This is a genomic window from Pantoea sp. PvP021, assembly GCF_054056055.1.
In genome coordinates this window covers 1-57,671 of sequence record NZ_JBSRXX010000001.1, presented here as the reverse complement: position 1 = coordinate 57,671, position 57,671 = coordinate 1, and the positions used below count along the sequence as shown (strand labels likewise).

The window sequence follows — 57,671 nt, the reverse complement described above, 5'->3', positions numbered from 1 at the left end:
GCGCATCATGGAACAATACGCCGTCTGGAAAGGTGTGCGCTATCGCCTCGGTGGCGATACCAAACGCGGGATCGATTGTTCCGCCTTTGTACAACGCACCTTCCGCGATCAGTTTGGCTTAGAATTACCGCGTTCTACCTCGCAGCAGCAGGACACCGGTAAAGAGATTACCCGCAGTAAACTGCGTCCCGGCGATCTGGTGATGTTCCGTGCAGGCTCTACGGGCCGTCACGTTGGCATCTATCTTGGCAACGATAACTTCGTTCATGCCTCGACCAGCAGTGGCGTGATGATCTCCAGTCTGAATGATGATTACTGGAAAAAGCGCTACCGTGAAGGACGCCGTGTATTAAGTCGTAACCCGACCTGATAACCACTTTCGATCTTCTCTCAGCCAGAGAACATGAAACGCTGCTTATGCAGCGTTTTTTTTCGCCTTTAATCATTTTTACCAGCAGTTATATAAGACAAAAGCATTCTGATTCAGATTAATAGCAAGACATTTCCCGCCGTCTCGTTATATTCTCGGTCGCTTAAACCGAAGCCGTCGTGCGCAATAACATAATAATAATTTGATTAGGGGAAGCTCCTCATGCCACTGTCGGGGGCGCTACGGCGCCATGCCACCTATCCTCGCCGTATCGCATGGAGTAGTGCGATGGCTGGCGGCTTATTCTTTCTGTTATTTGCTGCACTCTCGCTTCACCAGACCTGGCAGAAGCGCGAACGACAGCATCAGCAACTGCTGGAGAACAGCCGCACGGCATTGCAGCAAACGCTCTCCAGCCTGATTAACAGTACTCTCAGTCCCCTGCTTCCGTTTACCCACACTGCCTGCAATACCATCAATCGTGAACTCACCTCACGCGCCGCCTTTGCCGGAAATCTTCGTGCCATCCTGCTGGTTAAAGAAGGTAATGCTTTTTGCTCCTCGGCCACCGGCAGTTTTAATCTGCCGCTCAATGTAATTGCGCCCCTGAGTGATATTTCGCGTGATATCGATCTGCAGCTGATGCCGGGCACGCCGTTGCAGCCCAATAAACCGGCGCTGGCGTTGTGGATCAAAAATCCCGGCAGCCTGCAGTCAGGCGTTTTCGCGACGCTGAATATTACCCTGGCACCCTATCAGCTGCTGGCGTCCGGGCATCCGGAAATCACCGGTATGGCACTGGTGGCACAACGCAGTGCCTTAACCAGCTGGCAATCCGTCGTCATGCAGAATAAAAACCTGCCGATGCCGCTGCACCGGCAGACGCTGACAGGCTATCCGCTGCAGTTTGTGTTGTACGGTTCCACTCTGGCGTTCAGCGATTATCAGAATATCCTGCTGAGCGGCCTGCTACTGTCGCTGCTGGTTTCAGGCGCTTGCTGGCTGCTGTTGTCGGTTTATCAGCGCCCTGGTAAAGAGCTGATTCGGGGCATGAAGCGCGGTGAATTTCACGTCGAATATCAGCCGCTGGTCACCTCCCATGATGGTCAGCCGTATGGGATGGAAGCGTTACTGCGCTGGACCCACCCGACGAAAGGCCCGATTCCGCCCGATGTGTTTATTCACTATGCCGAGGCGCAGAACCTGATTATTCCCCTGACCCGACATCTGTTTCAGCTGGTTTCCCGTGATGCCCACCTGCTGTGTCATACCATTCCCCGTCATGCCTGCCTCAGCCTCAACATTTCGCCCCTGCATCTGGCTGACAGCGGTTTCCGTCAGGATGTGCTGCGCTGGCTTGATACCATGCCTGCGGACCACTTTACTTACGTGTTTGAGATCACCGAGCGAGCCATGGTGCGCGAGGAAAACGTTGGAGAACTGTTTGACTGGCTGCATCAGCAGCAGATCCATATCGCCATTGATGATTTCGGTACCGGTCACAGCGCGCTGATCTATCTGGAACGTTATGACTTTGATTATCTGAAAATCGATCGCGGTTTTGTTCAGAGCATCGGTACGGATAGCCTGACCTCGCCGGTACTCGATACCGTGCTGCAGCTGGCGAAGAAGCTGAACCTGAAAAGTGTGGCCGAAGGGGTAGAAACCGGCGAGCAGGCTGCCTGGCTGATTAACCGCGGTGTGACCCATCTGCAGGGTTACATCTTTAGCCGTCCGCTGCGGCCGGAAACGCTGATAGACTATTTCCGGCGTCATAACGCCTGACACTACCTGGCCCGAATCGCGCCAGACATCTGACAGGAGAGTGCATGCTGTTTCGTTCCGGACTTCTGCTGCTGTGCAGCCTGCTCAGCGCCCCGCTGCTGGCGGCCTCTGTCCAGCAAAGCTACGCGTTCACCCAGGCCGGTGAAGCGAAATATCCGCCCGGCTTCAGCCATTACGACTACGCCGATCCCCGCGCACCCAAAGGCGGCAGCATCACCATGGCGGTGGTGGGCACTTACGACAACTTCAACCGCTACGCTTCACGCGGTAATCCGGGCATTAACACCGGCACGCTTTATGATGGGCTTTACACCAGCTCAGACGATGAGCCTGGCAGTTATTATCCGCTGATTGCCGAGTCAGCGCGCTACGCCAGCGATTTTACGTGGATTGAGATCCGCCTTAACACTCGCGCCCGTTTTCAGAATGGCACACCCATCACCGCCTGCGACGTGGCGTTCACCTATCAGAAATTCATGAGCGAGGGCGTGCCTCAATTTCGCGTCGCCTACCGTGGCGTGACCGTTAAAGCGCTGAACGATCTCACTGTACGCATCGAGGCACAGAAGCCGGATAAAGATCTGCTGCTTGGCTTACTGACGCTGCCGGTTATCGCAGAGTCGTTCTGGCGCGATAAGAAGTTTAATGAGCCGTTAAGCGAGCCACCCTTGTCGAGCGGACCCTATCGCATCACTCGCTGGAAGCTGGGACAGTTTATTGAGTTCAGCCGGGTAAAAGATTACTGGGCCGCTGATCTGCCGGTCAATCGCGGACGCTTTAATTTTGATCGAATGCGCTATGACTACTATCTGGATGACAATGTGGCATTTGAAGCCTTCAAGGCGGGTGCTTACGATCTGCGTGAAGAGACATCGGCAAAGAAATGGGCTACCCAGTATCGCGGCCGCAATTTTGACGATGGCAGCATCGTTAAAGAGACCACGCCTAACGATGCCGCTATCGATACCCGCTGGCTGGCATTCAACAATGAAAAACCGCTGTTCCTGGATCGCCGCGTGCGTCAGGCGCTGTCACTGATGTTCGATTTCGAGTGGATGAACAAAGCGCTCTATTACGGTGCCTGGCAGCGCGCCAGCAGCTATTTCCAGAACACGGCGTATGCGGCCAGCGGCGTGCCGGATGCACAGCAGCAGGCCCTGCTTGAACCCTGGCGCGCGCAACTGCCACCTGAGCTGTTCAGCCAGCCTTATCAGCCACACAAAACCGACGGCAGCGGCTATGACCGCGCCAGCCTGTTAAAAGCGTTTGACCTGCTGAAACAGGCGGGCTGGCAGATAAAAAATCGCCGTCTGGTCAATGATAAAACCGGTCAGCCGTTTACCATAGAACTCCTGCTGCGCGGTGGCACCAATACCGACTGGGCGTTACCGTTCCAGCACAATCTTTCCCGGCTTGGCATTACGCTGAACCTGCGGCAGATCGATAACTCACAGTATTTGCGGCGCTGGCGCGAAGGCGACTATGACATGATTGCCACGGTCTATGGGGCAATGCCGATCCCGACCTCCAGTCTGCAGATCCTGTGGCAGTCTGACTTTATTGCCTCGTCGTGGAATACCGCGCGGGTCAAAGAGCCTGTAGTCGAGCATTTCGTGAAACAGATTGTGGCGCATCAGGGTGATCCCGCCGCGCTGCGGCCGCTGGCCCAGGCGCTGGACCGGGTGCTGCTGTGGAATGCGTATATGATCCCGATGTGGTACAACGCAGAGCAGCGGCTGGCGTACTGGGATAAGTTTTCTCACCCTGCCCGCAAGCCAGCCTACAGCGTCGGACTGGAAAACTGGTGGTACGACACAAACAAAGCCGGACGCCTGCCGGCCAGCAAACGCTAAGGAGATCACCGTTGGCCGCTTACTTTCTGCGCAGATTGCTGCTGATCATCCCGACGTTATGGGCGATCATCACGCTTAATTTTTTTATCGTGCAAATCGCGCCCGGGGGACCGGTCGATCAGGCGCTGGCTAACATTCAGTTTGGTCAGACAACCGGTCTGCCCGGCAGTGGTGCAGACAGCGCCGGTTCACGCGCCAGCGTCAGTCATCTCAATCCTGCCGATAATCAGTACCGGGGCGCACGCGGGCTGGATCCCGAAGTGATTGCTGAGATTAAACAGCGTTACGGTTTCGATAAACCTCTCTGGCAGCGTTACGGCGAGATGCTGTGGAATTATCTGCGTCTGGATTTTGGCGACAGCCTGTTTCGCAGTGCCTCGGTGATCGGGCTGATCAAAGAGAGCCTGCCGGTTTCGATCAGTCTGGGATTATGGAGCACACTGATCATCTACCTGGTGTCGATCCCGCTGGGCATCCGCAAAGCGGTGCGCAATGGCAGCGCTTTCGATGTCTGGAGCAGCGCTTTTATTATCATTGGCTACTCCATCCCGGCTTTTCTGTTTGGCATCATGTTAATCGTGCTGTTTGCGGGTGGCAGCTATCTGGACTGGTTTCCGCTGCGCGGCCTCACCTCTGCGCAGCACGACACACTGCCCTGGTATGGCAAAGTGCTGGACTACTTCTGGCATATCGCCCTGCCGGTGCTGGCGACGGTGATCGGTGGCTTCGCCACGCTGACCATGCTGACGAAAAACGCGTTTCTGGATGAGATCCGCAAGCTCTATGTGGTGACTGCGCGCGCCAAAGGGGTGCCGGAGCGCCGTATTCTCTATCACCATGTGTTTCGCAATGCGATGCTGCTGGTGATCGCCAGCTTCCCCGCCACCTTCATCAGCATGTTCTTTACCAGTTCAGTGCTGATCGAGGTCATGTTCTCGCTCAACGGACTCGGGCTGCTCGGCTATGATGCGACTCTGCAACGCGACTATCCGGTGATGTTTGGCACGCTCTATATTTTTACGCTGATAGGTTTGCTGATGAATATTCTCAGTGATCTCACCTATACGCTGGTCGATCCGCGCATCGATTTCGGGAGCCGCTCATGACGCTCTCTCCGCTCAACCAACAGCGCTGGCAGCGCTTTCGCCATAACCGACGCGGCTACTGGTCGCTGTGGATCTTTCTGATCATCTTTCTGCTGTCGATGGGTGCCGAACTGATTGCCAATGACAAGCCACTGCTGGTGCATTACCAGCAGCGCTGGACAGTGCCGCTGCTGTTTGACTACAGCGAAACCGACTATGGCGGCGCACTGGCGACAGCGGCGGATTATCAGGATCCCTGGCTGCGGCAGCGCATTGAGCAGAATGGCTGGGCCATATGGGCACCGATTCGTTTCAGCGACAGCACTATCAACTTTGCCACCGAGGTGCCCTTCCCCTCTCCGCCCTCTGCGCAGAACTGGCTTGGCACGGATGCTAACGGCGGCGACGTGATGGCACGCCTGCTCTATGGCACGCGCATTTCTCTGCTGTTCGGACTGATGCTGACGCTCTTCTCCAGCGTCATCGGGATTGTGGTCGGCGCGGTGCAGGGCTATTTCGGCGGCAGGATTGACCTGATTGGACAGCGGCTGATTGAAGTCTGGTCCGGCATGCCTGCGCTGTTTCTGCTGATTCTCCTCTCCAGCGTGATCCAGCCGGGTTTCTGGTGGCTGCTGCTGGTCACCGTGGCTTTTGGCTGGATGAGCCTGGTCAGCGTGGTCCGGGCCGAGTTTCTGCGTACCCGAAACTTTGATTACATCCGTGCGGCGCAGGCGCTGGGGGTCAGCGACAGCCGGATTATGCTGCGCCACATGCTGCCAAACGCCATGGTCGCCACCCTGACCTTTCTGCCGTTTATTCTGTGCGGATCGATTACCACGCTGACCTCACTCGACTTTCTCGGCTTTGGCCTGCCGCTGGGTTCGCCCTCGCTGGGCGAGTTACTGCTGCAGGGTAAAAATAACCTGCAGGCACCCTGGTTAGGCCTGGCGGGCTTTTTCACCCTGGCGATCCTGCTTTCGCTGCTGATTTTTATTGGCGAAGCGGTACGCGACGCTTTTGATCCGGGCAAAGGAGCCTGAATGAACACGCCATTGCTTGCCATCAATCATCTCTCGGTCGCCTTTCGTCAGGGCGAGACGCTTCGCCAGGTGGTGAATGACGTTTCACTGCGCATCGACGCGGGCGAAACGCTGGCGCTGGTGGGCGAGTCGGGTTCCGGTAAGAGCGTCACGGCACTGTCGGTGATGCGACTGCTGCATGAGGCTGCGGTGGTTTATCCCAGCGGGGAGATCCTGTTTAACGGTGAAGATCTGCTGCGCGCACGTGAGCAGCGCCTGCGCGGGATTCGCGGCAACCAGATCGCGATGATTTTTCAGGAGCCGATGGTATCGCTTAATCCGCTGCACACCGTGGAGAAGCAGCTGTATGAAGTGCTGTCGCTGCATCGCGGCCTGCGTCGTCCGGCGGCACGCGGTGAAATTATCAGCGTGCTTGATCGGGTCGGAATACGACAGCCCGCCACCCGGCTCAATGATTTCCCCCACCAGCTTTCGGGTGGGGAACGTCAGCGGGTGATGATCGCCATGGCGCTGCTGACCGAGCCTCAGCTGCTGATTGCCGATGAGCCAACCACCGCGCTGGATGTGACGGTGCAGGCGCAGATCCTGACGCTGCTTCGTGAACTGCAGCGAGAGCTGAATATGGGCATGCTGTTTATCACCCATAATCTGAATATCGTGCGTCAGCTGGCGGATAACGTCAGCGTGATGCGCAATGGTCACATCGTCGAACAGAACCGCTGCCAGGTCCTTCTGAATCAGCCGCAACACCCTTACAGCCAGCAGTTGCTGGCCGCCGAACCGGAAGGAAAAGCGCTGCCGCTGCCCGCAGACGCGCCGGTCATTCTTCGGGTCGATAATCTTCAGGTCAGTTTTCCGCTGCGGCGCGGGCTGTTCCGCCGGCAGAGTGGTGAGAAACAGGTGCTCTCCGGCCTGAGCTTTAGCCTGCGACGCGGCGAAAGTCTGGGGCTGGTGGGCGAGTCCGGATCAGGTAAAAGCACTACCGGGCTGGCACTGCTGCGGCTGATTGCCTCACGCGGCGAAGTCTGGTTTGACGGCCAGCCGCTGCATCAACTGTCACGTCGTCAGTTATTGCCGCTGCGTCAGCGCATTCAGGTGGTGTTCCAGGATCCCAACTCTTCACTGAATCCGCGTATGACAGTGCAGCAGATCATTGCGGAAGGCCTGGCGGTGCATCAGCCCGAACTTAGCCGTTCGCAACAGGAGCAGCGGGTCATCGCGGTGATGGCGGAGGTGGGGCTTGAAGCGGAAAGTCGCCACCGTTATCCGGCCGAATTTTCGGGCGGTCAGCGACAGCGTATTGCCATTGCGCGTGCACTGATTCTGGAACCGGAGTTGCTGGTGCTGGATGAACCGACCTCATCGCTGGATCGCACGGTGCAGAAGCAGATTCTGACGCTGTTACGCCGCTTACAGCAGCAGCGGCAGCTCAGCTATCTGTTTATCAGTCACGATCTGGATGTGGTGCGCGCCCTGTGCCATCAGCTTATTGTGCTGCGTCAGGGAGAAGTGGTGGAACAGGGAGAGTGTGAAAGGTTGTTTGCTTCACCCGCGGCCGGGTATACCCGCGAGCTGCTGCAGTCGGCACAACTCAACCTGCGATAAAGGTTTCGGCAATCGCTACGCCCTGATTTTTCAGGCAGCAGTTGGTGGCGCTTTCGTCACGACGCTGAATGAACAGGCAGGGCTGTCCTTCGCACTCGGCCACTTTACAATCGACCTGAATATCCGCCAGAACCTCTTTTAGCTGCTGAAGGATCTCCCACGCCGGAATGCCGTCATGGCTGATCAATCGCAGCGCAACGAAATCCTGCTCGTCCAGCGTGGTGTCATCGGATTCGATAGCACTGTGGTGATCGCTGGCCCAGCGAAAATGCTGTGGCAGACGATGCACAATCGAAAGTTGCAGCATAGTTTACTCTCCCCGGATGAGTTTATGTCGCAACAGAAAGCAGCCCAGCAGGAAGCGGCCTGATAACCGCTGAGTCCGGACAGGGTTTAATGGCCCGTCCGTGTGGATTGCAGAAGCGCATTTTTTGCGACTCACATCGCACTTCAGCCTATATGTACCGCGTTCACACGCCGTTAACAATCATTTTAGCTGCATTGTGATTACTTTTTTAACTAAATATTTTCACAATATCGAAACAAAGTCAGGAGGCGTGCAAGTCGGCAGGTCATTGCAGAGGGAAACCACTGCGCCCGATTACCGGGACGCAGTGCGGGGACGTGAAGCGTAGAAAAAGAGCAGCAGAGAGATTGTCGCGCACAGTGCAATCGTGCCGACCATTGGCCAGGCGCTGTTGAAACTCACCAGCGACAGCAGCGCGCCGACAAATGCCCCGACGCCAAAACGCAGGGTGCCCGCCAGGGACGATGCCGTACCCGCCATATGCGGAAACTCATCCAGAATCACCGCCATCGCATTCGATGAGACCATCGACACGCAACCGATAAACATCGCGATCCCCATCACCAGCGGCAAAAAGCCGAGGCTGAAGGCGCTGACCTGCAGCAGCCAGATCCCCATACAGAACTGTATCAGCAGTCCCATCCGGAACATCGCCACCGGGCCAAAGCGGCGCACGGCGCGGCTGTTAATCAGCGTCAGGACAAACAGAAACACCACATTGAGGCCAAAGTAGTAGCCAAAGTTTTGCGGTGAAACGTGGTTCAGTTCGATGTAAACAAAGGGACCGGCATTGAGAAAGGTAAACAGCCCGGCAAAGGAGAAACCGCTCGACAGCATGTAACTGAACGCGCGCTTGTGGCGAAACAGCGTTACGAAATTGCCCAGCGTAGTACGCAGATGAAACCGCTGTCGCTGCTCCGGCTTCAGGGTTTCACGGATCTGCGTGGTCACCAGCACGGTCGTCACTAACGCCGCGCCCGCGAGCGCCCAGAAGATGGCGTGCCAGCTCCAGAGCACCAGCAGCCAGCCGCCGATGATCGGCGCCAGCAGCGGCGCAATGGTGGTAATCAGCATCACAAAGGACATCATGCGGGAGAAGTCCTCTTTCGAGTAACTGTCACGCATTAACGCATTGATCACCACACTGGCTGCGGCAGCCGACAGCCCATGCAGAAAGCGCATCGTAATCAGCTGATCGATGGTTTGCGACAGCGCACAGGCCGCGGCGGCGCAGGCAAAGATCAGGGTGCCGAGCGCAATCACCGGCTTACGCCCAAAGCTGTCTGCCAGCGGCCCATAGATCAGCTGCCCAATCGCGAAGCCAAGAATGTAGAGGTTGAGCGACATCTGCACGCTACCGGCTGAAACGCCGAACTCACGTGCAATCTGCGGCATGGCGGGCAGATACATGTCGATCGACAACGGCATCAGCATGGCTAACAGACCGAGGATGACCACCAGTCCTGTTGGCGAATTCTTTTCCTTACGCACACCCTCTCCTGCCCTTATGGTCGTAATGCGGGCCGCCGGGCCCGTCCGGTTATTTTGTCTGCAGCTCTTTCGGCAGACCGATGCTGGCGATCTCTTCTTCTGTCAGCGCACGATATTCGCCCGGTTCCAGATCGGCGTCCAGTACGATGTCACCGATGCGCTCGCGATGCAGCTCAAGGACCCGATTGCCTACTGCCGCAAACATCCGTTTTACCTGATGATAACGGCCTTCGCTCAGTGTCAGCCGGACGTCTGTCGGGGTGATCACCTCCAGCTGAGCCGGTTTAGTCAGGCTCTTCTCATTGTGCAGCTGCACGCCCGCCGTAAACTGCGCGGCGGTATCGTCACTGACCGGTGATTCCAGGGTCACACGGTAGGTTTTCTCGCAGTGATGACGTGGCGAGGTAATACGGTGTGACCACTGGCCATCATCTGTCAGCAGCACCAGTCCGGTGGTGTCGATATCAAGACGCCCCGCCGCGTGCAGTTTGAATGACATCGGTTCTTCAATGAAATAGATGATGGTGGGATGATCGGGATCGTCGGTTGAGCAGACGTAACCCTGCGGTTTGTTCAGCATAAAGTAGCGTGGACCAGTCTGCATCTGCAGTACGTTGCCGTCATAGACGACTTCGTGGTCGGGCAGCAGTTTAAACGCGGTATCGCGTACGATTTCCCCGTTAACGGTGACACGCTGGCCACGGATCTCGCGATGGGCGATGGCGCGGCTGATTTCCAGTTGCTGAGAGATGAATTTGTCGAGTCGCATGAATTCGTTTTGCCTGTTACTGCGGAGGGAATCTGAAACGGCCTGGTTAACCGTTGAAAATGTGCGGGAAGTATAACGTGATCCGCGCCAGCCTGACAGCGCGTTTACCGCACTTTCATGGCATAATTACCCCCAGTTTTGCAAAAGTGAGCATCATGTCTTTTACCTTACGCCCCTATCAACAGGATGCGGTGAATGCCACCGTGGCGCATTTCCGTCGTCATCATCAGCCTGCAGTCATTGTGCTGCCGACCGGTGCCGGAAAGAGCCTGGTCATTGCCGAGCTGGCACGGCTGGCGCGTGGCCGGGTGCTGGTGCTGGCGCACGTCAAAGAGCTGGTAGCGCAGAACCACAGTAAATATCAGGCTTACGGGCTGGAGGCGGATATCTTTGCCGCCGGACTTCAGCGTAAAGAGAGTCAGCGCAAAGTGGTGTTTGGCAGCGTGCAGTCAGTGGCGCGTAACCTCGACCAGTTCGACAGCGCCTTTTCACTGGTGATTGTCGATGAGTGCCACCGTATCGGTGATGATAAAGAGAGTCAGTATCAGCAAATCTTCAATCATCTGCGTCAGCATAATCCGCAACTGCGTTTACTGGGCCTGACGGCCACGCCTTTCCGGCTGGGTAAAGGCTGGATTTATCAGTTCCACTATCACGGCATGGTGCGTGGCGATGAAAAATCGCTGTTTCGCGACTGTATCTATGAACTGCCGCTGCGCTACATGATTAAACATCAGTTTCTGGTGCCGCCGGAGCGACTGGATATGCCGGTGGTGCAGTATGACTTCAGCCGCCTGACGGCACAAAGCAGCGGCTTGTTCAGCGAAGCCGATCTTAATCGTGAACTGAAACAGCAGCAGCGCGTGACGCCCCATATTATCCGTCAGATCGTGGAGTTCGCTGAAGATCGGCTGGGGGTGATGATTTTTGCCTCAACGGTTGAGCATGCGCATGAAATTTTGCGGCTGCTGCCCGCTAACAGCGCGCTGGTATCAGCCGAAACGCCTGCCAGAGAGCGCGATGCTCTGATTCTGGCCTTTAAGGCGCAGCAGCTGAAATTCCTGGTTAACGTGGCGGTGCTGACTACCGGGTTTGATGCTCCGCACGTTGATCTGATTGCGATTCTGCGCCCGACCGAGTCGGTCAGCCTCTATCAGCAAATCGTCGGACGCGGCCTGCGGCTCTCGCCCGGTAAAACCGACTGTCTGATTCTCGATTATGCCGGTAATCCGCACGATCTTTTTACGCCCGAGGTCGGCGCGCCCAAGGGGGCCAGCGACAATCAGCCGGTACAGGTTTTTTGTCCCGCCTGCGGTTTCGCCAACACCTTCTGGGGCAAGGCGACCGAAGATGGCATGGTTATCGAACATTTTGGCCGACGCTGTCAGGGCGTGCTGGAAGATGATGAGGGCGAGCGCGAACAGTGTGACTTCCGCTTCCGCTTTAAAAGCTGCCCCGACTGTGGCGCAGAGAATGATATTGCCGCCCGGCGCTGTCACCAGTGCGACAAAATATTGGTCGATCCTGACGATATGCTCAAAGCGGCGCTGAAGCTTAAAGATGCGCTGGTGCTGCGCTGTGGCGGCATGACGCTGGAACAGGGCCGTGATGCCAAAGGTGAATGGCTCAAGGCGACCTATTATGACGAGGAAGGCACCAGCGTCAGCGAACGGTTTCGTCTGCAGACACCGGCCCAGCGCAAAGCGTTTGAACAGCTCTTTATGCGCCCGCATCAGCGCGCGCCCGGCGTGCCGCTGGGCTGGCAAAGCGCCGCTGACGTGCTGGCGCTGCAGCCGCTGCTGCGTCATCCCGACTTTGTGGTGGCGCGGGCCAAAGGTCAGTTCTGGCAGATCCGCGAAAAAATGTTCGATTATCAGGGTCGCTATCGCCGTGCCAATGAGCTGCGCTAATGAGCGCTATCGGGTCCGGCTAACCGGATGCCGAGCCCGGCTGGCGGGTATATCGTTTGCTACCATCCAGCATAACGGCTATACTGCCGCCCGCTTTTGCATGTGCATCAGCGGTATTGAATAACCAGCCTGTTACTGGGTCGCCTGTAGCAGGAATTAAATAAAGAGATATATTAATGCTCACTATCAATGCAGTAGAACGTAAAGAGCAGGGTAAGGGTGCGAGCCGCCGCCTGCGTACAGCAAACCGTTTCCCGGCCATCATCTACGGTGGTTCTGAAGCGGCTGTTGCCATCGACCTGGATCACGACTCCGTAATGAACCTGCAATCTAAGCCAGGTTTCTACGACGAAGTGCTGACCCTGTCAGTTGACGGTAAAGAAACTAAAGTGAAAGTTCAGGCTGTTCAGCGTCACCCGTTCAAGCCAAAACTGTTCCACATCGACTTCGTTCGCGCTTAATCGCGAACTTCGTTGAAAGCAGAAGGGCCGGTTGCGAAACCGGCCCTTTTCTTTTGGCGCTGCCCGGTGAAATGATCGCCGCGTGCAGGGAATGAAAGCCGGGCTAAGCCCGGCTTTTTTATTTGCTGCTGGTACGGCGCTGCAGCTGATCGCGCAGATTGGGTGGTGTGCCCTTAATCGTCAGGGTGTCCGTTGCCGGATCCCAGAAAATGCGTTCGCCCAGCAACATCGCATCGAAGTTCAGGGTCAGTCCCCCGCCGCTTCCGGCAAACTTCGTCAGCTGGCGCAGAGTACTGCGATCCGCCGGGAAACTCTCTTCCAGTTCATACCCCTGCTCCTGGGTAAAGGCCTGGAACGTTTTTTCACCCAGTGGTGGCAGTTCGCTCGACAACTCTTCCAGCGCAATCTCCTCGCCCGCCTGCAGCTGCTCGTTGCAGTAGCTGTAGACCTGCTGGCGATAGTTCTGCCGCTCCTGCTTATCCAGTTCCGATTCGTTGCAGTAGTCATCTACCGCCTGCAACAGACCGCGGTTCTGCGCCTTGGTGTCTAATCCCACTTCGGCACCCAGGAAGTCCATAAAGAAGTCAGCCACTTTACGTCCGACCCGGCCACGCAGGAAAGTCAGGTAACGGGTCGATTCCGGGTTAGTTTCCCACTCGGTTAAATCGATGCGTGCCACGATGTCGGCATGATTGATGTCAAGATAGTGGGTGCTGCTGATATCCATCTGCTCGTTGACGCGCATGCTGGACTGGCTGTTCAGCACCGCAATCAGCAGGTATTCCACCGCCAGATAGCGGTAGTGAATAAACAGCACCACGCCGCCTTCAGCGAAGGGGTATTTTGCAAGCTCATCGCGCAGACGACCGGTCGCGGCACGGCTAAAAGCGAGAAAATCATCGTTGCCCTTACGACAATTACGCAGCGCTTCTGCCAGTTCACTCTCTGCATTGAACAGGCCATAGGCTTTGCTTTTTGCGCTATAAACCCGGTGTAACTCCTCCACCATCGCGTTGACCGTGTTGGTGGCAGGCAGCAGCGAATCGCGCAGCGCCAGTTCAAGCTGGTTTTCATCGCGTTTGATTAACTGATGCAGGGCAATCTGGTCGATATCCAGACTCATGGTAGACTCTCCTTTTAGCACAGGCGCGTATTCAAACACCGCCAGCATCGGCTTTCAACTCCATGCGTATAGCGAACGCGCTGCTTTCGATAAAATTGCGGTAAAAAGTGCGCTGTTCCGGTAATATATCGCCTTTTGAAATGAGCTTAGACGACGATATGGCACAATCATCCCGTTACAGTGACGAACGCGTGGAACAACTCCTCGCGGAAATGGCCCAAATCCTGCACAAGGACAAGGCCCCCACCGATCTCTCCCTGATGGTTCTGGGAAATATGGTGACCAACTTAATTAACAGCGATGTCGCTCCGGCGCAACGTCGTTCACTGGCACGATCTTTCGCCGATGCCCTTCAGGCGTCTGTGCGTGACGATAACGCCCATTAATTGGCTGATTTGACTTCATAATATGGTAACCAACCGGCAGCGCTACCGCGAAAAAGTTTCCCAGATGATCAGTTGGGGTCACTGGTTTGCTCTGTTTAACATCTTATTCGCGCTGATTTTAGGCAGTCGCTACCTGTTGGTCGCCGACTGGCCTTCTTCGCTGGCGGGGCGCATCTACGCCTATACCAGCTGGGTTGGCCACTTCAGTTTTGTTGTTTTTGCCGCCTATCTGCTGATTATCTTCCCGCTGACTTTTGTGGTGATGTCGCAACGGCTGATGCGGGTGTTGTCCGCGGTGGTCGCTACCGCCGGGCTGACGCTGGTGATGGTCGACAGTGCGGTGTTCAGCCGCTTCCACCTGCACCTGAATCCGGTGGTGTGGGAGCTGGTCATTAACCCTGATCAGAGCGAGATGGCGCGCGACTGGCAGCTGATGTTTATCAGCGTGCCGCTGATTTTCCTGGTTGAGATGCTGTTTGCGACCTGGAGCTGGCAGAAGCTTCGCAGCCTGAATCGCCGTTCGTTTGGTAAGCCTGTCGCCGCCCTGTTTATCAGCGCCTTCTTTGCCAGCCACCTGATGTATATCTGGGCCGATGCGAATTTCTATCGTCCGATTACGATGCAGCGTGCCAACCTGCCGCTCTCCTACCCGATGACCGCCCGCCGCTTCCTTGAGCGTCATGGTCTGCTGGATGCGCAGGAGTATCAGCGTCGGCTGATTCAGCAGGGCGACCCGGAAGCAGTGGCGGTGGAATATCCGCTGAGCGAGATTACTTTCCGTGATGCCGGCACACGCAACAACCTGCTGGTGCTGACGGTCGATGGTCTGAACAACGCCACGCTGGCCAAAGCGCTGCCGGAGCTTAATCAGTTCGCCAGCGAGAACGTGCGTTTTACCCAGCACTACAGCGCGGGTGATACGCCAGAGAAAGGGTTGTTTGGCCTGTTCTATGGGATCTCATCCAGCTACATGAACGGTATTCTGGCATCCCGAACGCCGTCGGCGCTGCTGGGCGCGCTTAGCACCCAGGGTTACCAGTTTGGCCTCTTCTCCTCGGAAGGCTTTAATCCGCCGCTCTACCGGCAGGCGTTGCTGACTGATTATTCACTGCCTGCAACGACCAGCCAGCCCAACGCCAGTACTGTGGCGCAATGGCAGAACTGGCTGGAGAAACAGAACGGTTCACAGGCGCCGTGGTTCTCATGGATTGCCCTGAACGGCCCGGACGTCACCGGCGACAGTGCAAAAGCGCGTCAGCGCAGCTATCTGCGCCAGGCTCCTGCCGTTGATGAGCAGATCCACGCGGTGCTCAGCAGCCTGCAGGCGCGTGATTTACTGAAGAACACGGTGGTGGTGATTACGGCGCAGCGTGGATTGGCACTGGATGGCAATCCTGACAGCGCTGGAAACCGCCAGACGCTGCAGGTGCCATTAGTGATTCACTGGCCAGATACGCCCGCACAGACCGTTGATCGCCTTTCTGATCATCAGGATGTGATGTCGACGCTCATGCAGCGACTGCTGCATGTGCGGACCAATCCGGTGAACTACTCTCAGGGTGAAGATCTGTTTGCTGCGCGCCGTCGCCATGACTGGGTCGTCAGCAGCGAAGAGAATAAGCTGGTGATTACCACGCCGCAGGTGACGCTGGTACTCAACAATAACGGCAGCTATCGCGCTTATGATGCGCAGGGCAACGCCCTGAAAGATCACAAGCCAGAACTGGCGCTGCTGTTGCAGGTATTAACTGAAGAGAAGCGGTTTATCGCTAACTGATTAATAATCAGGCAAATAGCCGGCAGGTATCTTGCATTATTGGTGATAACCAGTAGACTAATCCTCCAGTGTTCGGCACGTAGCGCAGCCTGGTAGCGCACGGTCATGGGGTGTCCGGGGTCGGAGGTTCAAATCCTCTCGTGCCGACCAAATTCCCTGAAAAGCAGCCCTAAAGGCTGCTTTTTTCGTTTCTGTCATCAAACCTTAACTTACCTCGCACCCTCCACAATTCGTTCTATACTTAACTGCGTGTGGGTAACAAGAGGAGAGTTCATGACATATATTGAAAAAGACGATCCAACAGAAGCACCCGAGTCAGGCGATAAGCAACCTTCCCCGCCAGACCAGAAGTAACCCACGGGGCCGCGTCTGACGCGGCCTTTCTATCTCAGCTTATCTCTCCGTTTAACATTCAGAATAGTCCCGTGTGGCAGTTAACATTCCTCTTACAATCAGCAGGTTAACAGTTGCATTATAATCTGATCTGCTTCACAAAATCGGCTACCGGCTGCGCTTATTCATCAAACTGAAACAAAAATGTCACAGAAAATGCCTACCCTGAAATCTCCAGAAATTGACGGATAATTTTTATGGCGATCAAAGCGAAAAGCCTGAAAGATGCAGAAGCGTTGCTGCATTCAGGCATTAGCAAAGTGGAACTGGCGTATGACATTGGCAGCGACGATTTCTTTCGTCTGGCAAGCCACTGGTGCGACCGAGGTGCACGCATCAGCAGGGGTCACCACCATTTCGTTGTTTCTCTGAAGAGTTTTGCCATTCCTCCCAACGACTGATTCCGGCGGGCTGCTTGCCCTGATCCATCGCGCCTGATTTAATGCCTTTTTGGTTTTGATGATGGTCCCGCATGCGCTATCCCGACCTGCCGCTGCCGCCTGTTGCAGGCGGCTTTATCCTTTCCCGGCACCTTAACCGCAGCGATCCTTTGCTGGCGGTGAGTCACTTCGATCCGCAAAAGTATCATGACGGGCTGGCTGTCGAATGGGATATTCCGCTGCCCGCCCGACTGCAGCAGGCTGTCAGTAAACGGCGTGCTGAATACCTCGCCAGCCGTCTGCTGGTCCGGTCAGTGATGGCAGAACTGGGTATTGCTGATTTCATTCTGACCAATGCAGCTGATCGATCCCCCTGCTGGCCCGCTGGCATTCAGGCGTCACTGTCGCACAGTGCAGGCATCGTTGTGGTAGCGGCAACCCGTCAGCCCTGCGCTGTTGGGGTGGATGTCGAGCAGTTTATGTCGGAGACGACGGCGCATGAAACGGCTGAGTTGCTGATGAACGAGCAGGAACAGCACCTGTTGCGGACGCTGCCCGTCTCTTTCTGCGCTGCCGCTACCCTGCTCTTCTCCCTCAAAGAGAGCGTTTACAAAGCCATCTGGCCGCAACTGCTTCAGCCGATGGAGTTTCCGGATGCGGAACTGGTGTCGGTAGATTTCGCGCAGCAGCGGGCGACGTTGCGGCTGACTCAGGACTTTAGCGGGTGTTTTGCGATGGGGACGTTACTGGAGGCGAGCTTTGTGTGGCGGGATACTCAGGTAATCACGCTAATCACTCATCGGCTTAAAAAAACCGGCTAAACAATACGCGTTAAAACTTTGCGGTTTAGCCGGGGGTAACACAGACGAAAGAAAAGGTTCAGAATGGCAGAAACCGGGGTTTCTGCTGATCGCTAACGTAGCCTGGTTCAGGCGAAACACGCCACTACGCTTTTTTGCTAAGCTTTGCCAGCTGCCGTTAAAGCCCGGTGTCGGTGCGTTTTACCGAGTCGAGCGTGGCAAGATCGCGCTCATTACCGGTCAGCTCCGTCAACTTGCCTTCACGCATCTCCAGCAGCCGATCGGCATGAATGAAGTAGTGATCGTCATGGCTGATGGCAAACACCGTTTTACCCGCCTGCTGTAGCCACGGCAGCAGCTCGCGATAAAAGATACGTCGGAAGTGAGGGTCCTGATCCGCCGCCCACTCATCCAGTAGCAGCACATCGCGCTCTTCTGCCACCGCCAGCAGCAGTGCCAGTCGCTTACTCTGTCCTTTAGAAAGCTGCAGATTCAGCACTTTGTTGCCTTCAATCTTCAGCTTATCCTGCATCTTCAGTCTCTCCAGCCAGAGCTGAACCAGCGCCGGGTTGGCTGCAACCCCTTCCCGTCCCATTAACCGGTCAAACAGGTGTAAGTCGGTAAAGACCGCCGAGAACTGACTGCGCCACACATCAAGCTCATCCGCCGTTATCGGCTTGCCATCCAGCAGCAGCGTGCCGGACTGAGGCTGATAAAGACCGGTCAGCAGCATCGCCAGCGTCGATTTCCCGCTGCCGTTGCCGCCAATCAGAAAGACCAGTTCGCCCCGGCGCAGCGTCAGGTTAACCGGCCCGACCTGGAAGCCGTTATCACCATAGTGAAAAGAGACGTCGCGCAACTCCAGCGTTTGCCAGTCTGAGGACGTGGAGGCGGAGTGGAATCCTGACTGATAAGGAGCGAGGTCAAAGGCATTGAGCTTACGGAATGCGACCTGGGCACTGAGCAACGTCGGTAACGCGCCCACCGCGGAGAGCAGCGGCGTGCGTAAAAACAGCAGCGTCAGGGAAAAGGTAGCGGCGACGGCGGTATTGGCCCAGCCCAGGCTGTTGGCCATAAAAAAGACCATACCGATAGCGCCTAACGTCATGATATTTGACCAGTTGACCGCACTGAGATGGTAAGTATCGGCGCGGACAATGTGGTGTCGCCAGGCGCGGGCATCTTCCTGATAAACCGTGTCGTAGACCTGCTGAGCGCGTGAGCGGTTAAGCTGTAGCTCTTTGCGCCCTTCAATCACCGTCTGATAATCGCGATAGAGGTTATCTTCGATTTCCCGCAGCTTTGCCATGTGCTGGTAAACCCGCGAGACCAGCAGCCAGCCGCCAACCAGCGTGACACCCAGCCAGACACTGGTTACCAGCAGCATTTTAGGCGACAGCCACGCAAGATAGATCGCCGAGCCAAGCGTAATAATCACGCCCTGAAAGAGCTCCGGCAGACGCACAAAGGCCAGAGTAATGGCCCGCACGTCGCTGGTCAGGCCCGCCAGCAGCTGCGCACTACCGAGTTGCTCGATGCGTTCAATGCGGGTATCGAGGATACGCTTGATAAATTCGCCGCGCAGTCGCCAGACAAACTGATGGCCAAGCATGGTCAGCGCCAGTTGCGAGGCCAGCGTCACCGCCATCAGCACCACCAGCTGCAACAGAAACTGCGGCAGTACCGCGAATGAGGTGTTGATGGCGACAATCATTTCGCGATTGATAAAGGCGATCATGCCGATACCCAGCACGGCGCTTAACAACGTGAGCGCAATCACCCCGATAAAAGGCCAGCGGAACTGGCGAAAAACAACGCTTAGCAACGTCATGCAGGCAATCCAGCAGTCAAAAAACAGCCTGCAGTGTAATGGGATGCAAAATGATAGCAATAGTTATTCGTACCACGCCGTAACCGGCGTGGTGGGTCAGAAAGCGCGTCGAAACGTCAGGTTATAACGCCAGGCACCCACCAGCGGATGAACGCCTGGCTTAAGTGGCAGGATGCCGTGGTAACGCAGGCGCGACGGCCCGCCCCACACCACAATGTCGCCATGTTCCAGCAGCACACGCTGGGTACTGTCGCCCCGCTCGAAGCCGCCAAACTGAAAGACCGCCGGTAAACCCAGCGACACCGAAACGATAGGCTGACGCAGATCTTTCTCATCTTTATCCTGATGCAGCGTCAGCTTCGCGCCCGGCTCATAGCGATTAAGCAGGCAGGCATCCGGATTAAAGCCAAAAAATCCCGCCTCAGTCGCCGCCTGCTGCGCCAGAGTACGAAACAGCGGCGGCATAGCCGGCCATTTACGCCCGTTCAGGTTGTCCTGCTGCTGATACTGGTAGCCGCGTGAATCCACCGACCAGCCGAAATCGCCACAGTTGGTCATCGCCACCGACATGCGATGGCCACCGGGCGTAATGCGATGGGCAAACGGATTCTGCTCCGCAATTGCCATTATTTGCTGATAAAGCGCCTCTGCATCCTCACGTGCGCGACGCCGCAGGATCACCGCGCCCTCAGCCAGCGTCTCCTGCCAGGGTTGCTCTTCACTAAACAGATCTAACATCAGGGTTCTCCGGATTCAGCGGGGATCAGGAAAGCAGCGAACTGCGGCGACATCCAGCTGACAAATTTATCGCCCTGCTTGCTGATCAGATAGACCGCCAGATGCTGTTCAATCGCCAGCGCCTGGGCTTTTTCTGTGCCAAGTACCATCAGTCCGGTATCCCAGCCATCGGCTTCCAGCGCCGTGGTGGCGATCACCGTGGCGGAAACCAGTTTATGCTCAATTGGCCGTCCGGTAACGGGATCGATCACATGAGAAATGCGTTTGCCGTCCAGTTCATAATAGTTACGATAGCTGCCGGAGGTACTGATGCCGTGTCCCTGCAGATTAACGCGCGCCTGAACCGCATTCTCACGATCGGTCGGTTTCTGAATCGCCACCCGCCACGGCTGCTGCTGCGCATTAAGGCCACGGCTCAGCACGGCGCCACCCACAGACACCAGATAGTTATTGATGCCGAGCTGCTCCATCAGTCGCGCCAGATGATCGGTGGCGAAGCCCTCGCCCACCGTCGAGAGATCGACATAGAGACCTGGCAGATCTTTCTGCAGCCACTGTCCGTCTGCGCCCTGCACCACCCGCAGATGCTGCAATCCGGTCTGCGCCCGGGCGGCGGCGATTTGTGCCGCATCCGGCGTATGGCCGGGCTGCTTCGTCGGGCCAAAGCCCCATAAGTTGACCAGTGGCCCGATGGTAATATCCATCGCCCCGCCGGTTTTACGGCCAATCCGCAGTGAGGTCGTGACAATATCTGCCATGTTTTCACTCACCGGCTGCGGTGACAGGTCACGGCTTTGGTTAAAGCGCGATAAGGCGGAGTCTGGCTTCCAGGTAGAGAGTTCCGCATCGTCCGCATCCAGCTGCTGCTGAATCCGCTGTTGCAGTTCCGCTCTGCGCTCACTCGCCACACCGGCCATGCTTACCCGCCAGACGGTTCCCATGGTTTTTCCTTCCAGCACCAGCGCGGATGTGGTCGCTGGCTTATCACAGGCCGTTAACATCAACGCTAACATCGCTATAAACAGCAGATTAATCTGAGAACGCATCTTTCCTCACTTGTAACACTTTATTCAGCTCTGCTACAAAGCATAAACTTCGGGTAAAGACGCTTAAAGAGAGTTGAATATTTCTCTGAAACCTATCAGTATTCACCGGTCATCTACCCTGTATGCGCCTTTCATCAGGCGACTAACGTTAACCAAAGTAAGGAGCGGCAGATGATCTATCTGATTCTCGTCATTGCCCTGGGGCTGTTTATCTTCAGTAGCTATAAAGTCTTGCATCAGCGTCGTCATCGTCACATGACACCCTCACGCCCGCGCCAATAACAGGCTTCACTGCACCTGATTGGGGCAAGATCGCCCTGACGCGCGCGGCAAGTGTACCAAAGTGCGCGCGAGGTCTGTGGCTGTGAGAGCGGTAAAGCTGGCATGAATTCTGCACTGTTGAAACAGTGTTTATCTCTGAGAGGTGCAGAATGAAAAATTCACAGAAGTGGCAGTCAGCATGGCATCACTGGCTGAGCTTTTCAGCCTTCACCCTGGCAGGCGTGGCATTTGAAGGCGCGCGATTCGGCAGCGTGGTGTCGTCAGTGACAACCGCGCCGGAAGCCACCAAGTGGCGAAAGGCTGAAGCGCTCAGCCCGAAAGGTAACGCAGGAGCGCAGCGGTAACTGCGCTCCCGTACAACTCAGAACTGGTAAACCAGACCCAGTGCCACCACGTCGTCGGTATTGATACCGGCTGCGTCGGTGAAAGCGTTGTCGTCCAGCAGGTTGATCTGGTAATCAACATAGGTGGACATGTTTTTGTTGAAGTAGTAGGTCGCGCCAACGTCGATATATTTTTTCAGATTCTGTTTACCCCAGTTCTGAACATCGGTGCCGCGTGAGGTGACGTACGCCAGGGATGGACGCAGGCCAAAGTCGAACTGATACTGCGCAACCAGTTCCCAGTTGTCCGCTTTATCCGCATAGCCATAAGCTGAAGAGTCATTGGTGCTGTCGCCGAAGCGGGTCGCATTGTACGAGCGTGAGTACATAGCCGCCAGATAGACGTTGTTCGCGTCATATTTCAGACCGCCAGTATAGACTTCCGCTTTATCGCCACTCCCGAGGATGCCTGATGTTGCGCTGTTCTGGTCGTTGGTACGGTCAGACTGGAAAGCAGCCGCACCAATGCCGAAACCTGAACCCAGATCATAAGTTGTGCTCAGACCCCAGCCGTCGCCGTTCTGACCCAGTACGTCACGGCCATTCGGAGACTCGGTGCTGTTGCCATTCTTGCCCTGATACTGGACTGCAAAGTTCCAGCCATCCACCAGACCGAAGAAGTTATTGTTACGGTAGGTCGCCATGCCGTTACCGCGCTGATACATAAAGTTATCTGCGCCGTAGGTGTCGCCGCCGAACTCTGGCAGCACGTCGGTCCATGCGCCGATGTCGTAAGCTACGCCGTAGTTACGACCGTAGTCGAACGAACCTGCATCACCAAATTTCACACCGGCAAAACCAACACGGGTGTAGCTGTCAGCCGTACCTTCAGACTCGGCGTTGTTCAGCGCCGCCTGGTATTCCCACTGGCCGTAACCGGTCAGCTCATTGCTGATTTCGGTTTCGCCTTTGAAGCCGAAGCGAACGTAAGACTGATCGCCATCAGAACCATCGTTATCAGAGAAGTAGTGCAGACCGTCAACTTTACCAAAGAGATCTAATTTGTTGCCGTCTTTGTTATAGATTTCAGCTGCGTTTGCTGATCCTGCTGCAACCAGCAACGCAGGGATCATCAGGGAGAGAACGCGACGTTTCATTTTATTACCCTCTGTTATTATGTGCCTTTATTATTTGCCACTGCTAACTGAATGATTAAAAATTCAGCCGGCAGGCCATTGTTGTTTTATAACGGGCAATAATCCACCAGGAAAATGCTACTAAATTTCCAAAAGTGTTTCATACGTCGAAACAGTTATTTCATAATGTAAATAACGGGGAACTAATAACCAGCACGGATCGATAAAAAATGGCGCACAAATCGATAAACCGATTCAGAGAGCTATGTTATCAACAGGTTACATCAGAGTATTCCGAAGCACTGAATGATAAAACTTATACGGCATCTGGTAATAGAATAGACCCCGCTATCATCATTTATTCCATTATTACCTTCATTCTCCCCGAATGAGATGTACAACTTATTATTTCCCGCCGGACAAGTTGTCCGGCATTTTTTTGCCTGCTATTTACCGTTCCGTTATATCTTCGTAAACTTTCTTAACCGGGTTAAATTAACTACGGCCTGTTTCCGCACATATTGTTAAAATACGCACGCTTTGCGCCCTGACTGCCCAAATATCCGCCATGTTAATTTATCACCGTAATTAAGCAGGCGGATATTTTAGCTGGTGCGGATTTTCAGCGCTCGCGCATCGATTCTTTAACTTTATTCAGGGGCTTAATCAGATAATCCATAACCGATTTCTGACCGGTTTTAATCTCTACATTGGCCACCATACCGGGCACGATCGGGAATTTTCGTCCGGCACGGTTAGTCAGCTCGGCTTTCTGGGTACGAACATAAACACGATAGTAATATTGATCACGTTTTACCTCATCCTGCAGGGTATCTGGCGACACCGTTTCAACTTCGCCGTGCAGATCGCCATAGATAGAGGAGTCATAGGCGGTCACTTTGACGGTAGCCGCCAGACCGGGCCGGATATAAGCGATATCGCGGGGATTGATGCGCGTCTCAATCAGCAGTTGATCCTCCAGCGGGACGATTTCCATCAGTTTACCGCCAGGCTCCAGTACCCCACCGACCGTGGTGACCTGAATATCTTTAACAATGCCGCGCACCGGTGAATAGAGCGTGGCACGCGTCAGCTGATCCTCTTTGCCTGCAGCAACCTGCAATTGCGCATCCAGTTCGGCATTATTTTTCACCTGCTCTTCGTGGGCGCGCACCAGATAGTCATTGCGCGCCTCATCGATTTTGCCGCGCAGATCGCTGACCTGACGACGCAGTCGAATCACCTCGACCTGCCCTGCTGCGCCTTTGGCAACCAGCGGTTCCGTCAGGCGCAGTTCATCCTGCACCAGTCGCAGCGACTGCTGCAGATTACTGATGGTTTCGGTGAGATTACGGCGTCGCGACTCGTAGAGCTGCCGTTCACGCGTCACCAGGTTCGGCTCCTTCAGCGTTTCGGCGCTGAATGTCAGCGGCGTGCCCGACAGCTCCGCCTCCAGCCGCTCGGACGAGGCGCGCAGGGTGCGCACTTTGGCCTGCGCCTCGCCGAAGTTCGACTGGAAGCGTGTCGGATCGAGGGTCGCCAGCACCTGCCCTTTTTCGACAATGTCGCCCTCATGCACGTTAAGCTGTTTGACGATGCCGCCATCCAGGCTGTCGATCACCTGCGCGCGGCTGGAAGGGGTGACTTTACCGGTGCCGACCGTGACCTCATCCAGAATGGCAAAGTGCGCCCAGATGAGAAAAATCGCCAGCGCGGCGGTGCAGAGCCAGATAATCGCCGATGTCCGGCGCTCATGACGAGCAAGATCTTTATCAACAATAACCAGACTCATGCGGTGTCTCCTTTACCTGGCGACGGTGCCGGCGCGGGTGTCGTCGCGCGGCGCAGGATCTCGTCGCGCGGGCCATCGGCCACAATCCGGCCGTTATCCATCACCACTATACGATCGACCATCTTCAGCAGCGCCGGACGGTGCGTCACCAGCACCAGCGTCCGGCCGCTAATCCAGCCCTGTAGCTGACGGATCACATGCTCCTCCAGCTGTTCATCCATCGCCGCGGTGGGTTCATCCAGCAATACCACCTGCGGCTGACGCAGAATCAACCGGCTCAGCATCACCATCTGACGCTGGCCGCCCGAAAGCCCTCGCCCGCCTTCATTGATAATGCGGTCCAGGCTGGCGGCATCCTGCTGGACCAGCGACAGCGCGCCGCTGATGCGCAGCGCCTGCAGCATCTCCTGTTCGCTGGCATGGGGATTGCCCAGCATCAGATTCTGCCGCAGCGTGCCAAAAAAGAGACGAGAGTCGTGCGACAGCCAGCCAAGCTGACGACGTAAATCGGTGGGATCGATACGCTCAATATCGACGCCATCGACAATCACTTTGCCCTGGGTAGCCAGCGCCTGACCGGCGAGGATCTTCAGCAGCGTCGATTTCCCTGCTCCGACTTTGCCCAGAATGGCAATCTTCTCGCCTGGCTTAATCTGCAGCTGCTGAACGTTGAGTACATTCTTTTCATTCTCTTCGTCATAGCTGTAGTGCACATTGCGCAGATCGTACTGGCCGGTGAGCGTCGGGCAGTGTGCCAGCGTCGTCGCTTCAGGCTGATCAAGCGGCTTTTTCAGCAACTCGTCCAGCCCTTTCATCGCCATTTTGGCGTGCTGCCAGCGCGAGAAGACCATGGTCAGCTGCATCAGCGGGGCGATGGTGCGTGATGAGAGCAGGCTGCAGGCAACCAGCGTACCGGTAGTGATTTGCGAATCGAGTACCAGATAGACACCAAACACCAGCATGCCCGCATAGGTGAGCTGCTGCACAGTCGAGGCCCAGCCGGTGAGACGCGCGCCCCACAACCGCTGCTGGTTACTGATTGAGGCGCTGACTTCGTGCGTCTGCTCCCACTGACGCTGAAAATAGGGTTCCGCCTGCAGCGCCTTGATATCCTCAATCCCTTCAATGGTCTCTACCAGCACCGCATTGCGCAGCGCGCCCTCGCGCAGCCCCTCTTTGGCCAGCCGCGCCATCGGGATCTGCACCAGCAGACCGGGAATGACGATCAGCGGGATCGCCGCCAGCGGAATCAGCACCAGCCAGCCGCCAACAAACGACATAATAAACAGGAACAGGATAACAAACGGCAGATCGGCCGCTGCGCCTACCGTGGTCGAGGTGAGCAGCTCACGCACCTGGTCGATCTCACGCAGCTGCGAGATAAACGAACCGGTCGATTTCGGACGCGCCTCATTACGTATGCTCATCGCCCGGGCAAACAGCATGGCCGAGACTTTCAGGTCGATGCGTTTGCCCATTAAGTCTGACACCTGGGTCCGCATCAGCCGGATCAGATACTCAATGGCCGCAGCGATCAGCACGCCGACAAACAGTACCCACAGCGTGGACTGCGACTGGGCCGGGATGACCCGATCGTAGACCTGCATCGAAAAGAGAATACCGGCCAGTGCCAGCACATTACTGATCACCGAGGCCAGCGAAATTTCCGTGATACGGCGGCCCATACCGCGAAAATTTTTCCAGAACCAGTGTGGTTCATAAGGCTGAACGAATTCGTCGATGCGCGCATCACGGCCACGCGCCGCTACGCCAATCACGCCGACATCGCCCTGGGCGCGTGCCAGCAGTTCTGATAACGCGCTTTCACGCACCACATCGCCACCTTCACTGAGCCAGTAGCGCGCGCTGTTGTCTGAATCGATGCTCTCCAGCACCGCCACGCTGGCATTCTCCAGCACCAGCACCACCGGGGTGATCTCCTGACGCCAGCGCAGTTTGTTCTGCGGCACCATGGTCAGATGCAGTCCCAGCAGGCCGGAGAGTCGTTCCAGCTGCTGTGACACCGGCAGATGTTCAAACCAGCGCATCTGCTGACGCAGGGTTTTGCCATCGGCAGGTTTACCGAATCGCGCGGCTACGCGCAGCATGGCGGTAATCCAGTTATCGGTATTCAGGGTTGATGTACTCATTATTAATGCCTTATCGCTATTGCAGCGAAGGAAGGAGATCGCCGCTGCTTTGCTGGCGATCGATACCCATGATATCGAGCAGATTGTCTACCGCGGCGGCATAACGCACGGTGGCGTCCCAGCCATCGTAAAGCGCGGTGATACGTGAGCTGTCAGCCTGAAACACATCCTGTTCCACGCTAAGCAGATCGTTCAGGCTGCGCTTACTCAGGCGATATTCATCGGCGTAGACATTACGGGTATGGTCGGCGCTGGCCAGCTGCACTTCCCCGGCAGCCTGCCGCTGCTGCGCGCCAATCATGTCGGCATAGGCGGTAGAGGCGTTTTGATTGATGGCGAGCTTAGCCTGCTGAATAGCGGCCTGCGCCGCTTCACGATCGCCCTCCGCTGACTGGGTTTTCGCATTCACCAGGCCGCCCTGATAAAGCGGCGCTTCCACCTGCAGCTGCACTTCATCATCCCAGTAAGATTGACGATCGTTTTCATAGCGGGTCCGGCCCGCCTGCACTTTAATCGTCGGCCAGTGACCGGACTCTGCCTGGCGCACCCGTTCACGAGCGGCTTCCTGCTTCGACTGCGCACTGCGCACCGCCGCGCTGCTTTCATAGGCGATTTTGTCGAGGGTGATCTGCTGCTTAAGCAGCGCCTGTGGCAGTTCAGGCAGCGTAGCGGGGACCACGCCGGTCAGCACGGTCAGTTGTGCGGTGGCGGAACGGTGCTGGGCACGATATTGCTCCAGCGTAGCCTGCATCGCGGCGATGCGGGTTTCCGCCTGCAGCACGTCGGACTGGGAATTGAGGCCGGCATCGGCGCGCAGCTTCGCGATATCCCGCACGCGCTTCAGCGAGGCAATATTGGTATGCGCCGTTTCTGCCAGCGCCTGGTAACGTTTGACTTCGAGGTAGGCCTGCAGCGTATCTTCCGCCACGGTGGTCATTGAGTCGAACAGGCTGTAACGATAAGCATCCGACAGCGCGTGCTGCTCATCAATGGCGCTGCCGGTGCGGCCAAAGTCGTAGAGCAGCTGGCTGAGCGTGATGCCACCGGAGCCGTTATTGTTCAGGCTCCCGGCGGAGTCGGTCTGATGAGAGCGTCCCGCCGCGCCCTGCAGTGAGATCTGCGGATACCAGGCGCTGCGGGCGGCATCAAGATCCCCCTCACCGATGTGGATCTGTGCCGCCGCTTCCGAGATTTTCGGATTGCGGGCGAAGGCCCGAAGAATGGCGTCGCGCAGCGTTAAGCTGGCAATCTGCTCTTCGGTGGGCGCGGCGCGCCAGTTAAATTCGGCTTTAGGTAACGGTGCGGCAAAGGCCGCGTGCACTGCAACGCCACTCAGGGCGCACAACAAAAAAGTTAATCGCGCTTTGTTCATTATCCATACCAACAGGGGGTCTTATCATCATGGTGTTTTTCCTGGTGAACAAAGCGAGCAAAAAGGGGTGCTACTCAGCGTCTGACAGATTTACTGCGTTATTTTATTTATGGTTCGCAAGCGAGACGCTAAACGACCTTTAACATTATTAGATCAGATCCCGCGCTTATTCCTGCTAAAAACAGATGAAATCGTTAATATTTCTGCTGAACGAACGAAAAGCAACCACTGAGCGAGCTCGCGCCAATCCAGACAGGCTTAACAGACCTGTCCGGAAGGCAGTGCGTTTACTAATGTGTCAGCGTCAGACCAGGGGGTGTGCCGCAGGATGCTGCAGCAGGTGGTCGGCGAGCGTATAAGGAATATCGGAGAACAGTTGACTTTCCTGCGGTGCGGCGGCGGCAGAAGATGCCTGCGCCACGTGCGCCGTCTCCGCCTGCTGGGTCAGGCTGACCGTCTCCAGCAACTGGTCCACCGTCTGACCCTCCAGCGGGTTGGCACTTTCGGTATGTGATGCCACCTGCACCGTCTGGCTGGCACTGGCCAGATTACCGGCGCTGTCTTTACCGCTGACTGTCATCTGGTACTCACCATCGTCCAGCGGTGCCAGCTGCCCGGCCAGAATGGTCAGCGCCCAGCCGCCATCGGCTTTTACACTGGCGCTGTAGTGCTGATCGCCCAGCGTTAATTCCACCAGGCTGCCCGGTTGCAGATGACTGGAGCTGCCCTGAATCAGATGCCAGCTGTTGACATCGGCAGCATCAATTTTGTTATCACCAAAAGCCGTGTCCAGGGTCAGCGTCGGCCGCTGGTGCACGGCTACGGTAAACAGTTTATCGCTGGTCTGGGTGTCGCTGTTGCCATATTCATCCCAGCGGTGAAAGGTGGCGGCGACCGGGCCATCCGGCAGCGCCAGCAGCTCGCTGGAGGTCAGTGTTACCATACCTTTGGCATCGGGCTGGTAGGTTTTACCGTTGATCTCCAGGGTGTTGGCGCCTTCAACGTAGAAGCTCAGATCGTGCTGCGCCTCCTGATAGTTAAGCGTCATGTCACCGCCGATATCCATTTCGGTGTAGATCGGAATAAAACCGGTGTGGATATTCAGCTCATGCGTGACGTCGATGTAGTTTTTGGCCCCGTCGATCGACCAGGCGCGGATTTCCCCAACGTTGATAAAGGCGTGCACATCCGCTGCCGGGATCACCACCTGCCAGTGTCCATCATCGCCTATGGTGGCGGCATAATCTTTCTGGTTGGCACCCGTGATCACCAGGCGATGGCCCGGCATGACGGTGGAGAGCGTGCCGCTCAGTAGCAGATCCTGCTGGCTTTCTGCCAGGTTTATCACATCGTCCGCAGTGACCTTATCAAAGGTAATTTTTGGCAGGCTACTCAGATGGGTGATTAGCGTCAGATCGTGATATTCGGTGGCGGTTTTTCCATTGGGATCAGTCGCCGTGACTTTCAGGCTGTAGACCCCGTCTTTCAGCGCCTGCATATCGCTTTCATGAAATGTGCCATACCACTTACCGTCATTTCCCATGCTGGCGGTGGTGGTTTGCGTACCCAGCGTCAGTTTCAGCACCGACCCCACCGGCAAATGCGTTGCGCTGCCGCTAATCTCGACGCCATAAATGCTCTCAGCAATACTCACCGCGTTGTCACCACTGACCGTGTCCACGGTCAGGGTAGGTTTGATCGTGCGGTCGGTATAGAGACCAAAATCTACGGTGGTTGCCGTGCTTTGCCCTGCTTTATCGGTAATGGTCAGCGTCAGCGTGTGATTGCCATCCGCTACGCCTTTCAGCGTATCAGCCGGCATGGAGGCGTTCCAGTAGCCCCACTTATTGACGGTGCTGTGCCAGCTTTGATCGTTGAAGGTCAGCGTGACGGTGGAGCCCGCTTCACCTTCAGCACGACCGCGCAGATGCACCGGCTTTTGCGCTTCCCAGCCAGCGATCACGCCATCACTGGCGATCGGTTCATAGGGTCGCAGCATAGCGGGCGGCGAACTTTTCACCGCGCTGACAACCAGTGTGCTGTCGTTGAGCGGGCTGCTATGCAGTGACTCGGTGGAGAGCGTAGTGATCGGCAGGCTCTGGCCCGGCGTGGCGAAAGGAAGGCTCAGACTTTGCGTGGCGGCTGGCGCAATGGCGGGCACAGCGCTATCGGCGACGGCAAAATCGCTCACCGCCGTCTGAAAAATGGATTCAAGCCGGGTAGTACGAAGCGTATCGCGTGATGACATAGGTAACCTCAGTTCAGAACAGAAACGCAGACAAAAACTATCGGATAAACCGATCGTTTAGTCTGACGACATGGTAGTGGGACAGCTGAAGCTGCCCGTTTCCGCTGGTTGGAACCGGTTACCCGCAGGTAACAAGGATTGATAAACAGGACGCTAATAAAAGCGCCAAATAGAGTCAGAATGCTGATTTTACGGCGTGACGCCGTTTGTTGCGCCTACCCTAATCTTTCATCCTGCTAATGAATAGTGGCGATAATCTGGAAAATGCAATTATCACGTGACTAAAACAAAAAAAGCGGGTGCTTTCGCACCCGCTCTATTCATCTTCTGAACAGACCTTTCAGTCACTACACAACATGAACCTGCAGGTTCTGCTGCACCAGCACATCGCCCAGGGTGTTATCACTGGTCAGCGCCGAGTTGTGGTAGATCTCAAAGACTCTGCCCTCAACGGTACGCTCGCCCGTCACTTCCCAGATTCCGCCGTTGCTGTTAGCCAGTGTCACCTGGCTGCCATCTGCGCCTTTGATCAGCAAATCGTCACTCTGCTTATCCGTGATATTGAGTGCTTCATTGAGATCGAGCTTCACGGAGTTGGTTCCGGTTTTACCCAAATCGAGCACCTCAATGTGTTCGACCTTCAGGCCCAGCGCGGTGAGATCCAGACTGAGATGCTCACCATTCAGCACCAGGGTATCGGTGCCTGCGCCGCCATCAATATGGGTAAAGTTAAGGTCACTGACCGTCACGATATCCGCCCCGCTGCTGCCGGTCACTGTCGCCCCCTCAATGGTGCTGCCATCGGCCAGCGTAATCACGACGCCGCCGATGGTGTACCCCGCCTCCTCTGCCGGTGCCGCTGCCACCGCGGCGTCATTTGCCGCCGCGTTTTCACTGCTGCCGACGGGTGTCACGGTATCCGCTTCGGTGATCAGCGTGGAAGCCACCGCCACATGGGCGCTGCTCTCGTCGCTGCTGGTGCTGCTGTTATGCTGCGTCTCCGCGCTGGCGACAGTAGCGCTGTCATCCGCCACCGAGAACAGCGCAACCGATTCGTTTGCCGCCAGCGTCACCGGTAGCACGGCACCCAGTAACAGGGTATTGGTGGTCGAGTAGCTGTTACCGGCCGCGTCGGTAATCGTGACTTTCGCCAGCGTTCCCAGCGACAGCAGCAGGCCACCCACCGACAGCAGTGAAGGTGAGAAGTTAACCGCGTAACGCCCCAGCGCATCGGTCGTGGTGTTCAACGTCGGGCCGTTGTTGCCGTTGGAGAGCAGCAGCGTAACGCTCACTTTCGAGCCCTGCGCGGCATTCAGCGATCCACCCTGTACCACCAGACCCGCCAGTAAGGAACCGACGATGCTCAGCACCGGATCGACCCCGACCAGCGGCTGATTGTGCGACAGCGCGGTAAAGCTGCTGGTGCTGGTTGCGGTGTTGCCGCCAATATCCGCCACCGTGACGGTGAGAGGATGGCTGCCATCGGCGATCCCTTTCAGCGTCGCTGACGGCACGCTGATGCTCCATGCGCCATTCGCACCAATAGTAGTGGTGAGGATATTGCCCGCCACGTTCACCGTCACCGTGCCGCCCGCCGCGTTGGTGCTGGTTCCTCTGATGGTTTCAGTACTGTTGGCTTCCGCAATATTGAGGTAGCCATCGCCGCCAAAGAAGCTGTTGACGCTGACCGTTGGCGTAGTGTGACTGACCACACCCAGCGACGCCGAGGTGTTGCCAATGCTGCCCGCACCGTTGGTCACGCTGGCGGTGACGGTCTGCAGACCGTCAGTAATGGCAGCAAGGTTAGCCGCCGGAACAGAGAGACTCCAGTTGCCGTTGCTGCTCACCGTCGTGCTGTAAGTCTGACCACCCAGCGTGACGCGCACAACCGATCCCTCGGCGTTGCTGGCGGTGCCGCTGATGGTCTGCGCCGTTTTCACATCCACCGCGCTCAGCGCACTGTCACCAAACAGCGAGGTAATGGCGACCACCGGCGTCGACTGACTGATGACGCTCAGCGTTCCGCTGCTGTTTGCCACGTTACCGTAAGCATCGGTGCCGGTGACCGTGACGGTTTTACTGCCGTCAGTGATAGCAACCAGATCCGCTTTCGGGACGGTAATACTCCAGTTGCCGCCGCTGACCACTTTGGTGGTGTAGGTCAGGCCATTCAGCGTGGCGCTGACGGTTGAACCGGCAGAGAGGCTGGACGTCCCGCTCAGGGTCTGGTTAGAGGCCAGATCCGCAGCGCTCAGCACGCCATCGCCAAACACCGTATTCACCGACAGGGTCGGCTGGAACAGTCCCAGTGACACGCCCGCGCTGGTGCTGCTGACGTTTCCGACCGGATCGGTGACGGCCGCGCTGACGGTGAAGTTCCCGTTCAGCAGCGTTGACAGAATCGCTGGCGAGACGGCGGTTGAGAAACTGCCATCCGCGTTGACCTGCGCGTCGACGATAGTGTTGCCAATCGTCAGCCTGACGCTGCTACCCGCAGCCAGCCCGGAGACCGTGCCGCTGATGGTCTGAGTCACCAGCGACTCCGCCAGGTTCAGCACGCCGTCGCCAAACAGCGGACTGAGGGTGACTTTCGGCAGGTTGTGAATACCGACCAGTGCCCCGGCCGTGGTGCTGTTGGTGTTACCCGCGCTGTCGGTGACGCTGATGCCCACGGTCAGATTGCCATCTGCAATCCCCTGCAACAGCGCTGGCGTCAGCGAGACGTTAAAGTTGCCATTGGCATCGGTCGCCGTCACCAACTGCTGTGAACCTACCGACACCACCACGCGCGATCCCGCTTCCGCGCCGCCAATCACCCCACCGATCACCTGGGTGACCAGCGAATCCGCCACGTTCAGCAGACCGTCGCCAAACAGCGGATTCACGGTGATGGTCGGCAGCAGCGTATCGACCCGGATACCGGCGCTGGTGCTGGCGGTATTGCCCGCCGCATCCGTTACCGATGCGCCCACCGTCAGGTTGCCCTGCGCCAGCGTGCCCAGAATATCTGGCGTCACCGTGGCGCTGAACGCCCCGCCCGCACCCACGGTGGCGGTCACCTGGCTATTGCCAACCGAGAGCGTCACCACACTGCCCTGCGCGACGTTGTTCACCACCCCGCTGATCACCTGTCCGGTGGCGATATCAGCCAGGTTTAGCACCCCATCACCAAACAGTGAGGTCAGCGAGATTGATGGCGTCTGAGTAAAGATGCCGATGGATGCGCTGCTGGAGGCGACATTGCCCGCCACGTCTCTGACGCTGACACCGAGCGTCAGGTTACCATCCAGCAGAGAGGTCAGATCGCTGCCCGGCAGGTTAACGCTCCACACTCCACCCGCCTGCACCGTCGTGCTGTAACTTTTGCTGCCAAAGGTGACCGTTACCTGGGAACCCACCGCCGCATTTTCTATCACGCCACTGACCAGCTGTCCGGCAGCGGCTTCCGCAATGTTCAGCAGGTTATCACCGCCAAACAGCCCGGTGAGCGCGCCAACCACCGGCACCGCATCGACAATCGCGGTGACGGTTTCACCGACGGTACGGGTGTTGCCCGCGGCATCGGTCAGGGTGACGTCAAGCGCAAGATTGCCATCACTTAACAGGCCCAGCACCGAAGGCGGCACCACGATGGCCCATTTACCATCCTGGCCCACTGACGCAGAGAGCGTTGTGCCGCCCAGTACCACCGATACCGTGGCACCCACACCCGCCGAGGTCGCAACCCCGGAGATAGTCTGCGCCACCGTAGTATCCAGCGCGCTGAGCGTGCCGTCGCCGAACACCGAATCGACCACCAGCGTCAGGGCACTGTTGACCACTTTGTTGACCGTCAGCGTGGCGTCGGTCTGGTTGCCGGCACCGTCATTGACCCGCACGCCAAACACCAGCGCACCGTCAGTGAGACTCGACAGGACATCCGGCGCGAGATCGATGCTCCAGCGTCCGTCAGCACCCACCGTCGCGGTGGCGATCGGCGCGGCATCGCCCAGATAGAGACCGATGGTCTGGCCTTCTGCTCCCTGCGCGCTGCCGGTCAGCACCTGGCTTAGCACCAGGTCAGCGGCGTTGATCACGTTGTCGCCGAGGAACGCGTCGACCTGGACCAGCGGCGCGGCGGTATCGACCGTCACCGTCTGGGTGGTCGTCGTCACGTTACCGGCCGCATCCGCCAGCTGCGCGGTGATCACCGGCGAGCTGCCATCGGGAAGAGCCTGCATCGCGCTGGCAGGAACCGTTGTGGACCAGGTGCCGTTGCTCTGCACCACGGCGTTGTAGGTCTGATTATTGAAGGTCACCACCACCGTGCGACCCACTTCGCTGAGATCGGCGGTGCCACTGATGGCCTGGCTGGTGGCACTTTCATTGCCATTGACCTGGTTGTCACCGGTAAACGGATTGAGAGTCAGTGCCGGTGGCGTAAGGTCGATCAGCACGTTACCGCTGGTGGTCACAGGGGTAGTGCCATCGGTAGCATTCACAGTGATGGCGACGCTGCCGTCCGCATTGCCAAAGGCGCTGACCGGCAATGCCGCCGTTGACCAGTTGCCCGACCCATCCAGCGTAGTTGCGTACTCCTGATCACCAATCGACACCGTCACTACCCCACCCGCACCGAGGTTAGCGGAGGTGCCACTCACTACCACACCACCCGCCACATCCTGGGTGCTGATGATGTTGTCGCCCGAGACTGTGCCCAGCGTAACCAGCGGCCCTGGCGGTGGGGTAAGATCTACCGTCAGCGCAACCGTGCCGTTGGCGGTATTGCCTGCCAGATCGGTCACTGCCAGCGCCAGGGTCGTCGATGGACCAAAGGTGGCCATCTGTTCTGGCGTCAGCGTTACACTCCAGTTGCCGTTGGCTGTCACTATCGCGGTGCCAAGCAGTGTGTCATTCAGCGAGATCGAAACCACTGATCCCGGCTCGGCTCCCGCTGCGGTGCCGCTGAGACTCTGCGGCTGAATGCTCTCGGCGTAGTTCAGCGCATTGTCACCGGTAAAGGCGGCAACATTAAGCACCGGTGGTGTGGTGTCGAGCACCAGCGAGCTGTTAATGGTGGTGCTGTTGCCCGCCGCATCGGTTGCTGTCACGGTAACCGGATAGGTGGCATCCGGCAGCAGTGAAAGCTCCGCCGTTGTCAGTGGCACCGTCCAGTTACCATTGGCATCGACGGTTGCAGAATAGGTTGTGCCGCCAAGCGTAAGCTGCACAGTCTGATTCGCGCCCGCCTCACCGGTGGTTCCGCTCAGCGTCACTCCCGCGGCCACATCGCCGCCATTCACATAACTGCCAAGGAATTCCGGATTGACCGCAGGCTGCGGCGCGCTGAGATCCGCGGTGAACGGCAGCTGCGCCGACGCGCTGTTGCCCGCCGCATCCACGACGTTAACCGTCAGTGATTGCGCACCGTCACCCAGTGAACTCAGGGCGTTGGCAGGAATGTTAACAGTCCAGTTACCATTGCTCGCCACGGTGCCAGAATAGAGGCTGCCGTTGACATCCACGGTAATGCTGACCGCCTGGTTCGCCCCGACACTGCCGGTGGTGCCGGTCAGGGTCACCCCTGCCGCGGCTTCACTGATGTTCAGCAGGTTGTCGCCGCCAAATGCGCCTGGGTTGAAGGTCGGCACAGGCAGCGCCACCTCTGTCACCACGTTCTGCGCCGTCGCGTCGCTGTTACCCGCGATATCGGTCGCCGTCACGGTAATGGTGTGGGTGCCGCTGGTGAAAGTGGCTAACTGCGCCGGCGACAGGGCCAGAGACCAGCTGCCATCGGTCTGCACCGTGGCTGCCAGCGGCTGACCGTTGTTAAAGCCGGAGATCAGCACCGTTACCGTCTGTCCGGCACCAGTAATGCCGGTTGTGCCACTGAGGATCTGTTCACCGGCCGCCTCTGCTGCGTTCAGCGCACCGTCGCCAAACGGCAGGTTCAGGGTGACATCCGGCAGCGCGTTAACGGCGACCAGTATCGTGCCGCTGGTGCTGCCGACGTTGCCGTTCGCATCGGTAACCGTCACGCTCACCGGCCAGTTGCCATCCGGCAATGACTGCAATACAGAAGGTGGCAGATCCAGCGACCAGCGCGAACCATCCGCACTGAGCGTAGCGGAATAGACCGTGCCATTAACGGTCACCGTGACCGACGCGGCGTTATTAATATTCACCGCACCGGTCAGGGATCCGCCTGAGGCGGCCTCTTCAGCATTGATACGGCCATCAATAAATGGCGTATCCAGCGTTGGGTCAGCAATCGGCGTAATCGCAGCGACGAACGTTTTGGTCGTTTCAATGCTGTTACCGGCCCGATCCGTGGTGGTGAGGGTCAGGGTATGTTCACCGGTTCCCAGGCTGGCAATGAACTCTGGGGGCAGGCTGGCAGTCCAGTTGCCATTGGCATCGACCGTCACCGACAGCGGGATATTGTCATCGCCTACCGTGACGCTCAGGGTCTGGCCCGGCACGACGGTGGAGGTGCCGGTGACCAGCTGAACGGAGCCTGCTTCGCTGATATTAATGATGTTATCGCCGAACAGTGTCGTGTCGAAGGCGGCTGAAACAGGATCACTCTGCAGGATCTCAACGCCTGCGGTAACCTGCGCCGGATTACCGGCACCATCCGCGGCGCTGACCACCACCTGTGTCAATCCATCGGCCAGGCCCGTCAGCGCGCCCGGTGCCAGGTTCAGCGTCCAGTTACCGCTGACATCCGTGGTGGTGCTGAAGTTCTGCCCGCCTACAGAGATGTTCACCACGCTGCCTTCCGGCAGATTGGTACTGTCACCACTCAGCGTTAACGCCCCTTCCGCATCTGCCGCACTGATCAGCGCATCGCCAAACGGCGTATTCAGCGTCAGCGCTGGCAGGGTATTAAACGCTACGTCCAGTGTCGTGGTGCTATCCGTGGTGATATTGCCCGCCGCGTCGGTGACCGAAACGGTAATCGCATTGGGGCCGTCCGCCAGCTGCTGCAGGTCGGCGGTCGGAATAGTAAGTGACCAGTTACCGTCGGCATCTGCCGTGGTGGTATAGCTGACGTTATTCAGCGTCACCGTCACCGGCAATGCGCCCGTGGTGCTGCCGCTGATGGTTAGATCCTGCAGCGACTCCGCCAGGTTAAGGGTATCTCCCGCATCGACCGTGATATTCGTCAGCGCAGGCGGTGTGGTAATGAAACTGACCTCCTGAGTGGCGGTCGCCGGATTGCCTGCGACATCAGTGGCGGTCACGGTAAAGATTTGCGTGCTGCCCGGAGCCACGCTGGTAAAGGCAGCAGACGGCACATTCACCGTCCAGTTGCCGTCAGCGTCGAGCGTGGTGCTGTAGTCAGTGCCGTTAAACGACACCGTCACCAGCGTACCCGCTGCCAGCAGGGTGCTGCTGCCGCTGACCGCGACATCCGCTGTGGCCTCGGTGGCGTTAATCACATCATCACCGGCTACCACGTTCATGGTCAGCGTCGGCTGAACCTGCTCGCTGGCCAGCACGACCAGGCTGGTGCTGGCGCTGGCCGGATTGCCAGACGTATCCGCTGAGACCACGACCAGCAGCTGATCGCCATCCGGCAGATTACCCAGATCGGCGGCCGGAACGGTCACCGTCCAGCTGCCATCGGCTGCCACCGTGCCGCTGTACTGAATGTTATTCAGCGTCACCGTCACCAGCTGGCCTTCCACCAGGTTGTTACTGGTGCCGCCGATGTTCAGATCCTGTAGCGACTCAGCCTGGTTAAGGAAGTTATCATCACTGATGGTCCCGATGGTCAGGGTTGGCAGGTTCAGAGTGTCAGCATCACGCGTCAGGGTCTGGGTGACCGTGGCCGGGTTGCCCGCGGCATCGGTCATTGAGACAGCAACGGTGTAGCTGCCGTCTGCCAGCCCCTGCACGACGCTGGCTGGCAGTGTCACCTCCCAGGTGCCGTCAGAGAGCACCTGAGTGGTGTAATCGACGTTCTGGAAGCTGACGGTGACCGTCTGTCCGGCATCCGCTACCGACGCACTGCCGCTGATAGCGACCGCTTCCAGCACCTCTACCGAATTGATGATGTTGTCGCCGCCGATGGCATTGACGGTCAGCACTGGCGGCGTGAGATCGACCGTAACGGCGCTGGTCAGCGAACCACTGTTACCGGCGGCATCGCTGGCATTGACCACCAGCGTAGTAACCCCCTCGCCCAGCGTCTGCACCTGATCTGCTGTTAAGGTCAGCGTCCAGTTACCCTGCGCATCCACCGTAGCGGAATAATCATTCCCGCCCAGCGTCACGCTGACGGTCTGGCCGTTGCCCGCTACACCGGTGCTGCCGGTCAGCGTCTGACCGACCCCCTGTTCCGCCAGGTTCAGATAACCATCGCCAAACGGGGTGTCTATGCTGACGGCCAGCGACGCCGTCGCCACGGTGATTTCACGGGTTTCGGTTACCGGGTTACCCGCCGCATCGCTGACCGTCACGGTCAGAATGTACGCCCCGGCCGGAATGCCGGCCAGCGAACCCGCAGGCAGCGTCAGATTCCACTCGCCGTTCTGGTCAACCGTGGTGGTCCAGGTCTGGTTGTTCAGGGTAATGGTGACCTGCTGTCCGGCTTCGGCATTGCTGTTGCCGCTGAGAACAATCGGCGCGGTGCTTTCGGCAATATTGATACTGTTATCGCCCGCAACCGTATTCAGTGTCAGGGTCGGTGGCGTCAGATCCACCGTCACGCTGCCCTGGCTGCTGCCGGTGTTACCCGCTGCATCCTGGACTGTGACGGTATAGTTCAGGAGATCTTCCGGCAGGCCGGCCAGCGCGGAAGCCGGCACGCTGATCTGCCAGTTGCCATTGCCATCGACGGTGCCGTTGTAGGTTGCGCCATTCAGCAGCACGCTCACCGTCTGGCCGTCACCGGTTATGCCGGTGGTGCCGCTCAGGGTTTGTGCTGTGGCGATCTCGCTGCTGTTGAGCAGGCCATCGCCAAAGGCCGAGACGATCTGCGGTGCTGGCAGCGTCGCCAGCACGCTGAGCGCTGCCTCGCTGCTCAGGGTCGCCCCGCCGCTGTCCGTTGCGGTGACCGTCAGAGTGTAAGGCCCATCGGCGAGCGCCGTCAGTGCCTCAGCCGGAACGATCACTGTCCAGCGGCCGCTGGCCGAGACCTGCGCGGTGTAGCTGATGTTGTTAAACAGCAACGTGACCGTGCTGCCCTCTGTCACGTTCACCGACGTACCGGTGACGACCAGGGCCTGACCCAGCTCCTGCGCATTCAGGTAGTTATCTTCGCTGATGGCATCCATCGCCAGGCCAGAGGCATCGCTGTTGACGTCAAAGGTGAGATTGCTGGTGGAGGTGTTACCCGCCACATCGCTGACCGCCACGGTAAAACTGGCGCTGCCATCATTAATCGCGGCCAGCGCACCGGCTGGCACGATCAGGCTCCATGCCCCGCTCGCCTGTACGGCGGCGCTGTAGACTGTGCCGTCAACGGTGACGGTAACCAGCTGACCCGCTTCGACGTTGGTGGTGGTGCCGGAGAGACGTTGATCGGTGAGGCGCTCCGCGCCATCGACCACGTTGTTACCGGCAAAGGCATCCAGCGTCAGGGTTGGCAGTGTGCCTGGCTCCACTTTCAGCGCCAGGTCACGGCTGGTGGTGGTGGCATTTCCTGCCGCATCGCTGGCAGTCACGGTCAGCGGATAGCTGCCGTTGCCCAGCCCGGTGTAAACCGTGGCGGGCAGATCCAGCGACCAGACGCCGTTGACGTCAGCGGTGGTGCTCAGGGTGGTGCCGTTAAAGCTGGCCACAATCAGGGCGTTAGCTTCGCTGCTGCCGGTCAGCGTCAGCGGCTGCTGACTTTCAGCGGCGTTAATGATGCCATCGGATGGCGTAATGAAGTTCAGCACCGGAGGCAGTGTATCCACCACCAGGTTGCCATCAGCCTGGCTGCTGTTGCCCGCTACATCACTGACGACCACGGTGTAGCCACTATTGCCCTGTGGCAGCGCAGACAAGACATTGGCCGGAACGGCGACCTGCCAGTTGCCTGCAGCATCGACCGTGCCGCTGTAGTTGTTGCCGCCCAGCGTCACGACGACGGTCTGGCCGTCGCCGGTCACGCCCGTGTTACCGGTGATCGTGCCACCGGCGGCGGCTTCCTCTCCGTTCAGAATGCCATCATCAAAGGCCACGCCCGGGGTCGCCACCGGCAATGCGCTGGCGATCACCGTCAGGGTAGCGTCGCTGGTCGCCAGCGGCTGTCCGTTAGCGTCGCTGGCGGTGGCGGTGATGGTCTGCGGGCCATCTGCCGTTCCGGTAAAGGTGCCTGCCGGTAAGGTCAGGCTCCAGCTTCCATCTGCCGTCACGGTGGTGCTGACCGTGGTGCCGTTGGCCAGCACGGTGACAATGCTGCCATCAGGCAGACCGCTGGTGCTGCCGCTGACCACGACGGCGCCACCCAATTCCTGCGCATTGAGGTAGTTGTCGTCACTGACGGGTGCCAGCGCGATCGACGGCAGGGTGTTGTCCACACTGAAATCAAGCGTGCTGCTGGCGGTGTTACCCACGGCGTTGATGACGCTGACGTTCAGCGTCTGGTTGCCTTCTCCCAGTTCAGCCAGGGCGCCCGCAGGCAGAATAATGCTCCAGTTGCCGCTGGCCTCGACCACACCGCTGTATTCGATCCCATTCAGGGAGATGATCACCTGCTGGCCCGGTTCGACATTCGTGCTGCTGCCGCGCACCGTTATCGGCTGCAGCTGCTCCGCTGCCGTAACGATGCCGTCACCGGCGAAGGTGCTGCTGTCGATGGTCAGTACAGGCTGCATGTCCGGCGCGGTTGCCACATTCAGATCAACCACCTGGCTGCTCTGATTCCCGTTAGCACTGGTTTCCGTCACCGTCACCAGATTACTGCCAGGAGGCAGTGCCGCCAGTGCTTCAGGGGCGATCTGCAGCGTCCACTGCCCGTTAACGCCAACGGTGGTGCTGTAGAGCTGGTCATTGAGCTGGACCGTGACCACGTCGCCATTCTGACCACTGCCACTCACCACCAGCGGCTCTGCCAGTTCCCCGACGTTCAGCGCGTTATCACCGCTGACCGGCGCGACGACCAGCGGAGGCGGCGTAGTCGCAACCGTCAGGGCACTGTTCTGGCTGCTGCTGTTACCGGCCGCGTCGGTGACGGTGACCACCACCGGATAGCTGCTGCCATTGGTCAGACCGGCAAGTGCCGCTGGCGGAACAGCCAGCGCCCAGTTTCCGTCACCATCAACGGTGCCGGTGTAGGTCACGCCATTCAGCGTCACGCTGACGCGGTCGCCTTCACTGCCTGCGCCGCTGAAACTGAACCCTGCCGCCTGCTCAGCGATGTTCAGCACGCCATCACCCGCGGGCGCAGCGATACTGAAGTCTGGTGCCGTGGTATCCACGGTAACCGGGAATGGCGTGGTAGCCACGTTGCCACTCACGGTGGTGACGGTCACGTTGAGATCGTAACGGCCATCTGGCAACTGTTGCAGATTCGCAGCAGGCACGGTGGCGGTCCAGCTGCCATCGGCGGCAACCACTGCGTCATAGGTCTGGCCATTCAGCGCAAGGCTGACGCTGCTGCCTGGCGTAACGGTGCCGCTGAGGATCAGATCGGTGGCGGTTTCAGCCTCATTAATCGTGCCATCGGTAGCAATCGGGTTAACGGTCAGCGCCGGTACGCCGGTATCAACAATCAGCGGCTCGCTGATGCTGGTGCTGTTACCTGCTTCATCACTCACCGTCACGGTAATCGGATTGCTGCCCTGCGCAAGTGCCTGCAGTCTGTCTGCGGGTATCGTCACGCTCCATTCACCATTCGCGTCTACAGTGGCCGGATAGCTGGTACCGCCCAGGGTCACGCTGACGGCCTGGCCTGGCAGCACTGTGCCGGTCAGCGTCTGCGCCGCGCTGGCTTCATCGGTATTGAGTATGCCGTCAGTGAATGGCGTGTTGATTTGCGGGTCTGCCAGCGGCGCGGTCGCCACCAGCAGCGGCAGGCTGTTCTGCACATCACCCGAAGAGACGGTAACGGTGGTCGTGCCCTGCGGCAGCGTCGCCAGATCGGCAGCCGGCACGGTCAGGGTCCACGCGCCGGTTTCATCGGTTGTGGTGGTGTAGACGGTGCCGCCAGTCACCAGCGTTACGCTGATCGGGCTGTTAGCCGGCAGGTTCGCTGAACCGCCGCTGAGGATAAGATCGCTCTGCGCCTCCAGGGCATTCAGCGCATTGTCATCACTGATTGGGGCAATCGACAGCGACGGTACGGGCGAAGTAACCACGCTGAACTGCCCTTCAGCAGGCAGCGCCGGGTTACCGGCCACATCGGTAATCGCCACGGTGAAGGTTTTATCGCCTGCACCGCCCAGCGATCCGGCTGGCAGCGACACACTCCAGCTACCGTTCGCCTGTACTACGCCATCGTAAGACTGGCCATTGATGGTCAGCAATACCGGCTGACCTGCCGGTACGCCGGTGACGTTACCAGTGACCAGAATGTCGGTGAGCTGTTCAGCGCTGTCGACCTGATTATCGCCGGTCACGGGATTAATGGTCAGCGCCGGCGACGTTGCCGCCAGCACAGTGACGCTGGTCGGTACGGTGCTGCTGTTGCCATAAGCATCGCTGAGTACCACATCCACCGGATAGGTTGCGTCACCCAGCTGGCTGATAATCGCGGCGGGCACCGTAACACTCCACGCGCCATCGGTATCCACGGTGGCGGTGTAGGTCTCGCCATTGAAACTCACCGTGACGGTGTCGCCCTGGGCCCCCCCGCGTCCGTCGAGTGTGAGATCCTGAGTGTGTTCAGCGATATTGATATAACCATCACTGCCCGGCGTGGAGACTTCCAGCAACGGCGGTGTGGTGGCGAAAATCAGTGAACTGCTGGCTGGCGTGGTATTACCATCGGCGTCTGTCGCCACTACCGATACCGGTTGGGTACCGTTGGGCACATTTGCCAGGTCGGATGCCGGAACGGTGACACTCCAGCTGCCACCCTGCGCCACCACGGCGCTGTAGGCCACGTTATTCAGCGTGACGCGGATGATGTCGCCTTCGTCGCCGGTTCCGCTGACGATTAGCGGCTGCTGCGCGTCGCTGACGTTGATCACGCCATCATCGCTGAGATCGTTGAGCGTCAGAGCGGGCACCGCGGTAGCCACCCGCAGTTCCGTATTCTGAGTGCTGATGTTACCGGCCGGATCGGTCACGGTGACGGTCACCGGATAGGTCTGATTGGTCAGCGTGCCGAGATCGGCCACCGGGACGGATGCACTCCAGTTACTGTTTTCGTCAACAATGGCGGTGTAGGACTTACCGTTTAACTCCACCGTCACGCTGTCGCCCGGGGTGCCGGTTCCGCTGATTTGCAGCGGCGTAGTGAGTTCGTTGTTGGTCAGGACGCCATCACCGCCCGGTGCGGTAACGGTCGCAACCGGAGACTGCGTGCTGACCGCCAGCGGCTGCGTCTGGGTGGTGGTGTTACCGCTGGCATCTGTCAGCGTAACCACCAGCGTATAGCTGCTGCCATCTGACAGGGCCTGCAGCGCCGCTGGCGGCAGATCCACCGTCCAGTTGCCCTGCCCATCTACGGTGGCGCTGTAACTCACGTTATTCAGCGAGACAGACACCACTTCGCCCGGCAACGCACCTGAACCGCTGACCGGCAGACCGGCAGCCACTTCGCTGCTGTTGAGAATGCCATCGCCGCCTGCGACCTCTGCCACAATCAGATTCGGTGGCAGCGTGTCGACGCTGAAGTTGAGCGTCTCATCCACGCGGTTGCCTGCTTCATCAATCGCGGTAATGATCAGGCTGTTGGCGCCCTGTGGCAGTAAGGCGAGATCGGCGGCCGGCAGCGCCAGGCTCCAGCTGCCGTCTGCATTGACCGTGGTGCTGTAGGTTTTACCGTTAAGTTCCAGTTCAACCTGCTGGCCCGGCACGGCTTTGCCGGTGCTGCCGCCGATCAGCAGATCGCTGCCCGCTTCCACCCGGTTGAGAAGGCCATCGGTGATTGCGCTCTCCTCCAGCGTGATTTGCGGCAGCGTGGCTGCGACTACATTCAGTTGAGCGGAGTCGGTCAGCAGTGCGCCGGTGGCGTCGGTGGTGGTGACCGAAATCAGTTTTACGCCGTCGGTGATAGTGGTGAGATCGCCTGCCGGAACAGTGACGCTCCAGAAGCCATTGCTGTTCACTACCGCGCTGTAATTATTGCCGTTAAAGTTAAGCTGCACTGCCTGGCCCGGGTTAACGCCCACTGCAGAGCCGCTGATGATAAGATCGCTGCTCAGCTCCTGCTGGTTCAGGAAACCATCAAGGCTGACAGGTTCACTAATGGAAACCACGCCAGGTTCGCCTGCCGCCGGGGCGACGTTAATATCGCGGGTGTCGGTGGCTGAGGCGCCTGCCGCCGTTGTGACGCTGACCGCGATGGTGCCGCTGCCCGCCGCCAGTGCGCTGAGCGCCGCAGAGGGGATCTGCGTATTCCAGTTGCCATCCGCGTTGACCAGCGCAGTGTAATTTTGGCCGCCCAGGGTAATGGTGACCGTCTGGCCCGCCTCCACGTTGCTGGTGCTGCCGGACAGCGTCTGGTCCAGCGCTTTTTCGCTGTTATCCAGCAGATCGTCACCGGCAAACAGGGCGATCGTCACCGTCGGCGTACCCGGTTCCGCTGGCGCTTCCACCGCAATCACCCGATCTTCGCTGACTGTTACGCCCGCCTGATTGGTGACTGTCGCCGCGATAGTCGCGTTGCCCGCCGTCAGTGCCGCCAGCGCGCTGGCCGGGACGCTCAGGCTCCAGCTGCCATCCGCGCCGACCGTGGCGCTGTAGGTCTGGTCGCCCAGCGTAACGGTCACGACCTGACCCGCCTCGACATTGGTTGAGCTGCCGCTCAGCAGCTGATCGCTGGTTTTCTCATCGTTGCTCAGCACGTCATCTACGGCGAACTGATCGAGCGTGATAGTGGGCTGGCCCGGCCCGGTAACCGGCGGCTCAACCGTGATCGGCAAGGTGTCGCTGACGGTAGTACCTGCCGCGTTGCTGACCGTGACCACCAGCGAGGCAGAACCTGCTGCCAGTGCACCGAGTGCATCGGCCGGAATGGCAATGTTCCAGCTGCCGTCGGCGCCAACCGTTCCGCTGTAGTTCTGGCCGCCCAGCGTCACCGTGACAATCTGGCCCGCCTCGACGTTGGTGGTGCTGCCGGAGACCGCCTGCGCTTCCAGCTTCTCATCGTTGCTCAGGATGTTGTCGTCAGCAAAGGCATTGAGGGTTAGCGTCGGGGCATTCGGTGAAGTGCCCGAGGACTCCACCAGGAAGTCGCGGGTTTCAGTGATCTGAGTACCAGACTGATCTGTCACCGTCACATTCAGGGCTGCGCTACCGGCTGTCAGCGCTGCCAGTGAACTGGCAGGAATCGACACGCTCCAGCTGCCATCCGCGCCGACCGTGGCGGTAAAAGTCTCTCCGTTCAGAGTGACAGTGACCTGCTGGCCTTCACCGATATTAGTGGTGGTGCCGCTCAGCAGCTGATCGCTGGCTTTCTCGCTGTTGCTGAGGATGTCATCCCCGGCAAAGGCGTCGATGGTTACGGTGGCTTCACCCGGCTGCGTTACCGGGGCTTCGACAGTGACTGGCTGCGTTGAAGTGACTGTGTCGCCCGCTGCATTACTGACCGAGACGGTCAGTGTGGTGGTGCCTGCTGCCAGCGCATTCAGCGCGGCTGACGGCACGGCGACGCTCCAGCTGCCATCCCCCTGCACGCTGGCACTGTAGGTCTGACCGCCCAGGGTGACCGTCACGATCTGCCCGGTTTCGATATTACTGGTGCTACCGCTGACAAGCTGATCGACCGCTTTTTCGTCGTTGCTCAGAAGGTTGTCGCCGGCGAAATCATTCAGTGTCAGAGACGGCACGCCCGGTTCCGTTACTGGCGTCTCAACTGCGATATCGCGGATTTCGGTAGTGCTCACGCCATCGGCATTGTTGACGGTGACGCTGATGGCATTAGATCCCGCCGGCAGGTTACCCAGCGCGGCTGCAGGAATAATTACACTCCAGTTACCACTGCCATCGACGGTGCCAAGGTAAGTCTGGCCACCGAAGGTAACGGTCACCGTCTGGCCCGCTTCGATGTTGGTGGTGGAGCCGGAGAGCGTCTGGGCCGTCCCTTTTTCATCGTTGCTGAGGATGTCATCCCCGGCAAACTGACCAATGGTGACGGTGGGTTCGCCCGGCAGTGTGACAGGCGCTTCCACGGTGATGGGCAGCGTGCCGGTCACGGTATCACCGGCCACATTGCTGACTGAAACCGTCAGCGTCGTTTCACCTGCCGCCAGGGCGCTCAGGGCCGCCGATGGCAAAGTAACGCTCCAGTTGCCCTGCGAATCAACGCTGCCGCTGTAAGTCTGGCCGCCCAGGGTGACTGTTACCAGCTGACCGGGTTCAACATTGCTGGTGCTGCCGGTGAGTGTCTGATCGGTGACTTTCTCCCCATTACTCAGCACGTTGTCCCCGGCAAAATCATCCAGCGTGACGGATGGCGGGCCCGGAACGACCGGCGTATCAATGCTGATCGCGCGGTTTTCACTGGCTTCAATGCCAGCCTGGCTGGTGACGACCGCGGAAATCGCAACCGAACCGGCTGCCAGCGCATTCAGTGCCGCAGGCGAGAGCGTGACGCTCCAGTTGCCCTGCGCATCCACTACTGCGCTGTAGGTCTGATCGCCCAGCGTGATGGTGACAATCTGGCCCGCTTCCACATTGGTGGTGGTGCCGCTAAGAACCTGATCGCTGCTTTTCTCGGCATTGCTGAGAATGTCATCACCGGCAAACTGATCGATGGTGATAACGGGCGTACCCGGCTGAGTCAGTGGTGGCTCTACGTTTACGGTCAGGCTACCGCTGGCGGCGGTTCCTGCCTGGTTAGCAACGGTGGCAGTCACCGTAGTGGTACCGGATGCCAGTGCGGTCAGCGCATCAGCAGGCACGGTAATGCTCCAGCTACCGTCGCCTGCCACGCTGCCGCTGTAGCTCTGGCCGCCCAGGGTAACCGTGACGATCTGCCCGGCTTCGACGTTGGTGGTGCTGCCGCTAAGAATCTGATCGCTGGTTTTTTCTGCGTTGCTCAGCACGTCGTCGCCGGTAAACGGGGCGATCGTCAGGGCTGGCACACCAGGGGTGGTGTCAGGTGCCTGCACCTGGATACCCAGGCTGGCGGCAGCCGCCGTGCCCGCGGCGCTGGTCACACTGACCGAAATGGTGCTGCTGCCTGCAGCCAGCGCCGAGAGTGCGGCAGCCGGAATTGAGACGCTCCAGCTGCCATCCGCCCCCACAGTGGCGTTATAGCTCTGTCCGCCCAATGTCACACTGACCTGCTGGCCCGCTTCGACATTGCTGGTGCTGCCGGACAACGTTTGTGGCGTGGTTTTTTCGCTGTTATCCAGCAGGTTATCGCCCGCAAACGGGTTCAGGCTAATGGACGGCGCAGCCGGTGTGCCGGGATCGGCGGCCGCGACGGTAATGGGCAGGCTGCCGGTGGTCGTCGTGCCCGCCGCGTTAGTGACGCTGACGTCGATGGTGGTGGTGCCTGCGGCGAGTCCCGCCAGCGCGGCAGCAGGGATAGTAACGCTCCAGCTGCCGTCAGCACCGACGGTGGCGTTGTAGGTCTGGCCGCCCAGCGTGACAGTGACAATCTGACCCGCTTCGACATTACTGGTGGTGCCGCTCAGTACCTGATCGCTGCTTTTTTCCGCGTTATCCAGAACATCATCGCCAGCGAATGCATTGAGCGTGATAGCAGGCGTCCCCGGCGTGACCGGTGTTCCAGGATCGGTGCCACCATCATTGCCGCCACCGTTACCCCCACCGCCACCACCACCACCACCGCCGACGCCAACGGCCAGACCGGCTAAGCCGAGCACACCCAGACCGCCCGCCGTTATCACACCCATCGAGGTGTTAGCGTTATCTGCCAGCAGCAGCGGCTCTACGCTGTCGAGTGATTCATAGGTTGGCGTGACCGACGTGGAAGCGAGTTCAGCCCCTTCTGCGGTCTGCGGAAAGAGCGCGTGTTCCGGTGGGTTGACGCCATCATCGAACACCAGTTCGCTGTGCTGGCCATCGGCGTCGTCGAGGAAGAATTTCTGATAGCGGACAGTCTTGCCGTCGCGCATATGCAGCACCAGATCGTTACCCTGGCGCTCATACTGCGTCACCATGTCGCGGGTGCCGCTGATGCGCACGACGCTGGGCTCGGTGAGGTTAATGGATTGTGACGAACCGCTGACGGACTGCGAGATGAGTGTGCCGTTTTCGCGCGAGATAATGTCTACACGGCCTTGCGTGAGTTCTGCCATTTGTGACCTCTACTCCACCAGATTAGCTAATATACTGAATCCATAAACATAAAATTATTTTATGCTTACAGTGTTCACACATAGTTTCATCTTCTGAAAATCAGAAGATGTCTTAACCTGGTGTATGTCGAAACGGCAAAGCCAAAGCTGGTCACACGCTCTAATCAGAGTGGCGAGTGACGGTGTTATTGTTAGTTTTACTTGTACAGACTCACGCAAAATGTAACGTTTCTGACAGATTAAGTTTTAGCGTAGCCGTGTTAAAAAACAATTTCAATGTACAGATTTCATTATGTTTTAATCTTCATTACATAAGCCTCACTTGAAATAAGGCTTTCATAAAATCCGCTTTGCCTTTGTTTTTACATGTCAATTTATTGCTGACTGTTTCCGGAAATGATGCGGAAAGGTTAAAAAACCACCACTACCGGAACATCAGGGCTGTAAAAAAAATTTGTTCATTAAGCGATTCAGCCATCATTTATCAGTGGCCCTGATCCGATTTTTCAGCAGCAAGTCGTTGAAAAACTACAGTGAAATTTGAGTTAAGTCATTCTGCGGGGCGGTGGTCATGCCAGGAAAGTTCTGGAAAAAATTCGCAGCGCGACAAAAGTCGGTAAACTCCCGGTTTTGTCATTTATGCCATGTTGCAATCCCCTTCCTGATAAGAGGCGCAACGACCACTGACTCACGGCCAGTGCTACACTTTTCCGCTTTACCATTGATGAATCTGACCTATGACCGCACTGGACGCTGCACAACAAAACAAACATCAGAGCCGCCTGAACTGGGGCACGCGCACCATCTTTTTGATCAATGGCTTAGGAATGTCAGCCTGGGCTCCGCTGGTGCCGTTTGCCCGCGATCGTCTGCAGCTCAGCGGCGCATCACTGGGCGCGTTACTGCTCTGTCTGGGTATTGGTTCGCTGGCCGCGATGCCGGTGACCGGCACACTGGTGGCGCGGTTTGGCTGCCGTCGGGTGATGTGCTTCTCTACCCTGTTAGTGCTGATGATGATGCCGCTACTGGCCACGGCTGACTCTCATCTGGTCATGGCGGCTGCGCTGATGCTGTTTGGCGCCGGGCTGGGCATGCTGGATGTGGCGATGAATTATCAGGCGGTTCAGGTTGAGCAGGCGGCGGATAAACCGATGATGTCCGGCTTCCATGGCTTCTTCAGTCTTGGCGGGATTCTGGGTGCGGGCACGGTCAGCCTGTTGCTGAGCCAGTCTTTTACACCCCTGGCCGCCACGCTGGTGGTGATGGCAGTGATGTTATTGCTGTTGCTGTGGCGACTGCCGGTCTTAATGAATGAACGCCTGCATCAGCCCGATCAACCCTGGCTGGTGATCCCACGCGGCTGGGTCGCGTTTCTTGGCCTGCTCTGCTTTATCCTGTTCCTGGCGGAAGGGGCCGTGCTGGACTGGGGCGCGCTGCTGCTGCTGCAGAACCCGGAGATGTCACCCGCCTGGGCCGGACTGGGCTATGCGGTCTTTTCCGTGGCGATGACGCTGGGCCGTTTTAGCGGCGATAAGATCATCCAGCGTTTTGGTCGCTACCCGGTGATGCTGACCGGCGCGCTGACCGCCGCCGCGGGCATGAGTCTGGCCGTCTGGCTGCCGTGGCCGGAGATCGCCCTGCTGGCTTTCCTGCTGGTCGGCTTTGGTTTATCTAACACGGTGCCGATGTTGTTCAATGCTGCCGGGAATCAACAGGATATGCCTGCGAACCTGGCGATTTCTGCCATGACAACGCTGGGATATGCGGGTATTCTCTCAGGTCCGGCTTTAATCGGATTCATTTCGCAATGGATCAGCCTCAGCGGCGCATTTTTAGCGATCGCCCTGTTGCTGTTAGCGGTAGCCGCCAGTGCGCGAAAAGTTGCGCAATAATTCAGGTACCTGACACGCTATGTTGTATAAGTTTCCACTGACCTCCGGCAACGTCACCCGCTTTTTTGTGGTTTTCAATCTGGTGCTCCTGCTGGCGCTGGGCTTTATGGTGCATAACTCGGTGAATGCCTGGCTGACCGGGAAGCGCTATGCCATGGACGATCTGGCACGTGACGTTCAGAAGCGCATTGATGCCTATCGCTTTGCTACCTGGCAGATCTATGAAAACCTTTCTACAAGTGCGGCAGGTGCAACACCCGGCAGTAACCTGCAGGAGACGCGACTGCGTCCCGACGTCTACTACCTGGAAAAAACCCGGCGTAAAACGGAAGCGCTGATTTTCGGCTCACATGACAGCAGCACGCTGGATATGACCATGCGGATGTCGAACTATCTCGACACGCTGTGGGGCGCAGAAAATCCCACCTGGTCGATGTACTTTTTAAATGGTCAGGACAATAGCCTGATTATGATCTCGACCCTGCCGCTGAAAGATATGGCGACGCGTTATAAAGAGAGTGCCATCAGTTCAATGGTTGATGGCCGTCGTGCTGAGATGTTGCAGCAGGCGAATGCGCTCGATGAGCGCGAGAGTTTCTCACCGCTGCGCCACCTCGCCTTCCAGAACGATCACTATTTCACGCTGCGTACCACCTTTAACCAGCCAGGCCATCTGGCCACGGTGGTCGCCTTTGATCTGCCGGTTAACGATATTGTTCCGCAGAACATGCCGCTGGAAAATTTCCAGCTGCGTCAGGACAGCTCAATGCCTGCCAGCAGCAGTGAACAGCAGGAGGTGGAAAATACCCGCATCTCACTGGTTAATCCCAATATCGAGATTACGGCCACCCTGCCCAGCACCTCGCTGCAGCTGGTTTATCAGGTGCCGATTGGCCGTCTGATTATCGACACCCTGCATAATCTGCTCTGGCCGCTGCTGATTAACCTCCTGCTGTTCCTGCTTTCACTGGCGGGTATCGTACTGCTGCGCCAGCAGTCGCTGCGTCCCAGCGAGAACCAGAGCGCTGAACTCGATTCGCTGCGGGTATTAAATGAAGAGATTGTGGCCAGTCTGCCGGTCGGTCTGCTGGTGTATGACTTTGCCAGCAACCGCACCCTGCTGAGCAATAAGATTGCTGAACATCTTTTGCCTCACCTCAATCTGCAGAAGATCATTAATATGTCCGACCAGCATCAGGGCGTGCTGCAGGCCACCATCAATAACGAAGTGTATGAGATTCGCCACGCCCGCAGCGTGCTGTCGCCGCATACCCAGCTGTTTATGATGCGTGACCAGGATCGCGAGCTGCTGGTGAATAAGAAGCTGCAAAAAGCGCAGCAGGTGCTGGATCGTAACCATCAGATGCGACAGCAGCTGCTGCACAATCTGGGCCACGCGCTGAATCAGCCCCTGGAGAAGATGGTGACGCAGCTGGTACAGCTCAGCCAGCGTGATGCCGATGAGACCGTGCTGGACCTGCTCGATGAGAGTCAGGGGCTGGCGCGGCTGGTGGATGATATCGTGCTGCTGAACCGGCTTGAGGCGCACGACTGGTCACCCGATGCGACCGTCTTTAACCTGCAGGAACTGCTGGATGAGATCGCGCTGGAAAGCCTGCCGCTGATGCGCCGCAAAGGGCTGTCGCTGGTGGTGAATAATCACCTGGCTAATGATGAGACGCGCTTTGGCGACCGTCGCGCCCTGCGTAAAGTGCTGACCACGCTGATGCACTACGCCCTGACCACCACCCGCTGGGGGAAAATCACCCTGGAAGTTAAGGCTGCGGACAAGCAGGCCGATAGATTGATTATCGAGCTGGTGGATACCGGTGCGGGCCTGACGGTGGATGAACTGGCCAATGTCGACTTCCCGTTCCTGGGCGATACCAGTCAGGATCGCTACGGACAGGCTTCTGGCATGGCGTTCTTCCTCTGTAAGCAGCTCTGCAAGCAGATGGGTGGCAGCCTGGATATCGTGGCAAAAGCGGATATCGGCACGCGCTACAACATGCAGTTGCCGCTGGTGCTGGAGCAGAAGCGCGAAGAAGAAGAGGAAAAAATTCTGGATGGCGTTACCGCGCTGGTGGAGATCACCGTGGAGGACGTGCATAAAATTGTCTGCCGCCATCTGGAAAACTGGGGAGCGCGTTGTCTGACACCCGACGAGCGCATTTCCGGTCAGGATCACGATGTGCTGGTGACCGACGATCCATCAAAGCTTAGCGGCTGGGCACTGCTGCTGGCGGAAGATGAACTGGGGCACCATGCACTGAACGACCAGCAGTATCGGGTCAATTTCAATCTCAGTAATGCGCTGCTGGATGCATTGCTGGCACTGATAGAGAAGCAACTGTCGCATGATGTGATGGATAACGACACGGAAGACGACGCGGCCACGCCATTGATGAGCGGCGGCTATTTCCAGCTGTTTACGGAGACAGTACCGGTTGATGTGAAGAGGCTGTATACTGAGTCGGCGGAAAAGGACTACGCCTCGCTTGCTCAGACAGCGCATCGCCTAAAGGGCGTGTTTGCCATGCTCAATCTGACTCCCGGCAAACAGCTTTGTGAAGAGTTAGAACACCACATTAAAGCGTGTGACGATTCAAACATTACAAATACCACCAGTGATATTGACGCTTACGTCAATCAACTGCTGCAGCAAGGTAACCAATAAGATGAATAACTTAAACGTAATTATTGCCGATGACCATCCAATTGTCCTTTTCGGTATCCGAAAATCTCTGGAACAAATTGAATGGGTTAACGTTGTAGGTGAGTTCGAAGACTCAACAGCACTGATCAATAATCTGTCCAAGCTTGACGCCAACGTCCTGATCACCGACCTCTCTATGCCAGGTGAGAAGTATGGCGATGGTATTACGCTGATTAAATATATTAAACGCCACTACCCGGATCTCTCGATTATTGTTCTGACCATGAACAATAACCCGGCGATTCTGAGTTCAGTGCTTGATCTCGATATCGAAGGGATTGTACTGAAACAGGGCGCGCCAACCGATTTGCCAAAGGCACTGGCTGCACTGCAGAAAGGCAAGAAATATACGCCGGAAAGCGTTGCGAAACTGCTGGAGAAAATCAGCGCGGGTGGTTATGGCGACAAACGCCTGTCACCGAAAGAGAGCGAAGTGCTGCGTCTGTTTGCAGAAGGTTTCCTGGTCACCGAGATTGCCAAGAAGCTGAACCGCAGTATCAAAACCATCAGTAGCCAGAAGAAATCAGCGATGATGAAACTGGGCGTGGATAACGATATCGCACTGCTGAACTACCTGTCGTCTGTCAGCCAGACTCAGGTCGAAAGAGACTAAGTTACTTCCTGAGGCGGTGCAGCCTGCACCGCCTCGCCTCTGCCCTTTCCCATCCGCGTTTTACGTACCCGATCAGCATAGATTGCCAGCGTCACTTTCAGCACATCTAACGTCACCGGTTTCGACAGGCAGTTATCCATGCCCGCATCCATGCAACGCTGTTTCTCTTCCGCCAGCGCATTCGCCGTCACGCCAACGACCGGGAAGAGATGGCCCAGCTGACGCAACCGCTGCGTCAGGCGATAACCATCCATATTCGGCATGTTCACGTCGGTGAGGACGATATCAATCTCATTACGACTCAGTACATTAAGTGCATCAACGCCATCCTGCGCAGTCTTCACCTGATAGCCCAGCGTGCCGAGCTGTTCCGACAGCAGCATGCGGTTAATCGGATGGTCATCGACAATCAGCACCATGATGTCATCGTTATGCACTTTCTCTTCTACCGGTGCGGCCAGCAACAGCGCATCTGCGGCGTCGTTGCCCAGTGCGATCCGATAGATGCGCGCCAGCAGCGCCGGAACCTCGTGTAGCGTGGCGGTAGAGTGGATCCAGCGGCCAGGCTGACGTTCACGCGGCATATCCACATGCGATCCATCGAAAGTGACCAGTGCCCGCAGCGGGACATCAATATCCAGTTCGTAATCGGTCATCACCACATCGTCGTGGCCAGGCTTACCGTTATACTCCGCGACCTGAATGCCCTGCTGCTGAATCTGACGCGTGATAAATTCCGCGAGGTACTCGTTGCGCATCGCCAGCCAGATTTTCTTATCCTGTAAATCCTCCAGCAGCATCAGTGATGGCTTCTGCCCTTTGTAGATTGGAATACGCACAATAAACTGGCTGCCCATGCCTGGCTCTGAGTCGACCTCAATGTCGCCATCCATCATATTGATCAGCTTTTCACAGATCGCCAGTCCCAGCCCGGTGCCCTGGAAATTACGCTGCACGCCATTTCCCACCTGGAAGAAGGGATCAAACAGGCGTGGCAGCTCTTTTGCCGGAATGCCGACGCCAGTATCACGGACGCGGAATGCCAGATAGCCCTGCGCAACGTAAGCGTGGAGGATAATACAGCCCGTATGCGTGAACTTAATCGCGTTATTCAGCAGGTTCGAGATCACCTGCTGCAGACGCAGCGGATCGCCGTCCAGCACCTGCGGAACGTCATGCTCAATAAAGCAGTAGAGCGTAAGCCGCTTCTTCACCACCAGCGACAGATAGTTGCCGACGATGTGGGTCACGATTTCACGAGGTGCAAACGGACGCGGCTCAATTTTCAGCTGCTCTGACTCGATTTTTGAGAAGTCGAGAATATCGCTGATGATTTTCAGCAGCAGGCTGGAGGAGTTGTTCATCGCCGTCACCAGCGAGTCGATACCGCTGGGCAGCTCTTTGGTCTGCAGCAGATCGAGATTACCAATAATGCCATAAAGCGGCGTGCGCAGTTCGTGACTGACCGTGGCAAGGAACATCGATTTTGACTGGCTCGCCTGCTCTGCCGCGTGGGCCATCTCCTGCAGCGACTGCTCCATCCGCACGCGCGCCGAGACATCGACCAGCACGCAAATCGCCACGTTCTCATTACGATAGCGCGAATGCACGAAGCTGATTTGCAAATTGGTATTACTGCCGGTGAGCACATCGACAAAGTTGACCTGCTGCCCGCCAATAATCTCATTCAGCCGCAGGCGATCTTCCTGCGTCAGCAACGTCAGATAATTGTGCGCCAGCTCGTTACTCAGAATATTGGTGCCGTCGCTGGTGCGTAAAATACAGATCCCGACCGGCGCAGAGGCGACAATCTTACGGTTAAACTGCTCATGCTCTTCCAGCCGGTGCGCGTTCTCCTCCGCCGGCAGGAACATCCGGCGCTCAAACAGCCAGGCGAGGGTAAACAGAATGACAGCGCTGAAAATATTGAGCAGCAGCGCATTAATGATCATCAGCTTGAGCTGATCCACCATCACGTCGGTAGATATCGACCACACCACGTTAAGATCGGAAGGCGGCAGCGGCTTTTTCAGAACCAGCTGACGATAACCATTCAGGTATCCGAACCAGGTTTTATCATCAGGAAGACTATCGAGCGAGAAGCCCAGCCCGCCGCGCCGCGAATTTAGCAGTGGACGATAATTTTCATCGGTAATGGACGCGATAATCGGCAGACTGCCCGGCTGAATAAACTCATCCAGCCGGATATTCTGTTCGACGCCAAGCAGCGCCTGTAACTTATTAGCAACGTAGACGGGCACCACCATAAAGAAGGTTCCGACGCCTGGCTGAGCACTGCTGTTAATCCAGTACATCGGATTGCGGCGATCTTCTTCGCTGCTGTTGCGATAGCGCAGCACATTCTCACGCAGCGATTTCAGGCTGCGTTCCCGGTCAGCATTGCTGCTGCCAATCGTGAAGTCGGCCAGACACTGACTCTCGCCACCGATAAAGAACACCCGATTCAGCTCATACGATGAGGCGAAGTTACTTTTCCAGTAATTGATGTAGTAACTGAGTGAATCGAGCGAGTTGCGCCAGGTATTGCTCATCGAGGTACAGTCGCCATCCGAAAACAGGGGCGTAAACTGCGGCTGGGATGTTTTGCCTGGCATCATACCGGTCAGCACATCCAGACCGCTGCTGGCGTTGGTTAAGCGGTTCTCGGTGATATATTTCAGCTCACGCATCATGTCCGCCGAATGGCGCACATACCACTGTATCGTGCCGTAGTTGCTGGCAAACTCCTGCCGAACCTGCGTCTCTTTATTGTGCAGCACGCTGATAATGTAAAACGCAGTAAGAACGGCGCCCAGCGTCCAGATTAGCAGCGCCAACGCGCGGAAAAGATAGCGCGAGATGCGAAGCGTAGTGCGGAAAGAGACAGGATATTTCAAAGGTAACTCGCAGTTGGCAAGGTTAGTCGCATCATCGATTTTTAATGCCCATACACTAGCTTTATCGGGCGTAAAAAGCCAGCCAGCCGCAGGCTTAGCGGGCGGTTTGGGAATCTTTTAAGACAGCCAAAGCAACATCTTTATCTTAGGAAGAAGTCGCCGCCTCACCCCCTCAAACAAATGCACGCACACATCTCCTTAAAGCGACACCACAACCCCAACAAGAAAGGCCTGCTGTGCCCGAAGAGCAAAGCGTCTGGCCCGCGATGGCGTGGCCGATCCGCATGGATGCGGGAACCCTTTGCGATCGGGCACAGCAGTCCTTTCGACGGCTCCCATCTGACTGCCATCAGCCAGCCATTTTCCCGCCCCGCCTCTAAGACCTCAAACAACACGCCCATCCCCTCAAAGCGACACCCAAATCCCACCAAGAAAGGCCTGCTATGCCCGAAGAGCAAAGCGTCCACGCCAGGGATGGCGTGGCCGATCCGCATGGATGCGGGAATCCTTTGCGATCGGGCATAGTGGGCCTTTCGGCGGCTCCCGACTCACAGCCACCAGCCATTTTCCCGACCCGCCTCTCACACCTCAAACAACACCACGCCCCATCCCCTCAAAGCGACACCAAAATCCCAACAAGAAAGGCCTGCTGTGCCCGAAGAGCAAAGCGTCCACGCCAGGGATGGCGTGGCCGATCCGCATGGATGCGGGAATCCTTTGCGATCGGGCATAGTGGGCCTTTCGGCG

General features: G+C 57.6%; 31 protein-coding genes and 1 tRNA gene (1 of these 32 running past the window's edge). 18 read left to right on the top strand and 14 right to left on the bottom strand.

What is annotated here, in order from left to right:
- From mepS to yejF, 6 genes are all read left to right on the top strand, one after another.
- On the top strand, positions 1 to 370 hold the 3' portion of the coding sequence (gene mepS, locus ACVKSX_RS00160) for a bifunctional murein DD-endopeptidase/murein LD-carboxypeptidase (RefSeq protein WP_010248316.1). Its footprint begins 206 nt before the window's first position; the window shows 370 of its 576 coding nt (coding positions 207-576); its start codon lies beyond the left edge, outside the window; the stop codon is at positions 368 to 370.
- A 222-nt stretch (positions 371 to 592) separates the two neighbouring features.
- On the top strand, positions 593 to 2,155 hold the full coding sequence (locus ACVKSX_RS00155) for a cyclic di-GMP phosphodiesterase (RefSeq protein WP_346554605.1): 1,563 nt from the start codon (positions 593 to 595) through the stop codon (positions 2,153 to 2,155).
- 44 nt (positions 2,156 to 2,199) lie between these two features.
- Positions 2,200 to 4,008, top strand: coding sequence for an extracellular solute-binding protein (locus ACVKSX_RS00150; protein ID WP_354438154.1), 1,809 nt, complete (start codon positions 2,200 to 2,202; stop codon positions 4,006 to 4,008).
- An 11-nt stretch (positions 4,009 to 4,019) separates the two neighbouring features.
- A complete protein-coding gene (locus ACVKSX_RS00145) occupies positions 4,020 to 5,114 on the top strand; it encodes a microcin C ABC transporter permease YejB (protein ID WP_010248326.1) in 1,095 nt (364 codons plus the stop codon).
- Positions 5,111 to 6,133 carry an ABC transporter permease gene (locus tag ACVKSX_RS00140; RefSeq protein WP_346553852.1) on the top strand — a complete coding sequence of 341 codons (1,023 nt, stop codon included), beginning with the start codon at positions 5,111 to 5,113 and terminating at the stop codon, positions 6,131 to 6,133. The genes ACVKSX_RS00145 and ACVKSX_RS00140 overlap by 4 nt, the downstream gene beginning before the upstream one ends.
- Positions 6,134 to 7,738 (top strand): microcin C ABC transporter ATP-binding protein YejF, encoded by a 1,605-nt coding sequence (gene yejF / locus ACVKSX_RS00135; RefSeq protein WP_346554601.1) that lies wholly within the window; start codon positions 6,134 to 6,136, stop codon positions 7,736 to 7,738.
- On the opposite strand, the gene ACVKSX_RS00130 is transcribed toward yejF, so the two are convergent.
- The 3 genes from ACVKSX_RS00130 to rsuA all read right to left on the bottom strand — a co-directional run bounded on the left by ACVKSX_RS00130 (position 7,725) and on the right by rsuA (position 10,305).
- A complete protein-coding gene (locus ACVKSX_RS00130) occupies positions 7,725 to 8,045 on the bottom strand; it encodes a YejG family protein (protein WP_010248336.1) in 321 nt (106 codons plus the stop codon). The genes yejF and ACVKSX_RS00130 overlap by 14 nt on opposite strands.
- A gap of 294 nt (positions 8,046 to 8,339) precedes the next feature.
- Entirely contained in the window at positions 8,340 to 9,536 is a 1,197-nt protein-coding gene (locus ACVKSX_RS00125; RefSeq protein ID WP_354438152.1) for a Bcr/CflA family multidrug efflux MFS transporter, read from the bottom strand.
- A gap of 49 nt (positions 9,537 to 9,585) precedes the next feature.
- On the bottom strand, positions 9,586 to 10,305 hold the full coding sequence (gene rsuA / locus ACVKSX_RS00120) for a 16S rRNA pseudouridine(516) synthase RsuA (protein ID WP_010248342.1): 720 nt from the start codon (positions 10,303 to 10,305) through the stop codon (positions 9,586 to 9,588).
- Positions 10,306 to 10,460: 155 nt separating this feature from the next.
- Here rsuA and ACVKSX_RS00115 point away from each other — a divergent pair, with 155 nt between their 5' ends.
- Positions 10,461 to 12,215: a DEAD/DEAH box helicase gene (locus ACVKSX_RS00115; RefSeq protein ID WP_031292692.1), complete on the top strand. Its 1,755-nt coding sequence runs from the start codon at positions 10,461 to 10,463 to the stop codon at positions 12,213 to 12,215.
- Positions 12,216 to 12,391: 176 nt separating this feature from the next.
- Positions 12,392 to 12,676 (top strand): 50S ribosomal protein L25, encoded by a 285-nt coding sequence (rplY, locus tag ACVKSX_RS00110; RefSeq protein WP_003854168.1) that lies wholly within the window; start codon positions 12,392 to 12,394, stop codon positions 12,674 to 12,676.
- Positions 12,677 to 12,794: 118 nt separating this feature from the next.
- Here rplY and yejK read toward each other — a convergent pair whose 3' ends face one another.
- Positions 12,795 to 13,799 carry a nucleoid-associated protein YejK gene (gene yejK / locus ACVKSX_RS00105; RefSeq protein ID WP_010248346.1) on the bottom strand — a complete coding sequence of 335 codons (1,005 nt, stop codon included), beginning with the start codon at positions 13,797 to 13,799 and terminating at the stop codon, positions 12,795 to 12,797.
- Positions 13,800 to 13,957: 158 nt separating this feature from the next.
- Between yejK and ACVKSX_RS00100 the strand changes: the two genes are divergently transcribed.
- The 5 genes from ACVKSX_RS00100 to ACVKSX_RS00080 all read left to right on the top strand — a co-directional run bounded on the left by ACVKSX_RS00100 (position 13,958) and on the right by ACVKSX_RS00080 (position 17,556).
- The gene (locus ACVKSX_RS00100; protein WP_010248348.1) at positions 13,958 to 14,185 is read left to right on the top strand and encodes a YejL family protein; all 228 of its coding nucleotides are present in this window, start codon (positions 13,958 to 13,960) and stop codon (positions 14,183 to 14,185) included.
- Positions 14,186 to 14,207: 22 nt separating this feature from the next.
- Positions 14,208 to 15,962 (top strand): LPS biosynthesis-modulating metalloenzyme YejM, encoded by a 1,755-nt coding sequence (yejM, locus tag ACVKSX_RS00095; protein ID WP_022625056.1) that lies wholly within the window; start codon positions 14,208 to 14,210, stop codon positions 15,960 to 15,962.
- Positions 15,963 to 16,035: 73 nt separating this feature from the next.
- Positions 16,036 to 16,112 (top strand) — tRNA-Pro (locus tag ACVKSX_RS00090).
- 440 nt (positions 16,113 to 16,552) lie between these two features.
- A complete protein-coding gene (locus ACVKSX_RS00085) occupies positions 16,553 to 16,756 on the top strand; it encodes a hypothetical protein (protein WP_003854174.1) in 204 nt (67 codons plus the stop codon).
- 71 nt (positions 16,757 to 16,827) lie between these two features.
- A complete protein-coding gene (locus ACVKSX_RS00080; protein WP_346554598.1) occupies positions 16,828 to 17,556 on the top strand; it encodes a 4'-phosphopantetheinyl transferase family protein in 729 nt (242 codons plus the stop codon).
- Positions 17,557 to 17,713: 157 nt separating this feature from the next.
- Here ACVKSX_RS00080 and ACVKSX_RS00075 read toward each other — a convergent pair whose 3' ends face one another.
- From ACVKSX_RS00075 to apbE, 3 genes are all read right to left on the bottom strand, one after another.
- The gene (locus ACVKSX_RS00075) at positions 17,714 to 19,366 is read right to left on the bottom strand and encodes a multidrug ABC transporter permease/ATP-binding protein (protein WP_010248354.1); all 1,653 of its coding nucleotides are present in this window, start codon (positions 19,364 to 19,366) and stop codon (positions 17,714 to 17,716) included.
- Between the two features lie 96 nt (positions 19,367 to 19,462).
- A complete protein-coding gene (gene alkB, locus ACVKSX_RS00070) occupies positions 19,463 to 20,104 on the bottom strand; it encodes a DNA oxidative demethylase AlkB (protein ID WP_323170330.1) in 642 nt (213 codons plus the stop codon).
- On the bottom strand, positions 20,104 to 21,150 hold the full coding sequence (gene apbE, locus ACVKSX_RS00065) for an FAD:protein FMN transferase ApbE (protein ID WP_045140632.1): 1,047 nt from the start codon (positions 21,148 to 21,150) through the stop codon (positions 20,104 to 20,106). The genes alkB and apbE overlap by 1 nt, the downstream gene beginning before the upstream one ends.
- Positions 21,151 to 21,321: 171 nt before the next feature.
- Between apbE and ACVKSX_RS00060 the strand changes: the two genes are divergently transcribed.
- Positions 21,322 to 21,432 (top strand): hypothetical protein, encoded by a 111-nt coding sequence (locus tag ACVKSX_RS00060; protein ID WP_010248361.1) that lies wholly within the window; start codon positions 21,322 to 21,324, stop codon positions 21,430 to 21,432.
- Between the two features lie 149 nt (positions 21,433 to 21,581).
- The gene (locus ACVKSX_RS00055; RefSeq protein ID WP_022625062.1) at positions 21,582 to 21,776 is read left to right on the top strand and encodes a hypothetical protein; all 195 of its coding nucleotides are present in this window, start codon (positions 21,582 to 21,584) and stop codon (positions 21,774 to 21,776) included.
- A 17-nt stretch (positions 21,777 to 21,793) separates the two neighbouring features.
- Here the strand turns inward: ACVKSX_RS00055 and ompC are convergent, their stop codons facing one another.
- The 6 genes from ompC to ACVKSX_RS00025 form a co-directional block, all read right to left on the bottom strand.
- Complete coding sequence (gene ompC / locus ACVKSX_RS00050) at positions 21,794 to 22,912, bottom strand: porin OmpC (protein ID WP_010248366.1); 1,119 nt, start codon at positions 22,910 to 22,912, stop codon at positions 21,794 to 21,796.
- Positions 22,913 to 23,513: 601 nt separating this feature from the next.
- A complete protein-coding gene (locus ACVKSX_RS00045; protein WP_010248368.1) occupies positions 23,514 to 24,683 on the bottom strand; it encodes an HlyD family efflux transporter periplasmic adaptor subunit in 1,170 nt (389 codons plus the stop codon).
- Positions 24,680 to 26,833 carry a type I secretion system permease/ATPase gene (locus ACVKSX_RS00040; RefSeq protein WP_346554597.1) on the bottom strand — a complete coding sequence of 718 codons (2,154 nt, stop codon included), beginning with the start codon at positions 26,831 to 26,833 and terminating at the stop codon, positions 24,680 to 24,682. The genes ACVKSX_RS00045 and ACVKSX_RS00040 overlap by 4 nt, the downstream gene beginning before the upstream one ends.
- 16 nt (positions 26,834 to 26,849) lie before the next feature.
- Positions 26,850 to 28,205, bottom strand: coding sequence for a TolC family outer membrane protein (locus ACVKSX_RS00035; RefSeq protein WP_010248373.1), 1,356 nt, complete (start codon positions 28,203 to 28,205; stop codon positions 26,850 to 26,852).
- Positions 28,206 to 28,509: 304 nt separating this feature from the next.
- A complete protein-coding gene (locus ACVKSX_RS00030; RefSeq protein ID WP_354438149.1) occupies positions 28,510 to 30,453 on the bottom strand; it encodes an Ig-like domain-containing protein in 1,944 nt (647 codons plus the stop codon).
- Between the two features lie 347 nt (positions 30,454 to 30,800).
- Positions 30,801 to 48,806, bottom strand: a complete 18,006-nt coding sequence (locus ACVKSX_RS00025; RefSeq protein WP_354438147.1) for an Ig-like domain-containing protein — start codon at positions 48,804 to 48,806, stop codon at positions 30,801 to 30,803.
- A gap of 737 nt (positions 48,807 to 49,543) precedes the next feature.
- Between ACVKSX_RS00025 and ACVKSX_RS00020 the strand changes: the two genes are divergently transcribed.
- The 3 genes from ACVKSX_RS00020 to rcsB are packed head-to-tail and all read left to right on the top strand — an operon-like array spanning position 49,544 to position 54,027.
- Entirely contained in the window at positions 49,544 to 50,698 is a 1,155-nt protein-coding gene (locus ACVKSX_RS00020; protein ID WP_010248386.1) for an MFS transporter, read from the top strand.
- A gap of 19 nt (positions 50,699 to 50,717) precedes the next feature.
- Positions 50,718 to 53,375, top strand: coding sequence for a phosphotransferase RcsD (gene rcsD, locus ACVKSX_RS00015; protein ID WP_010248389.1), 2,658 nt, complete (start codon positions 50,718 to 50,720; stop codon positions 53,373 to 53,375).
- 1 nt (position 53,376) lies between these two features.
- On the top strand, positions 53,377 to 54,027 hold the full coding sequence (gene rcsB / locus ACVKSX_RS00010; RefSeq protein WP_009089068.1) for a response regulator transcription factor RcsB: 651 nt from the start codon (positions 53,377 to 53,379) through the stop codon (positions 54,025 to 54,027).
- On the opposite strand, the gene rcsC is transcribed toward rcsB, so the two are convergent.
- The gene (rcsC, locus tag ACVKSX_RS00005; RefSeq protein WP_354438146.1) at positions 54,024 to 56,924 is read right to left on the bottom strand and encodes a two-component system sensor histidine kinase RcsC; all 2,901 of its coding nucleotides are present in this window, start codon (positions 56,922 to 56,924) and stop codon (positions 54,024 to 54,026) included. The two genes, rcsB and rcsC, sit on opposite strands and share 4 nt — an antisense overlap.
- Between the last annotated feature and the right edge of the window lie 747 nt (positions 56,925 to 57,671).

Excerpts from the sequence above, each read along its gene's own strand:
- ACVKSX_RS00055 (WP_022625062.1), top strand. The coding sequence starts at position 21,582 with ATGAAAAATTCACAGAAGTGGCAGTCAGCATGGCATCACTGGCTGAGC.
- yejK (WP_010248346.1), bottom strand. The coding sequence starts at position 13,799 with ATGAGTCTGGATATCGACCAGATTGCCCTGCATCAGTTAATCAAACGC.
- yejM (WP_022625056.1), top strand. The coding sequence starts at position 14,208 with ATGGTAACCAACCGGCAGCGCTACCGCGAAAAAGTTTCCCAGATGATC.
- apbE (WP_045140632.1), bottom strand. The coding sequence starts at position 21,150 with ATGCGTTCTCAGATTAATCTGCTGTTTATAGCGATGTTAGCGTTGATG.
- ACVKSX_RS00040 (WP_346554597.1), bottom strand. The coding sequence starts at position 26,833 with ATGAGTACATCAACCCTGAATACCGATAACTGGATTACCGCCATGCTG.
- ACVKSX_RS00115 (WP_031292692.1), top strand. The coding sequence starts at position 10,461 with ATGTCTTTTACCTTACGCCCCTATCAACAGGATGCGGTGAATGCCACC.
- ACVKSX_RS00155 (WP_346554605.1), top strand. The coding sequence starts at position 593 with ATGCCACTGTCGGGGGCGCTACGGCGCCATGCCACCTATCCTCGCCGT.
- ompC (WP_010248366.1), bottom strand. The coding sequence starts at position 22,912 with ATGAAACGTCGCGTTCTCTCCCTGATGATCCCTGCGTTGCTGGTTGCA.
- rcsD (WP_010248389.1), top strand. The coding sequence starts at position 50,718 with ATGTTGTATAAGTTTCCACTGACCTCCGGCAACGTCACCCGCTTTTTT.
- ACVKSX_RS00080 (WP_346554598.1), top strand. The coding sequence starts at position 16,828 with ATGCGCTATCCCGACCTGCCGCTGCCGCCTGTTGCAGGCGGCTTTATC.
- alkB (WP_323170330.1), bottom strand. The coding sequence starts at position 20,104 with ATGTTAGATCTGTTTAGTGAAGAGCAACCCTGGCAGGAGACGCTGGCT.
- ACVKSX_RS00060 (WP_010248361.1), top strand. The coding sequence starts at position 21,322 with ATGATCTATCTGATTCTCGTCATTGCCCTGGGGCTGTTTATCTTCAGT.
- ACVKSX_RS00130 (WP_010248336.1), bottom strand. The coding sequence starts at position 8,045 with ATGCTGCAACTTTCGATTGTGCATCGTCTGCCACAGCATTTTCGCTGG.
- ACVKSX_RS00020 (WP_010248386.1), top strand. The coding sequence starts at position 49,544 with ATGACCGCACTGGACGCTGCACAACAAAACAAACATCAGAGCCGCCTG.
- ACVKSX_RS00085 (WP_003854174.1), top strand. The coding sequence starts at position 16,553 with ATGGCGATCAAAGCGAAAAGCCTGAAAGATGCAGAAGCGTTGCTGCAT.
- ACVKSX_RS00075 (WP_010248354.1), bottom strand. The coding sequence starts at position 19,366 with ATGACGTTGCTAAGCGTTGTTTTTCGCCAGTTCCGCTGGCCTTTTATC.
- ACVKSX_RS00045 (WP_010248368.1), bottom strand. The coding sequence starts at position 24,683 with ATGAGTCTGGTTATTGTTGATAAAGATCTTGCTCGTCATGAGCGCCGG.
- ACVKSX_RS00030 (WP_354438149.1), bottom strand. The coding sequence starts at position 30,453 with ATGTCATCACGCGATACGCTTCGTACTACCCGGCTTGAATCCATTTTT.
- ACVKSX_RS00100 (WP_010248348.1), top strand. The coding sequence starts at position 13,958 with ATGGCACAATCATCCCGTTACAGTGACGAACGCGTGGAACAACTCCTC.
- ACVKSX_RS00140 (WP_346553852.1), top strand. The coding sequence starts at position 5,111 with ATGACGCTCTCTCCGCTCAACCAACAGCGCTGGCAGCGCTTTCGCCAT.
- ACVKSX_RS00150 (WP_354438154.1), top strand. The coding sequence starts at position 2,200 with ATGCTGTTTCGTTCCGGACTTCTGCTGCTGTGCAGCCTGCTCAGCGCC.
- rplY (WP_003854168.1), top strand. The coding sequence starts at position 12,392 with ATGCTCACTATCAATGCAGTAGAACGTAAAGAGCAGGGTAAGGGTGCG.
- rsuA (WP_010248342.1), bottom strand. The coding sequence starts at position 10,305 with ATGCGACTCGACAAATTCATCTCTCAGCAACTGGAAATCAGCCGCGCC.
- yejF (WP_346554601.1), top strand. The coding sequence starts at position 6,134 with ATGAACACGCCATTGCTTGCCATCAATCATCTCTCGGTCGCCTTTCGT.
- rcsB (WP_009089068.1), top strand. The coding sequence starts at position 53,377 with ATGAATAACTTAAACGTAATTATTGCCGATGACCATCCAATTGTCCTT.
- ACVKSX_RS00035 (WP_010248373.1), bottom strand. The coding sequence starts at position 28,205 with ATGAACAAAGCGCGATTAACTTTTTTGTTGTGCGCCCTGAGTGGCGTT.
- ACVKSX_RS00025 (WP_354438147.1), bottom strand. The coding sequence starts at position 48,806 with ATGGCAGAACTCACGCAAGGCCGTGTAGACATTATCTCGCGCGAAAAC.